General features: G+C 69.8%; 38 protein-coding genes and 1 pseudogene. 21 read left to right on the top strand and 18 right to left on the bottom strand.

Going from position 1 to position 52,926, the window contains the following annotated elements:
* Positions 1–389: 389 nt before the first annotated feature.
* Entirely contained in the window at positions 390–1,760 is a 1,371-nt protein-coding gene (locus JWN68_RS12890) for an alpha/beta fold hydrolase (protein ID WP_297739508.1), read from the bottom strand.
* Between the two features lie 102 nt (positions 1,761–1,862).
* Complete coding sequence (locus JWN68_RS12885; RefSeq protein WP_297739506.1) at positions 1,863–4,631, bottom strand: AAA family ATPase; 2,769 nt, start codon at positions 4,629–4,631, stop codon at positions 1,863–1,865.
* 63 nt (positions 4,632–4,694) lie between these two features.
* On the opposite strand from JWN68_RS12885, the gene JWN68_RS12880 reads away from it, so the two are divergent.
* The 3 genes from JWN68_RS12880 (at position 4,695) to JWN68_RS12870 (ending at position 8,554) form a co-directional block, all read left to right on the top strand.
* Positions 4,695–5,345, top strand: coding sequence for a DJ-1/PfpI family protein (locus JWN68_RS12880; RefSeq protein WP_297739504.1), 651 nt, complete (start codon positions 4,695–4,697; stop codon positions 5,343–5,345).
* A 98-nt stretch (positions 5,346–5,443) separates the two neighbouring features.
* Complete coding sequence (locus JWN68_RS12875) at positions 5,444–6,898, top strand: MFS transporter (RefSeq protein ID WP_297739502.1); 1,455 nt, start codon at positions 5,444–5,446, stop codon at positions 6,896–6,898.
* A gap of 156 nt (positions 6,899–7,054) precedes the next feature.
* Positions 7,055–8,554, top strand: a complete 1,500-nt coding sequence (locus JWN68_RS12870; protein WP_297739500.1) for an MFS transporter — start codon at positions 7,055–7,057, stop codon at positions 8,552–8,554.
* Here JWN68_RS12870 and JWN68_RS12865 read toward each other — a convergent pair.
* The 5 genes from JWN68_RS12865 to JWN68_RS12845 are packed head-to-tail and all read right to left on the bottom strand — an operon-like array spanning position 8,547 to position 13,992.
* On the bottom strand, positions 8,547–9,527 hold the full coding sequence (locus JWN68_RS12865) for an NAD(P)-dependent alcohol dehydrogenase (protein WP_297739514.1): 981 nt from the start codon (positions 9,525–9,527) through the stop codon (positions 8,547–8,549). The genes JWN68_RS12870 and JWN68_RS12865 overlap by 8 nt on opposite strands.
* 25 nt (positions 9,528–9,552) lie before the next feature.
* The gene (locus JWN68_RS12860; RefSeq protein ID WP_297739499.1) at positions 9,553–10,032 is read right to left on the bottom strand and encodes an SRPBCC domain-containing protein; all 480 of its coding nucleotides are present in this window, start codon (positions 10,030–10,032) and stop codon (positions 9,553–9,555) included.
* 59 nt (positions 10,033–10,091) lie between these two features.
* Positions 10,092–10,895 (bottom strand): ABC transporter permease, encoded by an 804-nt coding sequence (locus JWN68_RS12855; protein WP_297739498.1) that lies wholly within the window; start codon positions 10,893–10,895, stop codon positions 10,092–10,094.
* Entirely contained in the window at positions 10,892–11,740 is an 849-nt protein-coding gene (locus JWN68_RS12850; RefSeq protein ID WP_366519803.1) for an ATP-binding cassette domain-containing protein, read from the bottom strand. Before JWN68_RS12850 ends, JWN68_RS12855 begins: the two co-directional genes overlap by 4 nt.
* Positions 11,741–11,784: 44 nt before the next feature.
* Positions 11,785–13,992: an MMPL family transporter gene (locus JWN68_RS12845; protein ID WP_297739494.1), complete on the bottom strand. Its 2,208-nt coding sequence runs from the start codon at positions 13,990–13,992 to the stop codon at positions 11,785–11,787.
* Between the two features lie 178 nt (positions 13,993–14,170).
* Between JWN68_RS12845 and JWN68_RS12840 the strand changes: the two genes are divergently transcribed.
* The 3 genes from JWN68_RS12840 to JWN68_RS12830 all read left to right on the top strand — a co-directional run bounded on the left by JWN68_RS12840 (position 14,171) and on the right by JWN68_RS12830 (position 18,351).
* Positions 14,171–14,839: a response regulator transcription factor gene (locus JWN68_RS12840; RefSeq protein WP_297739492.1), complete on the top strand. Its 669-nt coding sequence runs from the start codon at positions 14,171–14,173 to the stop codon at positions 14,837–14,839.
* A gap of 136 nt (positions 14,840–14,975) precedes the next feature.
* Entirely contained in the window at positions 14,976–16,301 is a 1,326-nt protein-coding gene (locus JWN68_RS12835) for an ATP-binding protein (RefSeq protein ID WP_297739490.1), read from the top strand.
* Position 16,302: 1 nt separating this feature from the next.
* Entirely contained in the window at positions 16,303–18,351 is a 2,049-nt protein-coding gene (locus JWN68_RS12830) for a hypothetical protein (RefSeq protein ID WP_297739488.1), read from the top strand.
* Here the strand turns inward: JWN68_RS12830 and JWN68_RS12825 are convergent.
* From JWN68_RS12825 to JWN68_RS19355, 3 genes and pseudogenes are all read right to left on the bottom strand, one after another.
* A complete protein-coding gene (locus JWN68_RS12825; protein WP_297739486.1) occupies positions 18,348–18,719 on the bottom strand; it encodes a response regulator transcription factor in 372 nt (123 codons plus the stop codon). The two genes, JWN68_RS12830 and JWN68_RS12825, sit on opposite strands and share 4 nt — an antisense overlap.
* Before the next feature lie 79 nt (positions 18,720–18,798).
* Positions 18,799–19,104 carry a cupin domain-containing protein gene (locus JWN68_RS19360; RefSeq protein ID WP_366519804.1) on the bottom strand — a complete coding sequence of 102 codons (306 nt, stop codon included), beginning with the start codon at positions 19,102–19,104 and terminating at the stop codon, positions 18,799–18,801.
* 72 nt (positions 19,105–19,176) lie between these two features.
* A pseudogene (locus JWN68_RS19355) lies at positions 19,177–19,368 on the bottom strand (helix-turn-helix transcriptional regulator); the annotation flags it as partial.
* A gap of 97 nt (positions 19,369–19,465) precedes the next feature.
* On the opposite strand from JWN68_RS19355, the gene JWN68_RS12815 reads away from it, so the two are divergent.
* From JWN68_RS12815 to JWN68_RS12790, 6 genes are all read left to right on the top strand, one after another.
* Positions 19,466–20,440, top strand: a complete 975-nt coding sequence (locus tag JWN68_RS12815) for an NAD(P)/FAD-dependent oxidoreductase (protein ID WP_297739484.1) — start codon at positions 19,466–19,468, stop codon at positions 20,438–20,440.
* On the top strand, positions 20,437–20,727 hold the full coding sequence (locus tag JWN68_RS12810; protein WP_297739482.1) for a hypothetical protein: 291 nt from the start codon (positions 20,437–20,439) through the stop codon (positions 20,725–20,727). Before JWN68_RS12815 ends, JWN68_RS12810 begins: the two co-directional genes overlap by 4 nt.
* 127 nt (positions 20,728–20,854) lie before the next feature.
* On the top strand, positions 20,855–21,268 hold the full coding sequence (locus tag JWN68_RS12805; protein ID WP_297739480.1) for a hypothetical protein: 414 nt from the start codon (positions 20,855–20,857) through the stop codon (positions 21,266–21,268).
* 108 nt (positions 21,269–21,376) lie between these two features.
* Entirely contained in the window at positions 21,377–22,039 is a 663-nt protein-coding gene (locus JWN68_RS12800) for a hypothetical protein (RefSeq protein ID WP_297739478.1), read from the top strand.
* Complete coding sequence (locus JWN68_RS12795; protein WP_297739476.1) at positions 22,012–22,425, top strand: hypothetical protein; 414 nt, start codon at positions 22,012–22,014, stop codon at positions 22,423–22,425. Before JWN68_RS12800 ends, JWN68_RS12795 begins: the two co-directional genes overlap by 28 nt.
* Positions 22,426–22,717: 292 nt before the next feature.
* Positions 22,718–23,410, top strand: coding sequence for an aspartate/glutamate racemase family protein (locus tag JWN68_RS12790; RefSeq protein WP_297739474.1), 693 nt, complete (start codon positions 22,718–22,720; stop codon positions 23,408–23,410).
* Between the two features lie 83 nt (positions 23,411–23,493).
* Here JWN68_RS12790 and uvrA read toward each other — a convergent pair whose 3' ends face one another.
* Entirely contained in the window at positions 23,494–25,860 is a 2,367-nt protein-coding gene (gene uvrA / locus JWN68_RS12785) for an excinuclease ABC subunit UvrA (RefSeq protein ID WP_297739472.1), read from the bottom strand.
* A gap of 134 nt (positions 25,861–25,994) precedes the next feature.
* On the opposite strand from uvrA, the gene JWN68_RS12780 reads away from it, so the two are divergent.
* Positions 25,995–28,346 (top strand): pyruvate dehydrogenase, encoded by a 2,352-nt coding sequence (locus tag JWN68_RS12780; RefSeq protein ID WP_297739470.1) that lies wholly within the window; start codon positions 25,995–25,997, stop codon positions 28,344–28,346.
* Here JWN68_RS12780 and JWN68_RS12775 read toward each other — a convergent pair.
* Together JWN68_RS12775 and JWN68_RS12770 are read right to left on the bottom strand one after the other, a co-directional pair.
* A complete protein-coding gene (locus JWN68_RS12775; protein WP_297739468.1) occupies positions 28,343–33,871 on the bottom strand; it encodes a carboxyl transferase domain-containing protein in 5,529 nt (1,842 codons plus the stop codon). The genes JWN68_RS12780 and JWN68_RS12775 overlap by 4 nt on opposite strands.
* Before the next feature lie 188 nt (positions 33,872–34,059).
* Entirely contained in the window at positions 34,060–34,542 is a 483-nt protein-coding gene (locus JWN68_RS12770) for a DUF6328 family protein (protein WP_297739466.1), read from the bottom strand.
* Between the two features lie 101 nt (positions 34,543–34,643).
* On the opposite strand from JWN68_RS12770, the gene JWN68_RS12765 reads away from it, so the two are divergent.
* Together JWN68_RS12765 and JWN68_RS12760 are read left to right on the top strand one after the other, a co-directional pair.
* On the top strand, positions 34,644–35,606 hold the full coding sequence (locus tag JWN68_RS12765; protein WP_297739464.1) for a TIGR03557 family F420-dependent LLM class oxidoreductase: 963 nt from the start codon (positions 34,644–34,646) through the stop codon (positions 35,604–35,606).
* 24 nt (positions 35,607–35,630) lie between these two features.
* The gene (locus JWN68_RS12760) at positions 35,631–35,903 is read left to right on the top strand and encodes a Rho termination factor N-terminal domain-containing protein (protein ID WP_297739463.1); all 273 of its coding nucleotides are present in this window, start codon (positions 35,631–35,633) and stop codon (positions 35,901–35,903) included.
* Between the two features lie 15 nt (positions 35,904–35,918).
* Here JWN68_RS12760 and JWN68_RS12755 read toward each other — a convergent pair whose 3' ends face one another.
* The 5 genes from JWN68_RS12755 to JWN68_RS12735 all read right to left on the bottom strand — a co-directional run bounded on the left by JWN68_RS12755 (position 35,919) and on the right by JWN68_RS12735 (position 41,823).
* A complete protein-coding gene (locus JWN68_RS12755) occupies positions 35,919–37,064 on the bottom strand; it encodes an oligopeptide/dipeptide ABC transporter ATP-binding protein (RefSeq protein WP_297739460.1) in 1,146 nt (381 codons plus the stop codon).
* Complete coding sequence (locus JWN68_RS12750; protein ID WP_297739458.1) at positions 37,061–38,089, bottom strand: ABC transporter ATP-binding protein; 1,029 nt, start codon at positions 38,087–38,089, stop codon at positions 37,061–37,063. The genes JWN68_RS12755 and JWN68_RS12750 overlap by 4 nt, the downstream gene beginning before the upstream one ends.
* A 4-nt stretch (positions 38,090–38,093) precedes the next feature.
* Positions 38,094–39,041, bottom strand: coding sequence for an ABC transporter permease (locus JWN68_RS12745; RefSeq protein WP_297739455.1), 948 nt, complete (start codon positions 39,039–39,041; stop codon positions 38,094–38,096).
* Positions 39,042–39,046: 5 nt separating this feature from the next.
* On the bottom strand, positions 39,047–40,057 hold the full coding sequence (locus JWN68_RS12740; RefSeq protein ID WP_297739452.1) for an ABC transporter permease: 1,011 nt from the start codon (positions 40,055–40,057) through the stop codon (positions 39,047–39,049).
* A 95-nt stretch (positions 40,058–40,152) separates the two neighbouring features.
* A complete protein-coding gene (locus JWN68_RS12735) occupies positions 40,153–41,823 on the bottom strand; it encodes an ABC transporter substrate-binding protein (protein WP_297739448.1) in 1,671 nt (556 codons plus the stop codon).
* 189 nt (positions 41,824–42,012) lie between these two features.
* Between JWN68_RS12735 and JWN68_RS12730 the strand changes: the two genes are divergently transcribed.
* The 6 genes from JWN68_RS12730 to JWN68_RS12705 all read left to right on the top strand — a co-directional run bounded on the left by JWN68_RS12730 (position 42,013) and on the right by JWN68_RS12705 (position 52,626).
* Entirely contained in the window at positions 42,013–42,225 is a 213-nt protein-coding gene (locus JWN68_RS12730; protein WP_366519802.1) for a CsbD family protein, read from the top strand.
* Positions 42,226–42,365: 140 nt separating this feature from the next.
* Positions 42,366–45,731 (top strand): exodeoxyribonuclease V subunit gamma, encoded by a 3,366-nt coding sequence (recC, locus tag JWN68_RS12725; protein ID WP_297739444.1) that lies wholly within the window; start codon positions 42,366–42,368, stop codon positions 45,729–45,731.
* Positions 45,731–49,117: a UvrD-helicase domain-containing protein gene (locus tag JWN68_RS12720; protein ID WP_297739441.1), complete on the top strand. Its 3,387-nt coding sequence runs from the start codon at positions 45,731–45,733 to the stop codon at positions 49,115–49,117. Before recC ends, JWN68_RS12720 begins: the two co-directional genes overlap by 1 nt.
* Complete coding sequence (recD, locus tag JWN68_RS12715; protein WP_297739438.1) at positions 49,110–50,861, top strand: exodeoxyribonuclease V subunit alpha; 1,752 nt, start codon at positions 49,110–49,112, stop codon at positions 50,859–50,861. Before JWN68_RS12720 ends, recD begins: the two co-directional genes overlap by 8 nt.
* A 65-nt stretch (positions 50,862–50,926) precedes the next feature.
* The gene (locus tag JWN68_RS12710; protein ID WP_297739435.1) at positions 50,927–51,544 is read left to right on the top strand and encodes an amino acid-binding protein; all 618 of its coding nucleotides are present in this window, start codon (positions 50,927–50,929) and stop codon (positions 51,542–51,544) included.
* A complete protein-coding gene (locus JWN68_RS12705) occupies positions 51,541–52,626 on the top strand; it encodes a hypothetical protein (RefSeq protein WP_297739432.1) in 1,086 nt (361 codons plus the stop codon). The genes JWN68_RS12710 and JWN68_RS12705 overlap by 4 nt, the downstream gene beginning before the upstream one ends.
* Positions 52,627–52,926 lie beyond the last annotated feature (300 nt).

Genomic DNA, 52,926 nt, shown 5'->3' with positions numbered 1-52,926 from the left:
TAGGAGATCACTCGAAGGATCACGCGGTGGCCGTCACTGCTTCTACAGCGACACCCTTACCGGTGACCCGTACACCACTCTGCTGGACGTCACTGAAGTTGCGTCCACCTACGGATCAGAAGGTTTGGGGTTCGGATCCCTACAGGCACACAGATCGGACGAAGCCCCCGTGCACACAACACGGGGGCTTTGTCGTTCGCGGGTTCGATCCGACTTGTGCGGGGCGAGTGGGGCAAGCCGCGAGCGCCAACGAACGGCCCATGTGCACCGAACGAAGAAGCCGCAGGTCACCCCCGCTGACCTGCGGCTTTTGTCGTCCACTCGGGGTCTACTTCAGTTGAGGCTGGTAGGGCGGGGGCTGGGCTGCGCCACCGGTCCCTGCCGAGGAGCTACCGAGCAGCGGTGGTCACCTGCGCTCCGCTGCGAACGGCATCGACCACTGCGGTGATGGCTCGGACGGACTCGGCGGCACCGTGTTCGTCATCGACTACGCCGGCATGCGTGGCCTGGACGTCCCGGAGGGCCTGGTTGGTGGACAACGTTGCGAGCCGGTTTTGAGCCACACGCCATCCCTTCGTCCCATCCAGGCTCTCCGACGTCGACAGCACGAAGAGCGGACGGCTTCCTAGCGTTGTCAGGGCCTGGGCCTGCTGGAAGACGTCGGGAGCCATCGTGATCTCGTCGCGGCCGTTGCGGAACGCCCGGACGGTAGAGGTCATCGCATCGACCCGCTCTGCCGCCTGGGCCGGAAGATGTGAGGCAGAGGCGAGCACGGGACCGAGACCCACGCGGGCAAGGGTCGGCAGGATCGCGAGGCCTCTTCGCATGGCGGCGTATTGCGCCGGGTAGGCAGGCAGCTCGTCGAACTGGCGCGGGCTGGCACTGTCCAGCAGCACCATGCCAGCGGTCAGCTCGGGGTACTGCGAGGCGTAGACCATGGCGTACGCGCCTCCCGTCGAGTGGCCGACCAGGACGAAGGGACCGTCCTCGTCCGCGGCGGCCAACAGCCGATGCAGGTCAGCGGAGGCAGCCAACCCGCCTTGAGGGGCGGCGTCGTCGCTCCAGCCTTGGCCAGCCCGGTCGTAGGCACAGACGCGTGTCGTCCCGGTCATGTCGTCGATGACCCTCGCCCACGTGGCTGAGATCTCGCCCAGGCCGTTGAACAGCACGACCGTGGGACTGCCGGTCCCATGGCAGTCGAGGTGGAGGGCGTGGCGGCCCACCGAGTAGACAATGCCCGGAGGGGGGTAGTCGGCCCGGACATTGCGGGTGGCGACGTCCTGGGTGACGGCACCGAAGCTGGTGGCGACCAGGACGAGCAGGACCGCGGTGAGCATCCAACGGCCCCGGCCGCGAAGGGTGCGGCGCATCTGCACGAACATCCAGCCGGTCAGGGAGAGGAGAGCCGGTGGCCACGCCCAGCTGACCCAGGTGAGAATGGCATCCTGCGGTGAGAGCACGAGCAGGGCGACACCGATCACGGTCATCGCGACGGCCGGACCGGCGGCCCATCGCTGCGGTTGCGCCGTCATCCGAGCCGACAGGCCGGCGATCAGGCCCCAACCGGTGCCGAACGCCACAAGGATGGAACCGGTGACGACGCTCTCGGTCGCACCCGGGAAGACCGCGAGAGTGAGGACGAGTGCGGTGACGATCCCGGCAGCGATCGAGCCGACGACGACGCGACCGATGCTGGTTCGCGGGTGGGTTCTCAGTGGGTGCGGGCCCAGGGCTCGGGTTGGTTCGACATGGACGGTCATGGCGGTCTCGCTCTCTCGCAGTATGGAGTGGTGCCCTGCTCACGAGCGTGGCCGCCGTGGCGATTGCTCGCCACGGTCAGATGGCCGGGATGCCGCTACGGATCAGGCGAGGTCGACCTGAGCGAGTTCGCCGCGTGAGGTGACGCCGGCCTTGCTGAAAACGTTGCGCAGGTGGAAGGCGACCGTGCGTGGGGAGATCCAGCACTGCGTGGCAACGTCCTTGTTCGACAAACCGGACGTGACCAGCTGGGCGATCTTGAGCTCTGTTGGGGTGAGCTTGACCGTGGTGGACGGATCCCGACGGCGCGCTGTTTCGCCGGAGGCGCGCAGCTCCTGGTTCGCGCGCGTGGCAAGGGGCTCGGCGTGCAAGTCCTGGAACGTCTCCAAGGCCTGCCGCAGGTGTTGGCGCGCGTCGAGTCGCCTCTGGCTGCGTCGCAACCACTCGCCGTACCCAAGGTGAGTGCGAGCCTCGTCGAGCGGTCGGCGCGCGCGTGCATGCTGCGACAACGCGTCCTGGAACAGCGCCTCCGCGTCGCCCTGTTCGGCCACCATGGCGCGGCCGTAGGCGAGCGTCGCGAGTGCCCACGGGCGGCGTGTGGCGTCGGCGAATGGCTCGAGTCCGTCGATGCACGCCTGAGCGAGCTCAGGCCGCCCGGCGCGGACTGCGGCGTCGATGTGTTCCGTGGTTGCCATGCGTGCGAGCACCGGGAGCCGGATCAGGCTGAAGTGGTGCAGCGCTCCGAAGCCGTCGCCGGCGCCGGCGGCGTGGATCGCCCGCGCCCAGCGGCCGAGGTCGTGCACCGGATCGCTCATGATGCCCAACGGATGTCGGGCCTCCACGTCCTCGAGGCGCGCCAGCAGAATGTCGTATTCGTCCCGGCCCTGGGTAGCGGCGAGCAGCGCGAGCCACGCGATCGGGAGCGCGGTCATGCTGGTCTGGCCGATGCTCGTCGCCAGGGCGATGGCCTCCTCGGCGTTGCTACGCACGGCCACGTGACTTCCGGCGAGGAACTCGCCGAAGCACGACCTGTGCAGCACGTAGACAACGGCGGTGGCGGCCCCGGCCTCTCGGGCACGCGACAGGGCGTAGGCGTAGAAGCGCTGTTGCCCCTCGTCGTCCCCGAGCTGGACTGCGGCGTTGCCCAGGTTCCAGAAGACCTCTCGGTCGTCGACGTCCGCACCCACTGCCAGGGCGAGGTCGAGCGCCTCCACGGCCGCCGACCAGTTCCCTTCTGCGGTCTCCGTCATGGCGGTGAGCAGCCGCTTGAGGCACAGCGTTCGCGGCTGGTCCCCTGCGGTGGGAGAGGCGACGACCTCCTGGGCAGCCAACCTGGCGCCGCTGTCGGCACCGAAGGTCCGCATGATCGCGGCGGCGGCCGCGAGCTCGAGGGCCCGTGCCGGGTCCAGGTGGTGTACGTCGTGCGCTGCCCTGACGAACATGCGGTGCGCATCGGCGGCCGATCCGATGTTGACCTCGATGTGTCCGTGAAGGCGTGCGATGTCGCACACCAGGATCGGCTCGGTGGCGGCTGCCGCGGCCGCCGCGAGCAGGAGCTGGGAACGAGCGGCGTGTCCACATGCCCAGGCGGCGCGAGCTGCCGCGAAGGTCAGAGTGGCACGCTGGGTGGCGTCGGCCGACAGCGCTGCCGCCCGCTCGTAGGCTGCCAACGCCGAGACGTAGGCACCTCGTCGCAGCGCGCGAGCGCCGGCCAGCTCGAGGGCGGCAACCACCTCCGGGTCAGGGCCGGCAGCGGCCAGCGCACGGTGCCACGCCTCCCGGTCGGGATCGCCGATCCCGGCGAGGGTCTCCGCCAAGGCACGGTGCGAGCGCCTCCTCCGCCCGTTCGAGGCGGCCTGGTAGATGGCCGAGCGCACGAGCGGGTGTCGCACGGTCACGCTCCCGCCATCGACACTGAGCAGCTCGGAGCCGAGCGCCGCCTCGAACGCCTCATCGTCGACGCCGAGGGTTCCCGACGCTCCCCTCAGGACGGTGACGTCGCCGGTATCGTCGGCGGACGCGAGCAGCAGCACGGACTGCACGGAGGCGGGAAGTCGAAGGCTCCGCTCGAGGAAGACCCGCTCGACCCGGGCGGTGAGGTGGAGCTCGGTCGGGAGCGCCGACGACCCGCGCAACTGGTCCGCCGACAACTCACTCGGCAGTTCCAGAAGGCCCAGGGGGTTGCCTCGCGTCTCGATGATGAGTCGTTCGGCGACATCCGCCGTGGGGGCGACGTCCGAGCGCTGTCCGAGCAGCGTTCGCGCCGCGTCCGGGTCCAGCCCGGTCAGGACCAGCTCGGGGATGCCCTGCGGGTTGAAGCGTCCATCGGTGTCGTCCCTGGTCGCGAACACCATCACGGCGCGGTCAGCGCCAAGACGACGGGCACAGAACAGCAGCGCGTCCGCCGACGCGGGGTCGAGCCAGTGGGCGTCGTCGACGACGCACAGGACCAGGCTCTCCTCGGCCGCGGCGGTCAGTATCGACAGCGTCGCAACGCCCACCATGAACGGCTCCACCCCCAGCCCGTCCTCCTCGCCGAACGCGACACGGAGTGCGCGCGCCTGAGGGGCAGGAAGGTTGTCGCCCCAACGCAACAGCGGTCGTAGCACCCGATGAAGCGCCGCGAACGCCATGGGCGCCTCGACTTCCAGGCCCTGGGTCGCCAACACCGTGGCCCCGTGGGTCTCCGCCATCAGGACGTCGAGCAGGGCTGACTTCCCCACACCTGGCTCGCCGCGGACCACGACGCTTGCCGACGACCCGTGTCGGGCCTGTGCGACGAGTGCTCTGAGCCGGGCCAGTTCGGGCTCGCGGCCGACAATCACCCAGCGACCGTACTCGCGATGATGCGCCGGCGGCTGAAACCGGCCCATTGGCCGGGGCGAGCGCGGCCCGAGGCGACGAGGCTGGCCGATCACCCCCACACCAGGAGCACCATGCAGCGCTCGACACCCTCTTCTGCCGACCCGTCCGCGCGCGAGAACCCTCAGCAGCGTCACATCGGGTTGTTCCTCTTCGACGGAGTCGGTGAGCTCGAGGTGGTCGGTCCCTGGGAGGTGCTGGCGTCCTGGACGCAGGAGCACCCCGAGGACGACTGGAGCATCGCGTGCTTCTCGACCGAAGGGGCCCCCGTTGTGGGCGCCCGAGGACTGCGGCTCGAACCGCGACACTCACGGCAGGATGCACCCAACTGGGACGTCCTGATCCATCCTGGCGGCACGGGCACGACGAAGCTGGGGAGCGACGAGGACCACCTGGAGTGGATCCGACAGCAGCGCGCAGCAGGCTCGCTGATGACGTCGGTGTCGAGCGGCAGCCTTGTGTACGCGGCCGCCGGCCTGCTCACCGGCAGGCGCGCCACCACGCACTGGGCCCTGCTGAACTCGCTCTCCGAGATCGACCCCACCGTCATCACCGAGGTGGACGCTCGACTTGTCGACGACGGTGACCTCGTGACGAGTGCGGGAACCAGCTCCGGCATCGACTTGGCACTGCACCTGGTGTCACGTCTCGCCGGAGCGGAGCGCGCCCACGAGGTCCGTCGCGGCCTCCAGCACGACGAAGTGTCGACAACCCCGGCCATCTGACTGGGGCGATCGCCGCCGCGCCGCACGAATGTAGGGAGTGCCCGGGCAGACCTCCGGGGCCGGCTGCGGGCCCGAAGCCCGGTCACGAAGGAGTCACCATGTCCGCCCATTCAGCACCCCGCCGCAACACCTCCCTGCATGAGACGACTGAGCCCGAGCCGCGCCAGCCCTGGACTGTGCTCTCGCTCGCGCTGATCGCCCAGGTCCTCGTCGTGCTCGACATCTCGGTCGTGAACACAGCACTGCCCACGATCGGCCAGTCCCTGCACCTGCAGAGCTCGGACCTCCAGTGGATGGTGACCGCCTACCTCTTGATGTCAGGCGGCGGCCTGTTGCTGGGAGGGCGGATCTCGGACCTCCTCTCGCGGCGCCGGGTCTTCATGACCGGCATGCTGATCTTCACCGGCGCCTCGCTCCTCAGTGGCTTCGCGTCGAACGCGAACGAGCTGATCGCGGGTCGTGGCGCCCAGGGCGTCGGCGCGGCCCTCATGACACCCGCCGCACTCTCGCTCATCATGACGACCTACCAAGGGGCCCAGCGCGCCAAGGGCCTGGCGTTGTGGGGTGCCATCGGGGGCCTCGGAATCGCCGCCGGGGTGATTGCTGGAGGGGCCTTGACCACGTGGGCCGGATGGCAGGCCATCTTCTGGGTCAACGTCCCGATCGGAGTCGCCGCCCTTATCGTCGCGGCGCACGTCCTCCCGCGAGAGGCCACCACACCCAGCACGTTTGCACAGTTCGACGTCCTGGGAGCCGTCAGCGCCGTCAGCGGCCTCGGCGCGCTGATGTTCGCGATCTCGGGCACCGAGTCCCACGGCTGGACCTCGCCCAGGACGCTGCTTGGGCTGGCGGTCGCCGCCGCACTGCTGACCGCTTTCGTCCTCGTGGAGCGACGCTCAGCCCAGCCGCTGGTCCGCCCTCACACCTGGTCGATCAGACCACTGGTGTCCGGGACCGTTGTCATGCTTGGAGTGACCGGCGTGCTCGTCGGCGCAGTGTTCCTGGGGTCGATCTTCTTCCAGACCGTCCTGGGCTTTTCCGCACTGAGAGCCGGGCTCGGCTTCCTTCCGCTGGCGGCGGCGCTGGTCGTCGGCACCCACCTCGCCGCCCACGTCAGTGCTCACGCTTCGGCGCGAGTCGTGGCAGCCACCGGTCTTGGCATCGCGAGCGCTGGATCGCTGCTGCTGTCACAGGCACCCAGCGACGCCACCTTCCTCCTCAACCTGCTTCCCGGCCTCCTCATCGTCGGGCTCGGCGCCGGCATCGTCTTCGTGGCGGTCTCGACCTCCGCCATGGGCGGGATTCCCGACGAGCACGCCGGCATGGCATCGGGCTTCATGATGACCGGCCACGAGGTCGGCGCCGCCCTCGGCATCGCCGTCCTCTCGGCCATCGCCACCTCGGCCGGTCCGCTCACGACCGCGACCGGAGCTGCGGACGCGTTCAGCCGCGGCTTCGTGGGCGCCGCTGTCCTGTCCGTGGCGTTCGCGGTCTTCGCCGCTCTCCGCATGCCGGCGACCAGGGGCGGCGGCGGCTCCCTGCACATGCACTGACCTCACCGCTGACCGCTCGACCGAGACGGCCGAACAGCGCCCCTCCCGGAGGGGCGCTGCTCGTGCACCCCAAGAACCCGGCCATCCGGCCGGCGCGAGCAAAGCCCTTCGAACGGCACCGTGGCAGACAACCCCACCACCGGAAGCAGGCTCACAATGACCACCACCGAAGCACCTCCCGCCAGGCCACTGCGTCGGTCAGAGCCCGCACCGTTCCGGGCTGCCGGGGATGCGCGCTCTCGCGTCGGCGTCCTCCGCCATCAACGCCCCCGTATCGCCTTCGCCCTGCTGGTGTCAGCGCAGTTCGTCGTCATGCTCGACACCTCCATCGTCAACGTCGCCCTTCCGTCCATCCAGAGCGACCTCGGGCTCAGCCCAGCCGCCCTGACCTGGGTCGTCAACACCTACGTCCTCGCCTTCGGCGGGCTGCTGCTGCTGTCGGGTCGTGCCGCGGACCTGTTCGGACGGCGTCGCATGTTCATGGCCGGCTCGTTCCTGTTCACCGTCGGCACGCTACTGGCGGCGGCCGCCGGCAACGAGTGGATGCTCCTGGCAGGGCGAATCATCCAAGGTGCCGGTGCTGCGGCACTCAGCCCCGCGGCGATGTCGTTGCTGCTGTTGACCTTCCAGGGACAAGCCCGCGCCAAGGCAATGAGCATCTGGGGGGCTGCGTCGGGTGCCGGCGGAGCTACCGGCGTCTTCGTCGGAGGGACGCTCACTGGCGCGTTCGGCTGGTCCTCGGTCTTCCTCGTGACAGTGCCTGTGTCTTTCGCCTCGGTCCTCCTGGCCCGCCGAGTCCTCGATGAGCCCGGAACCGTTGTCCGGCACCGCTTCGACTGGGCCGGGGCCGCGACCGTCACTGGTGCCGTCATCGCCCTCGTCCATGCTTGCTTCGGTGCCGCGGCCGACGACTGGACGTCGCCAGAGGTCGTGGCTGGCTTCCCCTGTTTCGTGGTCCTCACCGCCGCCTTCATCTTCATCGAGCGTCGCGTTGCCGAGCCGCTGGTGCCGCTCGATCTCTTCGCGTCCCGGATCCTGTCCACCGGTGTGACGCTGGCGCTCCTGGGCGGCGCGGCACGCGCCTCCTCCTTCGTGCTGGTCGCCCTCTACCTGCAGCAAGCCCTCCACCTGGCACCCCGGGAGGCAGGCCTCGCCATGCTTCCGACTTCTCTGGCCGGGGTCGCCGTCTCCCTCGTACTGCTCGCGAGGGTCGTCAGATTCTTGGGACCGCAGCGGACGCTCGTTGTCGGGCTCGTGGTCCTGGCCGCGGGACACATATGGCTGGCGTACGCGCCCCGTCACGCCGGATACCTGGTCGCCGTTCTCCCCGGGCTGCTCCTCCTGGCCACCGGCGTGGCGCTCAGCTTCACTCCGACCACGATGGTCATCGCTGCTGCGGTGCCGGATACGCACACCGGACTCGCCTCCGGGATGGCGGGCTCGGCAAGCCAGGTTGGTGCCGCGCTCGGCACAGCCACCTTCATCGCGATCGGTATGGCGGCGAGCGGGCCGAGCACGGTCGTCCTCAGGCCCTCCGGCTTCACTGCTGCTTTCACGGCCGCCGCACTGGTCTCCCTGGTCACCGCGGCACTGGGATGCACCATCGCGAGCCAGGGATCGCCGGGGCCGCTGGATACCCCCGCAGCGGTCAGGTAGCGCGGACCGCGACCGCCACCTTCCCCCGGACGTTGCCGCCGTCCAGGTGGCGCACGGCTTCCGGGACGTGATCCAGGGTGAAGACTCGCTCGACCCTCGGCGTCACGGTCCCCGCCTCGATGAACTCGGCGAGGCGTTCGAGGTCGCTGGCCGTCTCCTGCGAGACGAACCACGCGAAGCGCTGACTCACGAACGGCGACAGCAGCAAGGCTCCGAGCGACCGATTCATCCCGCCGGTGAGATTGCCCCCGTTCTCCCCTCCGACGAGCACCGCTGTTCCCGTCGGCACCAGTGCCCGCCGCAGCCGGGACAGCTTCGGATTGCCGGCGATGTCCAGGACAAGGTCGTAGTGGCGGCTACCGTCGGCCCAGTCGTCGCGCGAGTAGTCGAGGACGTGGTGGGCGCCGAGGGAGCGCACGAGGTCGAGCTTCGAGGCGCTCGCCACCCCCGTGACCTCCGCGCTGAGGGCGTTGGCGAGCTGGACGGCATAGCTCCCGACCCCGCCGGAAGCCCCGATGACGAGCACCGTCTGGCCGGGTTCGAGGCGACCGTGGTCGATGAGGGCCTGCAGGGCCGTGCCGGCAGAGATCGGCACGACCGCGGCGTCCTGGAAGGAGAGCCCCACCGGCTTGTGAGCGAGCTTGTCCTCGCGGGCCACGGCGTACTCGGCGAACGAGCCCCGACCGATGCCGTACACCTCGTCGCCCACGGCGAACCTGGTCACGGCTGGCCCGACCGCCTCGACCGTGCCAGCAAGGTCACGCCCCGGCACCCTGTCCTTGGGTCCGCGCAGGCCCATGCCGACCACCCGCATCAGGTACGGCTTGCCCGTCATCAGGTGCCAGGTGCCGCGGTCCAGACCCGCTGCGCTCACGCGAACGAGCACCTCGCCCGTGCCGGCCCGCGGGCGCGGGACACGTTCGTGACGCAATGTGCTGGCATCGCCATACCTGTCCTGCACGACTGCTTGCATCGAGGCGCGCGCCGGGAGGAGGCGTTCAGAGACCATGACCATCTGATTCCCATGAACGATCGCGTCTGGGGGAGGTGTATTGCTCCGCGCGAACGCGCAGCGCCTCGTTCAGCTGCTCGAAGCCCACACGTGTCCGCTTCAGCACCGACGGCATGAGGGGAACCAAGACCCCGCTGAAGTCCTCGGCTTGCGTGAGGCGGGTGCCGCCGTCCCCCTTGGGCTCGAGCTGGAACGAGTGCCGCCCGTCGACCACGCCAGGCAGCCCCAGTCGGCCTAGCCACTCGAGCCGGGCTCCTTCGACCACGGCCGTGACGACCGGTCGGAACGTCATGGCGCGACCACCGGGCGGAGCGATGCGAATTTCCAGGCGACCGCCGACGACGAGGTCCCCCCGAAGCGCTGTGATGAACGGGTTCCAGTCTGGGTAGTCGGACGTGGCAGCGATGTGTGCCCAGACTGCCTCCGCCGGGGCAGCGATGTCGGTGACGACACTGATGGTTCTCATGACTTCTCCTTGGTGTGTGGCACGGCTGGTTGTGGGGTACGGCGGGTTCGGACGGACGGCTACTTGACCTCGGCACGCGTCGCGAATCCGAGCCCGATCGCCATGGGAAGCAGCAGCCAGGTGACACCTGTGACGGCGATGTGGGCCCACTGCTCGGCGGTCAGGGCTCGCTCGAAGACGAACAGGCCGCCCTGAGCGAACTGGATGTCGATCCAGGGCTGCAGGTCGTGGAACCACAGCTGGTTGTCGCCGAGGAGTCCGAAGACGATGGGCAGCACGAAGGTCAGGACGAAATAGGCAACGATCGCTCCGGTGGAGGAGCGCAGGAGCACCCCGAGCATGAATCCGGTCAGCAGACTGAGGAGCATGCCGAGCAGGTAGTAGAGGCACTGGGTCAGGGTGACGTTCCACACCGGCGTGGTCCCTGTGACGCCGGCACTCAGGAGGTTGCCGAGCGCACCGACGGCGAACGCCAACACCGTCGCCGCAAACGCTATGAGCACCGATGAGATCGCCTTGGCGGTGATGATCCGGCTGCGGTGAGGGATCAGGGTGAACGTGGTGAGCCCGGCGCGTTGGCTCCATTCGCTGGTGACCGCGAGGATCGCGATCAGCGGCAGGATGATGACCACGGGGAAGCGGATCGCCGTCGCGAACGTCGAGTAGGTGAGCTGGTCGTCCGGCGCCCAGAGGATCACACCGCCCGTGGCCAGAACGGCGGAGATGACGATGCTGGCCATCAGCCAGAAGCCCGAGCGCGTGTTGAACATCTTGCGCAGCTCGACCTTCGTCACTCGTGTCAGCGGCACGCGGCGGCGTACCGGGTAGAGACGCTGGGGACTCGATGCCGTGACGGCGCTCATGTCGTTGTTCCTTCTCGTGGGGAGGTGGCGGTGAGCGCGAGGAACATGTCCTCGAGCCCGGCATCGGCGGTGCGCAGCTCGCTGAGGGCGACCCCGGCCTCGAGGGCCACCTTGCCGACCAGGACCGGGTCCACATCGGTGAGCAGGGCCCCGGCCTGGGACCTGGTGGTCGCGATCGCAAGCTGGCCGAGCGCACGGTCGAGACGGGGGAGGTCGGCCGCTCGTACGACTGTGCCGGCAGCGTGCAGCAGCTCGGTCTTGGTGCCCTGCGAGACGATCTTGCCGTTGCCGATCATCACGATGTCGTCGGCGATGACCTCGATCTCATGGAGCAGGTGCGAGGACAACAGGACGGTCCCGCCACGGTCGGCGTAGCTCCGCAGCAGGTCGCGCATCCAGCGGATGCCCGCCGGGTCCAGGCCGTTCGCCGGCTCGTCGAGGATCAGCACCGACGGATCACCGATCAGGGCGGTGGCGATCCCCAGTCGCTGACGCATGCCCAGCGAGTAGTTGCCCACCCGACGGGACGCCTCCGAGGGTGTGAGGCTGACGACGTCCAGCATCTCGTCCACGCGACTGCGCGGGAGCCCCATGTACTGCTGGGCAATGGTGAGGATCTCGCGACCGGTCCGGCCCGCGTGCTGGGCAGAGGCGTCCAGCAGTACGCCGACGTCGAGCCCTGGGTTGGGCAGGTCGACGTAGTGCCGCCCGGAGATCGTGATGGTGCCCGCCGTGGCTCGCGTGAGGCCGACCATGATCCGCATCGTGGTCGACTTGCCGGCCCCGTTGGGCCCGAGGAATCCGGTCACCCGACCAACGTGCGCGGTGAAGGTGACATCGTCCACGGCAGTGAAGCTTCCGTACTTCCTCGTCACGCCTTCGACGGTGATCATCGGAGGCCAGCGCGCACGGGGTGCGCGGGGACGAACGGCTGCGGGACGGTGCCGTCGTCGTCACCCGGTTCGCGGCCCTCGGCGTGAATTTGCGGCAGCAGGCGGTCCAACCAGCCCGGCAGCCACCAGTTGCGATCGCCCAACAGCTCCATCGTGGCTGGGACGAGCACCAGGCGAACCAGGGTCGCGTCGAGGAACACGGCGGCGGCCAGGCCGATGCCGAACATCTTGGCGAAGACCAGCTGGCCCAGGATGAAGGAGAGAAACACGGTGATCATCACTGCAGCGCCGGCTGTGATGACCCGGGCGGACTTGGCCAGACCGTCCGCGACCGCCCGAGCGTTGTCGCCGGTCCTGTCGTACTCCTCCTTGATCCGCGACAGGAGGAACACCTCGTAGTCCATCGAGAGACCGAACAGGATCGCGAAGATCCCTACGGGCAGCAGGATCGGGACGGGTGTGGCTTCCGGAATGCCGACCAGGTCGCCGAGCGGTCCACCGTTTGTTGCGAGCGTCAGGACACCGAACGCAGCCGCGCTCGCGAGCAGGTTCATGACGACGGCTTTGAGTGGCACTGCGACGGAGCGAAACACCATCATGAGGAGCAGGAACGACACCAGCAGGATGCCGCCGAAGAACAGTGGCAGACGTGCGACGACCCCTCGATCGGTGTCCAGGTTGGAGGCAACCATCCCTCCGACGGCGATCTCAAGACCCGTGCCCGCAGTCGCATCCGGGATGACGGTGTCACGCAGGAGATCGACCAGCTCCCCAGTGGCGGCGTCCTGTGGCGACGTGCTGGGCACCACGGTCAGGACCGCTGTGTCGCCGGCGTCGTTGATGACCGCAGCGGAGACCTGGGCGACGCCCTCCACGAGGGCGAGTTCCCTGCCCACATCATCGCTTGAGGTGAGCAGGTCTGCGCCGGAGGCGCCGTGGACGGCCAGCACCAACGGCGCAGAGAACCCTGGGCCGAAGCCGTCCGCCAACAGCTCATAGGCCTGGCGAGACGTGTACGCAGGAGGCTCGTTCTGTGCGTCCGGGGTGCCGAGGCGGATGCCCAGCAGGGGAGCGGCCAACGCGAGCAGGACGGCGAGGCCTCCGACCGCGGCGATCCCTGGCCGACGCTGGATGAACCGGCTCCACCGGTACCACCGCGTCGTGTCGTACGCACGCTGCCTCTTGCCCACGAACGGCACGTGCAAACGCTCGATGTTCCGTCCGGCGAACCCCAGCAGTGCTGGGAGCAGCGTCAGCGAGGCGCCCATGGTGACCAGCACGAAGAGCGACGAAGTGAACGCGAAGCCCGTCAGCGCGGGTTGACCGACCAGGAGGATCCCCATCATTGCGATGACGACGGTGATGCCGGCGAAGACGACTGCCCGGCCGGCGGTTGCGATCGCCGTCGTGGTCGCGCCACGCGGGTCCCGTCCCTCCGCCAGGCCGCTGCGGTAGCGGGTGACGATGAGCAGTGCGTAGTCGATGCCGACACCGATGCCGACCATCGCCGCCGTCATGGTCGCCCAGTCGGGGACGTCCAGCACTCGGCGCAAGAGGCCTCCCAGCGCGACGGACATGCCGAGGCCGAAGACAGCCGTGAGGAGTGGCAGGCCCATCGCGACCGCCGATCCGAAGGTGAACAGCAGGATCAGGGCCGCGGCGACGAAGCCGACGACCTCACCGCCGCCCACAGGTGCTGTCTGGGACAGCGCCGCGACCGGGCCCCCTGCCTCGACCCGCAAGGTGTCGTCGCCAGCCGCGAGAATCGGGTCGATCAGAGCCTTGGCCCCAGCTGCGGTGTAGTCGTCCACGGTCTGGTCGAGGGCGACGACGGCGTAGGCAGTCTTGCCGTCGGCCGAGATCTGGCGCGCGCCACCGTCGCTGAACGGGCTTGCCACACCCACGACGTGGGAGTCGGTGGCGACGCCCTCGAAGATCTCCTCGGACTTCTCGCGGACGGCAGCGGAGCTGAAGCCGCTTTCGGATCGCAGCACCACCTCAACGGTGTCGCCGGCCCGCCGCGGGAACTTCGCCTGGAGAGTCTCCGAGGCGGCCTGTGACTCGGATCCGGGTTGGAAGTAGTCCTGCCTTGCCCCCCCGCCGATCGATCCAGCAAGGACGAAGGCCCCCGCCAGCGCGGCGACCCACGCGACGATGACCAGACGGCGCTGTCGAAAGCACCAGTCAGCTAGCTGTACCAACATGTCGGACTCCTCATCGACGGGCCAGACAGCCCAGGGTGGGCACGTCTGAGAGTGCACGTCGAACCTACGAATCGGCGCCGCTCGCGAGGATGGGGCACGGCGCACAACAGCGGGACCGAGCCCCACCGGTCATGAGTGCTGGCCCCACCCGGTCCGGGGGATCGCTACAGTCCAAGGCATGCCCCTCAGGGTCGTCTTCGCGGACGACAACTTCCTTGCTCGTGAGGGGGTCTCGGCGCTCCTCGCCGAGGGCGAAGGCATCGAGGTCGTCGGCACGGCAGCCGACCTGGACTCGCTCATGGCGTCGGTCGCAGAGAACCGACCGGACGTGGTCCTCACTGACATCCGTATGCCACCCACCCATACCAACGAGGGCATCGAGGCGGCCCGCCGCATCCGCCTCGAGCACCCCGGTGTCGGGGTGGTCGTGCTGTCGCAGTACGTCGAGGAGGACTACGCCTTCGCGCTCCTGGCCGGCGGAGCCGCTGGGGTGGGCTACCTGCTCAAGGAGCGGGTCAGCGACCTTGACGAACTAGCCCGTGCCCTACATGAAGTGGCCCGCGGCGGGTCGGTTCTCGACCCCGCCGTCGTCGAGGCGTTGCTCGCCCGTCGAGGAGCAGAAGCGCCCCTGCTCGGACTGACCGACCGCGAGCGCGCTGTCCTGCACGAGATGGCAACGGGTCGCAACAACTCCACCATCGCCAAGACCCTCTTTCTCAGTGACCGCGCTGTGGAAAAACACATCGGATCGGTCTTCCACAAGCTCGGGCTGGCCGACGAGCACGAGGTGAGCAGGCGGGTCATGGCCGTGCTGACCTACCTCGAGGCCAGCGGCCCGCGTCGCTGAGTCGAGTGGCGATGCCGCCGGGTACGGCCAGCCCCACCTTCCGGGTGCGGCAGAGCCCCTCCCCCACATCGCTCGTGGAGGCGCACACTGAGCCATGACGCCACGGCGCTCGCTCCGCCAGCTGCCCCCAGGAGGTTTGAGCACGTCCGCCGTCTTCCTCGGGCTCGCCGCCTTCGTGGGGTCGGTCTACGTCGTCGTCGTCGTCGGAGGCGGGACACTCATCGGCCACACCGGGTCCCCCAGCGTGCTGTTGTCCGTGTTGGCGACCACCGTCGTGGCGTTGGCGTTCCAGCGGGTGCAGACCGAGCTCGAGCGCCTCACCGCCCGGTGGAGTCCGGGCGGCGTGAGACCTTACGACGTGCTGAGCCACTTCGCGGATGAAGTCACGGGCGCCGACTCGAGCCACGGGCTGCCGGAGCGGATGGCGATGCTGCTGGCCCAAGGCACGGGGGCCGAGTGGACCCAGGTGTGGCTGAACGTCTCCGGCCGGGCGACCCTGGCTGCCAGCTGGCCACCGGATGTCGACGTCGATCGCACTCCTCCGTCCTTTGGTCACGAGAACGCCGTGGTGACTCCGACCGGTTCGAGAACGCTCCCGGTTCGGCAGGGCCGCCAGCTTCTGGGCGTGCTTCGACTTCAGGAGCGTCCGGGCCTCGCGCTCACTCGGATCGAGGAGCGGCTCTTCGCCGGACTGGCAGCCCAAGCCGGCCTGGTGCTCAAACGAGTCGCACTACGCGCCGAGCTCGATGACCGCCGCGAGGAACTCTTGGTCCGTTCGGCGGAGATCTCGGCCTCGCGCGAGCGGCTCATCGAGACCCAGGACACCGAGAGGAGCCGCCTCGAGCGAGACCTGCATGACGGGGCCCAGCAGCACTTGGTCGCCCTGACGGTCAACCTCCGACTGGCGCACACCATCGTCGAGCGCTCACCACGTCGCGCGGCCGTCATCCTCACCGAGCAGGCGGACGCAGCACTGATGGCCATCGAGACGCTGTCGACCCTGTCGCGCGGCATCTACCCGAGGCAGCTCGCCGACGAGGGACTCGGGTCGGCGCTGCGCGCGGGAATCGTCGGCAGCGCCATGTCTGTGAGGATCGAGGGCCACGAGCTAGGGCGGCTCCCAGCAGCGGTTGAGGCCGCTCTCTACTTCAGTTGCATGGAGGCGGTCCAGAACGCCACCAAGCACTCGAACGCCACGAGTGTGTCGGTCAGGCTGGACGAGAACCAGAACCGTTGGCGGCTCACGGTCACCGACAACGGCATCGGTTTCAACCCACGCGACGCGACCGTCGCAACCGGGGCTGGATTGGCGAACATGCGAGACCGGATGGACGCGATCGGCGGAGCGGTCGAGGTCTCCTCGTCGTACGGCGGCGGTACGACCGTGACAACCGTGGTGCCCCGGTCCGACGCGAGCGACACCGTCGCCCCGGGTTCGCGGCCCATCAGTGTGGCGGTCTGAGGTGCGCGCGACCGTCGCTTGGTCACTCGTCGGTGTGGCGACGTTGGCCGCCGCGCTGGACACCTGGTTCACCGCCGCTCACAGTTCGCTGCTCAGCGAAGCGACGTGGGCCCACCACGGCTGGCCACTGGCGCCCTCGGCCGGTCTGGGATGCGCCCTGATGGGGGCTCTGATCGTCTCGCGCCATCCGCGGCACATGCTGGGCTGGTTGTTGTGCGTCGCGAGCCTTCTCTCGGTGACCCTGGCCGCTGACGCCTACACGGTCTGGGTCCTCGAGGGTGATGGACCGGGGTCGCCGTACTGGGCCCACGTGGTCGCCTGGGCGTCACCCTTCATCGGTTGGCCGGCCTTCACCGCACTGGTCATGATCTTCCTGATCTCTCCCACGGGCCACCTCCCTTCATCCCGCTGGCGCTGGGCGGTGTGGGTCACCCTGGTGGGTCTTGGACTGCGCACCCTGGGGAACTTTGCCACGTCCCCGGGGGACTTCGTCTACTCCGAGCAGTACGACGGAGTCTCGCTGTCCACCGTCCTGCTCACGATCGGATACCTGCTCATTGCCGCCGGTCTCCTCGCCTCGGCGGTGTCCCTGGTGCTGCGGCTGCTCAAGGCCCGCGACGACGAGCGGCGCCAGTTGTTGTGGATTGCATCGTCGGCAGTCTTCCTCGCCGTCAGCGTCGTGATCATCCTGGTGCTCCCGCGCATCCAGGGCGAGGAAGTCACCTGGCTCGCAGGGTTGCCCCTGCGGCTCGCGCAGCTGGCGGTCCCGCTGTGCGTTGCCGTCGCGGTGCTGCGCCACCGGTTGTTGCAGATCGACCTCATCGTCAATCGCGCACTGATGGTTGCCACAGCGACCGGACTGGCCGCCATCGGCTACGTGTTCCTCGTTGTGGTGATCGGTTCCGCCGCCGGGCAGGAAGCCGGTGGCTTCTGGCCGTCCCTCGTTGCGACGGCACTCGTGGCGATCGCATTCCAGCCCATGCGCCGCCGGGTTGTTCGACTGGCTGACCGGGTCGCATTCGGTGCCGCTGCTGCGCCATACGAAGCCCTGGCAGACTTCAGCCGCCAGCTCGGGGACAGGCCCGACCCCGCCGCCCTCCTGCCTGCGGTCGCGGAAGCTGCCGCTCGGGCGCTGAATGCCAGAGGAGCCGTCGTCTCCGTCCGGGTGCAAGACGGTCCTGGCCGCGAGACGGCCTGGCCGCCCGAACGAGTCGACCAACGTGGCACCACGGAGTTCTCGATGCCCGTGGCCGAGCACGGCGAGAGATTGGGCACCATCACCGTGGAGATGGGCGCCGGACGCCCGCTCCGCCGGCGGGACAAGCAGTTGCTCGCCGACCTCGCAGCCCAGGCAGGGATCGCACTGAGCAACGCCCAGCTGGCCACGGAGCTGTCCGCACAGGTGGAGAAGCTCGCTTGCCACACCCGCGAGCTGGAGGAGTCCCGAGCACGGCTGATCAGCGCTGGGGACGCCGAACGAAGCCGCGTCGAGCGGGCCATCGCCCGACAGGTGATCCCTCACCTTGCGCCGCTGCCGGACCAGCTCCGTGCTCTCTCGCACGACTCACGCCCGAGCGGCGTGGTCGCCGGGCAGCTCGAGGCGCTGCTGATATCGACGAACCTGGCCGTGAAGTCGCTGCGCGAGATCACCCGCGGGGTGTTCCCTGCGCAGCTGACGCGCTCCGGACTCCCCATGGCGCTCGGGTCCCTGCTCGCGCGGCCCGGCCTCGCCGGGCGGCTGACGATCGAGGACTCGGCGGCAGCCGTGCGCTTCGACCCACGCGTGGAGGCTGCTGCCTACTTCTGTGTCACCGAGGCGACCCGTTCCTTCGAGCACCCCATCGCTGTCGTGCTGGCTGTGCACGCCGGCCGGCTGCACCTGAGCGTCAGCGGCACCGAGTCTGAGCCGCTGTCGCTGCGCCACATGCGCGACCGGATCGAAGCAGCTGGAGGGTCGGTCTCCAGCACCGTCCACGAGGGGCGCACGCTGGTGGAGGTCCGCGGACCCGCGAACCGACCGCTCGCGCTGCTTCGAGACCCAGTGGCCTAGGTGGACGCACCGCTCCACACGTCTCGGAGCTGGTCGGGACCGAACGCCGACTTCGTCACGTAGGCCGCTGCCCCGCACTCGGCGACGAAGTGCGCACCGGCGTCCTCGTCGTACGTCGAGAGCAACAGCACCACCGGCGGCGAGGGACGGTCCCGCAGCAGGCGCGTGGTCTCGAGCCCGTCTATGCCGGGCAGGTTCACATCCATCAGCACGACATCCGGGAGCAGCTCAGCCGCGGCCACGACAGACTCCTCCCCGGACGATGCCTCCCCGACGACCTCGAATCCCTCGGTTTCGTCGACGACCGCCTTCATCGCTCGCAGGAAGGGTGCTTGGTCGTCGACCAGCAGCACTCGTACGACAGTCATCGTCAGCCCACCTCCGCAGCCCACTCTGCCTCCGCAACTGGTTGGTCCGGGATGGGGCAAGCCGCACGGCGCGAGGTGTTCAACCCCCGATCGGTGGCCCGGTTCGCAGGCTCATGCGCTCGCCCGGCCTTCCGAAGATGCTCAAGATCTCCGCGGGCTCGTCGCCAGTGCTACCGAACCAGTGAGGCACCTGAGTGTCGAAGGTGGCCACCTCACCCGGGCCGAGCACCCAGTCCCGATCGCCCAGAACCACCCGCATGCGGCCGGACAGGACGTAGATCCACTCGTAGCCTTCATGCGCCCGCGGCTCGGGGACAACCTTGCTCGTCGGGATGACGATCTTCCACGCCTGGGTGCCGCTGGGGTGCCTGGTCAACGGGATCACGGTCCTACCCTTGACGACACCTGCCTTCAGACGGAGGCGAGAATCCCCGACCTCGGGGGCAGCGACAAGAGTGTCCAGCGGAACCCGGTATGCCTGCGACAACGCAAGAAGAAGTTCCAACGTCGGACGCCGCTGTCCGTTCTCCAGTCTCGACAGCGTGCTCTTCGAGATACCCGTGGTGTCCCCGACGCCGGTGAGGGTCATCCCTCGCTGCAACCGAACTCGGCGCAGTCTTGGTCCAACCTCGGCGAGCACTTGTTCCATCGCCGCGGATGCGTCCTTCACGGGCTCATCTGACTCCCAATTCCCCAAAACAGCAACGTTCGTAGGTGATCGGCTCCTCGCGCAGGACTCTGGAGGCATGAACAGATACGAGGTAGTGATCATCGGAGGGGGCGCCGCTGGACTCTCAGCGGCACTGGTTCTTGCGCGTGCCAGGCGGAGGGTTCTCGTGATCGACTCCGGCGAGCCGCGGAACGGCCCAGCTGCACACATGCATGGCTACCTCTCACGTGACGGAATGCCGCCGAGGGAGCTGCTCGTCGCAGGCAGGATCGAGATCAAGGAGTACGGCGGCGAAGTCATCACGGGCACCGTCAACGACCTGGTGCCCAACGGCAGCGATGCGTTCTGGCTGCTCCTGGACGACGGGCAACGAGTCTCCGCTCGCCGGCTCCTGGTCACGACCGGACTGCGTGACGAGCTACCGGACATTCCCGGACTCCGCGATCGGTGGGCGCGCGACGTGCTGCACTGCCCGTACTGCCACGGCTACGAGGTTCGGGACCGGCAGCTCGGCGTCATCGGCGGCACTCCGGGCGCCGTGCGCTACGCGCAGATCGTGCGGCAGTGGACCCACGACCTTGTCTACTTCACCCCGCCCGGGACGCTGAGCGCGGTCGAGCGTACTCAGCTGGTCGCCCGCGCCATCGGAGTCGTCGAAGGCACGGTCGACGGCCTCGTCATCGACGGCGCCGACCAGCTGCGCGGCGTGCGCCTGGACGATGGCCGCGTCGTACCCCGCGACGCGTTGTTCGTACCGCCCCGCTTCATCCCCAACACCGCTCTGCTCATCGAACTCGGTTGCGACGTCGATGACGACGGATGGGTCACCACCGATGCCACCGGCCGCACCAGCGTCCGCGGCGTCTGGGCCGCTGGCAACGTTGTGGATCCGCGTGCGCAAGTCATCACTGCCGCCGGTGCCGGTTCCGCCGCAGCCCTCGCCCTCAACGCCGACCTCGTCGACGACGACGTGCGCAATGCCGTGCGCGAGCTCGACCACGGATTCCGACCTGCACTCACCTCGAACATCACATCCAAGGAGTCATCATGATCATCCCGAACCAGACCAGCGCTCCCGTGCGTGCCGCCGGACCCCCGTCGAAGCACCAACTGGCGCTGATGATCTGGCTGGCCGTCTTCCCCACGCTGACAGTGCTCAACCTTGCGCTCGGTGATTGGCTGAGCACCCTCGGCCCGGTCGTCCGCACCTTCGTGCTGGCCACCATCGCCGTGCCCATCGTGATCTACGGGCTGATGCCGCAACTTCACCGACTTCGCGGGCGCCTCCTGGCCCGCGTGGCGGTTGATCGCGCCAGTGCCGCGCATGGCACGTTCTAGGGCGTAGGTTCATGACAACCCCGCGCGACCCCTGCGCGCGTACGGGAGTCCACCCCAGCGCTCAGACTCGTGCAGTCGCTCATCATGATCTTGGCGACACGGTTGACCCGCGAGAAAAGACGTACCGATGTCCAGCTCCGAGTTCATCCGGCTTGCCTCAGTGGCCTCCGTTTTTCTGATCGCGGTGGTCGTCGCGTTCCAGACCGCGCTGGCAGCTGGCGCTCCGTGGGGTGCGGCTGCCTACGGCGGGAGATTCGTGGAGGGAGACGGACGCCTGCCGACCCGTTACCGGCTGAGCAGCGCGGTGACGGCGCTCGTTCTTCTCGCCATCGCCTGGCTGATGCTTGCCGCGGGCTCAGTCATCGGCCAGGGACCAGTGCCCGACCTTGTCCTCACCGCTTCGGTCTGGGTCCTGGCCGGGCTGTTCACCCTCAACACCGCTGGGAACCTGTCCGGCAAGCACCCGGTGGAGCGCTTCGGCGCGAGTGCGTTCACCGCCGCACTCACCGTGCTGTGCATCGCTATTGCGGCCGGGCGCTAGGTCGGCGGGTCCGGGGCGGCTAGGCCCCCCCGCGGTCGCCGAGCACCTCGCGGCCGCCGGAGAGCACCCGCGGCGGTCCCGTACCGGCTGCTCGCGGCGGAGCGAGCGATGTCCGAGAACGCATGGCACGGAGCAGCTGAGCAGCTGCACCTCGCCCGGGCGTGGGTGACGCCAACTCCAGACCTCCTGATCCCCCTCGGTGAGGCGCTGGGAGGGTACGGCGACGAGGCCGCTGCCCGTGAGGCGTTCCTCGAGGCCACCACGCTGGCGCGTGGGCCCGGCGACGCCACCGCATTCGCTCGGGCGGCCCTGGGCTACGGCGCGGGCCTCACGGGCTTCGAGGTCTCCCTCTTCGACGCCCGTCAGCAGCGGCTGCTCGAGGAGGCGTTGGACCTCCTTCCGGAGGGCGACACCTCGTTGCGGTCGTGGGTGCTCGCTCGGCTCTCGGTGGCCCTGTCGTTCACTGCCGACACGACACGTCGCCGCGAGATGGCTGAGGAGGCGGTGGCCATGGCCCGGCGCGTGGGTGACCGCGCAGCCCTGGCTCGGGCCCTCGCGACTTGGTGCGACGCTGTCGCCGGCCCAGACGACGTCGAGCGCAGGATCGATGCAAGCCTCGAGATGGAGCGTGCGGCCCGGTCGGCCGGCGACCCCATCCACGTGCTGCTCGCGTTGCCATCCAGGGGGACTTCGACCTCATCACCGTCTTCAAGGCGCTGCACGACACCGCGCGTCCGACCGAGGTGCTGGCCGGGATCCGATCCCTGCTGAAGCCGGGTGGCGCCGTCCTCATCGCCGAACCCGCCATCGAGGAGCAGTTCGCGGCGCCCGGCGGTCCGATGGAACGGATGTTCCTGGCCTCCAGCGTCCTGTTCTGCCTGCCCACCGCCATGTCCAGCACCGACGCCGAGCCGACCGGAGCAGCGATGCGCCCGCGAAACGACGACGACCCGGCCTGCACGGGCGCGGTCCAGAACCCGACTGCCCCGGCGGGCAAGGTGTGCCTCTACGCCGGCGCCCTGGGCACCACCACCTTCTCAGGCGGCTATGTGTACGGCGACCCAGCGCTCCGCACCCGCGCGTTCTTCGCAGTGTTCGAGACAACCGCAGCCGACATCGACAGCGTCTGGTTCACCTGGGCCTACACCGCCCCCTGACGCACAGGATCTCGGATTCGCATCCCTACAGGCGCACGAGCGAGATCAAGCTGGCCGAACCCCGTACATCAGCATGGGGCCTTCGTCGTTCGAGCAGGACGACCTCCACCACCGCCCCGGGGATTGCCACGAGGACCGGGGTCGCCGCCCCAGCGTGGAGCGGCGACCCGCGCTGGTGCGTTCAGCGATTCATCAGGTCCAGCTGGGGACCTTGCTGCTGTCGCCGTACCCGATGGCCAGTCCTAGAAGAAGGGGTGTTCCCAAGAGCCGACGGCGGGCCCAAGGTGGTGCCATGAAGACCATCGGCCTCATCGGCGGACTCAGCTGGTATTCGACCGCGGAGTATTACCGGACCATCAACGAGCTGGTCCAGGAACGACGAGGCGGGCACACCTCAGCACTGGTCGCCCTGCAGTCGCTCGACTTCTCCGTCGTCCGTGCACACCAGGAAGCGGGTGACTGGACTGCGGCCGGCCGCCTGCTGGCAGACGCCGGACGACGATGCCAGGACGCAGGCGCCGACGTCGTCCTGATCTGCGCCAATCTCATGCACCGGGTCGCCGCCGACGTCGAGTCCGCCCTCGACGTACCTCTCCTGCGCATCACCGATGCGGTTGCCGACCACGCCCGCAGGCAGGGCTGGACGCAGCTGGGACTGCTTGGCACCCGATGGGTGATGGAGGAGGACTTCTACATCGGACGGCTGGAGCGTTCGGGACTCTGCATCCACGTCCCTGACGCCGACGACCGCGCCGAGGTCGATCGCATCATCTTCGACGAGCTCACGCAGGGCCGCGTCCTGGAGGAGTCACGGGACACCTACCTCGCGGCCATCGACCGGCTGTCCGATGCGGGGGCGGAGGCGGTCGTGCTGGCCTGCACCGAGCTCGAGCTGCTGGTCAACGACGGGGACGCCGCGATCCCCCTTCTCGACTCCATGCGGGTCCATGCGGAGGCCGCGGTGGACTTCGCCCTCGCGTCATAGGCAGACGCCGTCCGCTTCGGTGGATGTCGACGGCCTACCCCGCCCCAGCACCAGGCGCGCGTGCGCTGGCCGCATTTACCCCTTCAGGGTCGATCTAGCCGCCGAGCGAGGTACGGCGCAGTCGCGCTCCCTTCCGCCTTCGCGACGTCGGCCGGAGTGCCGGTCGCGACGACCTGACCGCCGGCGTCGCCGCCCCCCGGGCCGAGATCAATGACCCAGTCGGCAGCGGCGATCGCATCGAGGTCGTGCTCGACCAGGACCACGGTGTTGCCGGCTTCGACGAGCCGGTGCAGTTGGCGAAGCAGCAGCGCGGTGTCCGAGGGGTGCAGCCCGGAGGTCGGCTCGTCGAGCAGGTACAACGCGTGGCCACGGCGCGCTCGCTGGAGCTCGGTGGCGAGCTTGATGCGCTGCGCCTCCCCGCCGCTGAGCTCGGTCGCCGGCTGTCCCAGCCGCAGGTAGCCCAGTCCGACCTCTCGTAGCGTCTCGAGGCTGCGGACGGCCGCGGGTACGTCCGCGAGGAACGCCGCTGCCTGGTCGACCGACAGGTCGAGCACGTCTGCGACGTTCTTGTCGCGATAGGTGATCTCGAGCGTCTCTGCGTTGTACCTCTTGCCGTGGCAGGTGGGGCAGGGTGCGTAGGTACCGGGCAGGAAGAGCAGCTCGACGGCGACGAACCCTTCCCCCTGGCAGGTCTCGCAGCGGCCCTCGGCGACGTTGAAGGAGAAGCGGCCGGCGCCGTATCCGCGCGCCCGCGCATCGTCGGTCGCGGCGTACAGCTTGCGGACGGTGTCAAACATCCCGGTGTAGGTCGCCAGGTTCGACCGCGGTGTGCGCCCGATCGGGCGCTGGTCGACGAGGACCAACCGGTCGAACGACTCGAGGGCGGTCGGGTCCTCCGCGAGCACCTGGGTGACCAGGGTCGACTTCCCGGAGCCGGACACCCCGGTCACGGCTGTCAGGACGCAGAGCGGGATTTCGACAGACACGTCGCGCAGGTTGTGCCGGGACACCCCGCGCAGCCGCAGCCAACCCTGCGGTTCGCGCACGTCGTGCTCCAGTCGCTCGGCGCGACCGAAGAGGTAGGCGCTGGTGGCCGACTCCGCAACGTCCTCGAGGCCTGCTACCGGGCCGCTGTAGAGAACCCGACCACCGGCCTCGCCGGCGCCCGGGCCGATGTCGACGACCCAGTCCGCCCGGCGTACGACGTCGAGGTCGTGCTCCACGACGAACAGCGAGTTGCCCGACACCTTGAGGCGGTCGAGCACGTCGAGCAGCGGCTCTGCGTCAGCCGGATGTAGGCCCGCAGACGGCTCGTCCAGCACGTAGACGACCCCGAACAACCCCGACCGCAACTGGGTGGCGATCCTCAAGCGTTGCGCCTCACCGGGTGACAGCGTCGTCGAGCTCCGTCCGAGGCTCAGGTAGCCAAGGCCCAGGTCGAGGAGCACCTCCACGCGGGCGACGAGGTCGGCGCAGATCCGCACTGCGACTTCGTTGTTCTCCTCGGGGAGGTCGGCGACGGGTCGCAACAGCGTGACCAGCTCGGCGAACGGGAGATTGTTGACCTCGGCGATCGACCTCCCGACAAAGGTCACTGCGAGAGCCTCGGGCCGCAACCCGCTGCCGCGGCACTCGGGGCACGCTGCGTCCTCGACGAATCTCAGAGCACGTTCGCGCATCCGGTCGCTCTTCGAGTCCGACAGGACGTGCATGACGTGCTTGCGTGCGCTCCAGAACTTCCTGTAGTAGCCGTGGTCGACGCGATCACGCTGGGGCTTGATCAGGACGGACGGCTGCTCGTCGGTGAACAGCAGCCAGTCGCGCTCCTGCTTCCTCAGTCTCCGCCACGGCCGGTCGATGTCGATGTCAAGACCGGTGACGATGCTCCGCAGGTTGGCGCCCTGCCAGGCCCCGGGCCAGGCGGCAATCGCGCCCTCGCGGATGCTCAGCGACGGATCCGGGACGAGCAGCTCCTCGGTGACGTCGTGCACGACCCCGAGGCCGTGACAGCGCGGGCAGGCGCCGGCCACGGTGTTGGGAGAGAAGGCTTCGGCCGCGAGCCCCGCAGCGCCGACGGGATAGTCGCCGGCGCGCGAGTAGAGGATGCGCAACAGGTTGGACAGTGTGGTGATGGTGCCGACCGAGGAGCGGGAGGTCGCGGCTCCGCGACGCTGTTGAAGGGCGACCGCGGGCGGCAGCCCGGTGATCTGCTGGACGTGCGGAGCACCGACCTGCTGCAGCAGCCGGCGGGCGTACGGCGCCACCGACTCGAAGTAGCGACGCTGCGCCTCGGCGTACAACGTGCCGAAGGCCAGCGAAGACTTCCCCGAGCCGGAGACCCCGGTGAACGCCACCATGGCGCCGCGGGGGATGTCGACGTCGACGTTGCGGAGGTTGTGCTCGCGCGCGCCACGAACACGTACGAAGTGGTCGGTCACGTCAGTGGTCATTGCACCCTCGTACCCACTCGCGGCCCGTTCACCCGACCTTGGGCATAGCAGCACCGCAGCACGTCGAAGCTCGCACCGCTCCGGCGGATAGAGTCCGGGAGCCCGAGTCCCATCCCCTATCCCGAAGGCCGCGGATGAGCGCCACGACCGACCTGGAGTCCGACACGACCACAGGAGCGTCGTACGACGCCGAAGTGCTCCGCGAGATCGCCCGGCGGGTGCTGTGGCTCTCCGCCGCGATCGTGGACGCCGCCAACGCAGGACGGCCGAACACCAGCGGGGTCAAAGCCGGTGGCCACCAGGCTTCGAGTGCGTCGATGGTCGACATCATGGTGGCGCTGTGGTTCGCGGAGCTGACCAACCTCGACCGGGTCTCGGTCAAGCCGCACGCCTCGCCCGTGCTGCACGCCATCAACTACCTGCTCGGCGACCTCGACGAGTCCTACCTACCGACCCTGCGGGCCAGGGGTGGGCTGCAGTCCTATCCCTCACGGCTCAAGGACCCCGACACGGTCGACTTCTCAACCGGATCCGTGGGTATCGGCGCGACGGCGGCCCTGTGGGCGGCGATGTCCCACCGCTACGTCGCCTCGCAGTTCACCGACGCCCCGCCAGCGGGGAGGTTCGTCAGCCTCCTCGGCGATGCCGAGCTCGACGAAGGCGCGATCTGGGAAGCGGTCGCCGACCCGGCGGTTGCCAAGCTCGGCGAGCTGCTGTGGGTCGTGGACCTCAACCGCCAGTCCCTGGATCGCGTCGTGCCCGACATCCAGATCGAGCGGCTGCAGGGCATGTTCGCGGCCGCGGGCTGGCAGGTCATCGTCCTGAAGTGGGGGCGGCTGATCTCGGAGATCTTCGAGCGGTCGGGTGGCAGTGAGCTGCGGCAGCGACTGGAGCAGATGCCCAACGAGGAGTACCAACGCATGCTCCGGGTCGACTCGGCCGAGGTGGCTGAACGGATCCTCGCCGGCGGCGGTAGCGATGACCTGCGCGAGCTCCTGTCCTCGCTGCCGTCCGCAGACCTGGCGGCGGCCGTGCGCGACCTGGGCGGTCACGACCTCGGGTTGCTCGTCGACACCTTCAGCAACGTCGACCAGACGCGCCCGTCCATCGTGTTCGCCTACACCGTCAAGGGGCGCGGGCTGCCCACGGAGGGGCACCCGAACAACCACTCGGCCCTTCTCACCCCGGCACAGATCGACGCGCTGGCGGAGTCGTCGGGCATGGACCCTGCCTCTCCCTGGCAGCTCTTCGAACCCGGGACGGACGCCGGTCGGCTGTGCGAGCGTCGCGCTGCCGAGCTGCATCGCGATCCGATCGGCCCCTCCACCGCGCTGCAGGTCCCGGTGTCCCTCGGGCACCCCCACCGCAAGCCGATCTCGACGCAGGCGACCTTCGGCCGGTTCCTCGCCGACCTGGTGCGCGATGCGCCTGACGTGGGTGCGCGCGTGGTGACCTGCAGTCCGGACGTCGCCTCCTCGACCAACCTCGGCGGCTGGATCAACAAGACCGGCGTGTGGTCGGTCGAGGAGCGGCGCGACTGGTTCGACGACGACGCCGAGCGGGTGCTGCGATGGCACGAGGTCAGCAACGGCCAGCACATCGAGCTCGGGATCGCCGAGGTCAACCTTGTCTCCCTGCTCGGTGAGCTCGGTGCGACCTGGTCGCGTTGGGGCGAGCGGCTGATCCCGATCGCCACGCTCTACGACCCCTTCGTCTCCCGCGCCCTCGAACCGTGGTCCTACGGGATCTATGCGGGCGGTCAGTCGATCCTCGTCGGCACTCCGTCGGGTGTCACCCTGGCGCCCGAGGGCGGTGCCCACCAGTCGATCACCACCCCCTCGATCGGCCTGGAGCAGCCCGGCTGCGTCGCCTGGGAGCCTGCCTTCGCGCAGGATCTCGAGTGGTGCTTCCTGCACGCCATGGACCGCGTCGGAGTCGAGGGCGGGACGTCGTCGTACTTCCGGCTCAGCACCCGACCGATCGATCCCGCGCTGGCGCAGGTCCCGACCGAGCCTGCCCTGGCCGAGCGCAGGCGACAGCAGGCTGTGGCGGGCGGCTACCGCATCCCCATCAGCCACCGGGGGGCGGAGGAGGACGTCACCCTGGTCGGGGTCGGCGCCATCATGCCGGAGACCATCGCCGCGGCGGAGGTGCTCGCCGCCGCCGGGGTGAACGCCGGCGTGGTGTGCCTGACCAGCCCGGACCTCGTCTTCCGCTCCTTCCAGCAACGCGGCCGCCGCGACATCGGTGAGGGCGGCAGCATCCTCGACGAGCTGTTCCCGACGCAGCACCCGGCACCCCTGGTGACAGTGCTGGACGGCCATCCGCACACCCTGGCGTTCCTGGCGGGCGCGCGCGGAGACCGCATCCGCTGCCTGGGCGTCACAGAGTTCGGGCAGTCCTCCGACCTCGACGACGCCTACCGGCTGCATCGCATCGACACCGGATCGATCGCCGATGCCGCGCTGAGCCTGCTGGGTCGCTAGGCAGACCCGGACCCCGCGAGTCCTTGCTCGATCGCCTCGATGACGCGCGGTCGCAGGCGAGCGACCGAGATCACCTCGTCCACCGAGCCCACCTCCACGGCACGGTGGATGTCGTGCACGCCGTCGAACTCAGCGGCGACCTCGCTGATCTTCTCCGACCGCACTGCAGCCCTGAGCTCGGCGAGCTCCACGACGAGGTGGGTGCGGTCAGATCCGGCGTCGGTGATCCGGCGCTCGATCTCGCCGATCCGGGCGTCAGCCGAGGTCCGCTTCTCGACCTCGCCGGCGAACACGACGGCGGCGGCCGGGGCGCCGCCGATGACGGACGCGTAGGACCCCTCGAGGGCGAGCACGGTCATGTTCGGGTTCAACGCCTTGGAGAACACCACGAACGCGCCGCCGTGGTAGCGCGAGATCACGCAGAAGACGATCGGGCCGTCGAAGTTGACGATCGCACGGCCGATCTCGGCGCCGTACTCGAGCTGCAGGTTGCGCATGGAGTCAGGTGAGCCGTCGAAGCCCGACAGGTTGGCCAGCACGACGAGTGGCCGGTTGCCGCTGGCGGAGTTGATGGCCCGGGCCGCCTTCTTCGACGAGCGCGGGAACAGCGTGCCGGCGGTGTAGATGTCCGGCCCGTCCGTGGGCGGGAAGCCGCGCCGAGGGACCGGGCGCGACTCGATCCCGAGCAGGCACACGGGGTAGCCACCCAGGTGGGCGTCCTGCACGACGGCGGTGTCCGCATCGGCCATACCGGCCCATCGCTCCAGGCTCACGTGGTCCTGGTCGGCCAGGGCCCGCATCACGGTGCGGATGTCGAAGGCCTTCTTGCGGTCGGGATTGGACTCAGCAGAGAAGATCTCGCCGACGGTCGTGAAGTCGCTGTCGGCGGACACGTGGGGGTACGGCGAGATGTCGCGATCCGTCGGGTCGCTGGACGCGGCCCGGCGCGGCCGGGTCTCGCCGGGCACCACGTAGGTGTGGTCGTAGTGCGCCATGAGCACGTCGAACGCACTGGCGAGGTCGGGCGCCCAGTACTGCGCCTGCCCGTTGGGTCCCATGACGCGGTCGTACCCGCCGATGCCGAAGTTGTCCTCGGCGGACACTCCCCCGGAGAAGTCGAGTGACTGCTTGCCGGTCAGCACCATCGCACTGTCCGGTGTCATCACCAGGATGCCCTTGGTGTGCATCAGCATCGTGGCCTCGGCGTTCCAGTAGGGCTGCGCCCCCACGTTGATGCCCGCCACCACGACGTTGATCTCGCCACCGGCCTGGGTGAACTCGATGATCCGCTTGAGCGCGGCCGCGACCCAGTCCATGTTCTCGGTCCCGGAGTCCATCGAGATCCGGGCGCCGGCGGAGAGGGCGAACCACTCCACCGGCACCTGCATGCGCTCCGCGAGGTCGATGGCAGCGATGATCCGTGCGCACTCGGGCTCCGACACCGCGCCGAGCGCCTTGGTCGGATCGCCGCACAGCACGACCCGGGTCACCCCCTCCGGGTGGAGGGCGGTGGGCGTCGTCACGACCGCAGCCAGGATGCCCGCCTTGTTGAGCCCGGGCGGCCGCGTGACGGGCGCGAGGGTGCCGTTGTCGTCCAGGTCGTGCTCGACGAAGCCTCCGGTGGGGCCGGTGAGGACGTCGACGAGCTCGTAGGGATAGACGAGCCCCCGACGACGGGCTCGGACGACGTTGCCGTCGTACTCGTTGAGGGGCTGGAGCGGCTCGGTCGGTGGCGCCTCCAAGGACGCCGTGACGCCGGCGCCGGGTCGCGCGTGGAACCTGATGGCGAGCGGCGTGACGCTGCCGTCCGAGCCGACGACCCGGCCCTGCGCGACCACCTCGGCGATCCCCGCGCCGTCGGTCAACGGGGTGATCTTGCCCTGCAGGGCGATCAGCTGCTCGGGGTCGGCCTCGACGTCCGGCCACACCTGGACCCACACGTGGTTCGAGTCGAGCTTGCTGCCGGCGGCACCACGCGACGTACGCGCCCGGCGGATCGCTTCCAGACAGTTCTCCACCGCTCGTTCCGCGTGCGGCAGGCCCGTGACCCGGCCCTGCTCGTCGCGGACGACCGCCAGCTGCCGCACCTGCGCCAGCGCGACGAGGCGTCGATCGGCGGGGTTCTCCCGCGCGACGCACTCGTAGAGGAGCACGTCCTCGGGGGCATCGATGCGATGCACGACGAAGTTGCGCAGCCGCCAGAGGTCGAGCCGCCGCCCAACCATCGGGTGCACCCCGCGAACGAGGTCGTCCTCAGTGGCACCGCCATCGGCGAGCGGACGATAGGTGAAGTAGGTGACGGGGCGGCCCCCGCCGGGGCAGACCGCGACCGCGATCCGGCGCACGTCGGCGGCGAACGGCAGAGCGTTGACGATGCCTGCGAGCTCCTGGGCTGCGACATCGGGAGCGTCGGGGGCCGCCGGCCCGTGCACGTAGAGGTCGACCACGGCGTCCGCGTCAAAGTCGCGCGCCGCCACCTCGTCGCCGACCGCCCTCGTCAGCGCACTGTCTGCCGCGGTGAGCTCGGCCATCGTGCCGAGCGTCGAGATCAGCCGGGTGGGGCGGTCGTCGAGCGTGTAGTCGGCGACCACGAAGGGGCGGTCGGCCCGCGTGGTCGACGTCAGGCCGCGCAGGTCGTGCTCGCGGTAGTGGCGCCTGACCAGCACCTCGAGCATCGGCTCCTGCTCCGGCACTCCTTGCTCCAGGCGCTCGGCCAGGAATCTGACGATCTGCTCGGGGATCGCCGCCAGCGCGTCCATGCGTCGGTTGCGGTCCTGAGCATCCTGGTCGGCCGCAAGTGCGGCGACCTCGTCGCGGACTCCCGCCAGCACGCTGGACCGCTCGGCATCGACCAGGGGCTGGTCGAACCACCGGAAGCGGGTGCTGCGTGCGAGGTCCCCGACGACCGGGAACCTCAGCTGGGTCGTCCTGACCAGACGCTCGAGAAGGCTACGTGCAGGCACGGCGAGGTCCTGCGTGGGTGGAGGCTCGGTGATCCAGCGCTGCAGCACCTCGGTGGCCAGCAGGACGTCAGGGGCTGAGCGCTGTTGCGCGAGGAAGATGCGGAAGACCGCCTCCTCCAGCTGCGGGGTGCGGTCGGTCTCGGTCACACCGTAGTGGGAGAGCACCCGCGCCAGCCGTTCGCGGAACTGGTCGGTCAGCCCGCCGCGCTCCACGTCCAGGGTCTGCAGGAACGCATGGAAGTGCTCCTTTGAGCTATGCACGCGCAGCTCGGTGTGGAGGTCCTCCCCGACCGGTCGGTTGCGACTCAGCTCGGCGAGGTCGGCGAAGACCCCCAGGAGCCCGATCTCGTCGCTCACCACGTCGCCGCCGGCGGCGACGACCTCGTCGCGCGCGGCGAGGTAGCGGAGGATGCGGTCGCTCTCGTCGCTCGGGTCGACGTCGTAGCCCATCAGGATCGCGGAGACGTCCTCGCGGGCCCGCGCCGCGCGCTCCTGCGCAGAGATCGCCTCGGCCGGTGCAGGCAGGTCGAGTGCAGGGGCCGTCGAGTCGGGCGCTGCCTGCTCGGCGCCGGCACCGTCGTCCACCGGCTCGAGGCGCACCAGGGGTGCGCCGGTCTCCACCTGGCTGCCCGTGGTCACCAGCAGCTCACGGACCCGGGCCGCGAACGGCGCGCGCACCACCGTCTCCATCTTCATGCTCTCGAGCACCAGCACGGGCGCACCCGCCGCGACGACGTCACCCGTGCCGACGGGCGACGCCACGACCAACGCAGGCGCGGGCGAACGCAGCACGCCACCGTCGTCGCCGGCGACGCGGTGGGCGATTCCGTTGACCTCGATCATGTGCACGGGGCCGTGGGTGGCGGTGACCAAGCGGTAGAGCACGCCGCCGACGGTCAGGCGGGTGTGGAACTCGTCGAGCCGCTCGACCTCGGCGACCACGTCGTGCTCGGCTCCGCCGGCCTCGACGCCGACGCGGAACCGCTGCCGGCCGATCTGCAGCACCGTGACCTTGTAGGTCGTGCCGCGAAGCTTGAAGTCGACCGCCCGACCGACCTTGTGCTGCACCTGCGGGCGCCCGCCCCGGGCGCTCGACAGCAGCCGGGTGATCTCGACCTGGGCCTCGTCCTCGTAGGCCTCGATGCCCGCCGCGACCAGCGCGATCCCGGAGTGCTCGTGGACGATGAGTCGTCCCTCGTCGCGGACCCGGTCGATCCAGCTGGTGTCGGCCCAGCCGGCCAAGCCGTCGATGACCTCGGACTGGTTGAGCAGGTCGAGGATGAAGCTCTTGTTGGTGGCGCCACCCTCGATCACCACGGTGGTCTCAGCCATCGCCCGCCGGAGCCGGGCGAGCGCCTCGTCGCGGGTGCGGCCATAGGCGATGATCTTGGCGATCATCGAGTCGAAGTCGGAGGGGATCGTGTCGCCCTCCCCCATCCCGGTGTCGACCCGGATGCCGGGTCCCGAGGGCAGCTCGAGCAGCGCGATGCGGCCGGGAGAGGGAGCGAAGTCCCTGTCCGGGTCCTCGGCGTTGAGGCGCGCCTCGATCGCGTGCCCCTTCTCAGCCGGTTTGGGTCCCTCCAGGCGACCCCCTGCCGCGACGTGGATCTGTGCCTTGACGAGGTCGACGTCGGTGGTGAGCTCGGTGATCGGGTGCTCCACCTGGAGCCTGGTGTTGACCTCGAGGAAGGCGAAGGTGCGCTCGCCCGGGTGGTAGAGGAACTCCACGGTCCCGGCGCCGACGTAGCCGACGGCGAGGGCGAGCCGTTCGGCCGAGGCCTTGACCTCGTCCGTCTGGTCGGAGTCGAGCAGCGGTGAGGCGGACTCCTCGATCACCTTCTGGTTGCGACGCTGGACGGTGCAGTCACGTACGCCGAGGGCCCAGGCCGTCCCATGACTGTCGGCGATGAGCTGGACCTCCACGTGCCGGGCGCCGGTGACGAGGCGCTCCAGGAACACCACACCGCTGCCGAAGGCGCGCTCGGCCTCGTCGCGCGTGCGCTGGTAGGCGTCCTCGAGCTCGGCGGGCGAGTCAACCCTGCGGATGCCGCGACCGCCTCCGCCCGCAGTCGCCTTGAGCATCAGCGGATAGCCGATCTCGGCAGCCGAGGCGAGGGCAGCCTCGAGGGTGTCCACGCCACCTCTGCTCCACGGGGCGACGGGGACGCCCACCTCCTCGGCGAGCAGCTTCGAGCCGATCTTGTCGCCGAGCCGGCGCATCGCCTCGGCGCTCGGGCCGATGAAGGTCACCCCCAGACGAGCGCAGAGGTCGGCGAACGCCGGGTCTTCTGCGACGAAGCCCCAGCCCACCCAGACCGCATCCGCGCGGCAGGCCAGAAGTGCCTGTTCGAGCACCGCCAGGTCGATGTAGGGACGCCCCGCCGCCGGTCCGAGGGGATGGGTCTCGTCCGCCTCACGAGCGAACATGGAGGTGCGTTCCTCGTCGGTGTAGAGCGCGATCGTCCGGATCGGCGCGCCGCCGGTGGCATTGAGCTCGCGCACGCCGTGGATCAACCTCATCGCGGCCTCGCCGCGGTTCACGATCGCAATCCGCGAGAACACCCGTTTGCCCTCCACTCGACGACTCGCTCTCGCAACCGACGTCGCAAGACTGTGTTGTCGGCGAGGCTACTGCCCCACGTGACCCAGGACACGTCCGGGCGGGTTCCACAGTCGTCCTGGCCCCTGGCAGACCGTAGGGTCGTCGTCGTGGAAGCACGCTGGGACCGGCGGCCCGTGCGCTACCTGCGTCACGTGCTCTGACCGGCCTTGTGCGCCACCACCCGCGGGATCACGACCAGCAGGCTCAGCGCGACGAGCAACGCGAGGCCGCCGCCGACCGCCGCAGCCCCCCGGCTCAGGACGACATCGACGACCAGGAAGGAGATGCCGGCCAGCAACAAGGAGATGAGACCCAGGGCGAGACCGGTCATCACGTGCGCGGCCCTGACGACGTCCGGCTTCGATCCTCCCTGGAAGAGATGGCGATGGATCGCCACCGGGGAGAGCGTGACACCGACGGTCAGGAACGCGAGGGCGAGGAGGCCGAGGTACCAGCGCTGCTGGAAGGTGTCGAGCTCGGTGAACCGCGACTGGAAGGGCAACGTCACGAGGAAGGCGGCCAGCAGCTGCACGCCGGTCTGGCTGACCCGGAGCTCCTGCATCAGGTCGGCCCAGTTGCGGTCCGCACGCTCGTCGGGAGTCTCGTCCCTGCTGTCCTTCGTCTCGTTCACCTGCGAGAGCGTACTGGTGCGCGAGGTCGGCCCGGACTCCTCCGTTGGGAGGTGGCCGGCGGCAGGCCGCGCGGTGCAGGGTGGACGTGGAGGAGGCACCCATGCGATTCGGATATTTCCTGTCCACCGAGGAGTACACCCCGTCCCAGCTCGTCGAGCAGGCCAGGCTGGCCGAGGCCGCGGGCTTCGAGGCGCTGTGGATCAGTGACCACTTCCATCCCTGGAACGACAACCAGGGACAGAGCCCCTTCGTGTGGTCGCTGATCGGCGCGATCGCCGAGGCGACCGACCTGCCGGTCACCACGGCCGTCACCTGCCCGACCTACCGCATCCACCCCGCGATCGTCGCCCAGGCCGCCGCGACCAGTGCGGTGATGCTCGAGGGCCGCTTCACCCTGGGGCTCGGCTCGGGCGAGGCACTCAACGAGCACATCCTCGGGGAGGCGTGGCCCAGCGCCCCGCGTCGCCTCGACATGCTCGAGGAGGCAGTCGACGTGATCCGCCAGCTCTTCTCCGGCGAGGTCGTGCGGCACGACGGTCGCTACTTCACCGTCGACGGCGCGCGGATCTACACGCTGCCCGACGAGCCGCCGCCGATCTACATCTCCGGCTTCGGACCCCAGGCGACCGACCTCGCGGCCCGGATCGCGGACGGCTACATCACCACGTCCCCCGACACCGACCTGCTCGAGCGGTTCCGGGAGGGTTCCGGTGGCAAGCCGGCGCAGATCGGGATGAAGGCCTGCTGGGCACCCACGCACGACGAGGCGGTGGAGATCGCCCACCGGTTGTGGGCCAACGCCGGGCTGCCGGGCGAGCTGGCCCAGGTCCTGCCGTCCCCGCGCCACTTCGAGCAGGCCTCCGAGCTCGTCACCCCGGAGATGACCGCCGAGAGCCTGCCCTGCGGCAGCGACATCGAGGCGCACATCGAGGGGCTGCGCCCGGCGGTGGAGGCGGGTTTCGAGGAGGTGTACGTCGCCAACATGGGCCCGCACTACGCCGACATGATCGCGGCGTACGGCGACGAGGTGTTGCCCGCGCTGCGCGAGATGAGCAACAGCTGAGACACGTCGGAGAGAGGAGCTGACATGGGAAAGAAGAAGGACCCGGGACCGTCGGTCAAGGACAAGGAGATGTACGAGAGTCTCCGCGAGGACGGCGCCAGCAAGGGGAAGGCGGCACGGATCGCGAACGCTGCTGCCGCACAGGGCCGGTCAAAGGTCGGCAGCCGCGGCGGCAGCGCCGGTGACTACGACGACCGTACGGTCAAGGAGCTGCGCGAGCGGGCGGCGGAGATCGGCATCGAGGGCCGGTCGTCGATGAACAAGCAGGACCTCATCGACGCGCTCCGCAACCACTGAGCACCGGGTGGGCCCTCAGCCGCCGATCTCGATCGCGGAGGCGGGACCGAACGGTGAGGCGTCGTCGGCCACCGTGCTGGTGCTCCCCGGCTCGACCAGCTCGGCAGCCACGGCATGCGGCCGGAGCTCGCCTTCTGCGATCTCCTCCGCCCAGTGGCACGCGACGCGGTGACCGGGGGTGATCCCGGCGACCTCCGGAGCTCGGAGGACCGGGCGCTCGTCGTCACAGCGGGTCGGCTGGCGCCACGGACAGCGCGTGTGGAACCGGCACCCGCTCGGCGGGTGGGACGGCGACGGCAGGTCGCCGGTCAGCAGAAGCTGCTCCCGGCTGTCCTCGACCACCGGGTCGGGGACGGGCACGGCCGACATCAGAGCCCGGGTGTAGGGGTGGAGCGGGACGTCGTAGAGCTCCCCTGCCTCCGACTCCTCCACGATGCCACCGAGATACATCACCCCGATCCGGTCGCTGATGTGGCGGACGACCGCTAGGTCGTGCGCCACGACGAGGTAGGTGAGGCCGAGCTCGTCCTGCAGCTCCTCGAGCAGGTTGAGCACCTGCGCCTGGACCGAGACGTCGAGGGCGCTCACCGGCTCGTCCGCCACGATCAGGGACGGCTGCACCGACAGCGCCCGGGCGATGCCGATGCGCTGGCGTTGTCCACCCGAGAACTCGTGCGGATACTTCGACAGGGCCGCCGAGGGCAGCCCGACCGAGCCGAGCAGCTCGCGCAGCCGTGCCTGGGTGGTGGCCTTGTCCTGGTCGAGCCCATGGGCGCGCATGCCCTCGACCAGCAGGGACTCGACGGACTGCCGGGGGTCGAGGCTGGACATCGGGTCCTGGAAGACCATCTGCATGTGCTGGCGCTGGCGCCGGAGCTCCTCGCCCTCAAGGCTCGCGACGTCCACACCGTCGAAGGAGACGGTGCCCTCGGTCGGGGTCTCGAGCTTGAGGATCGCTCGCCCCAGGGTCGACTTCCCGCAACCGGACTCGCCCACGAGGCCATAGGTCTCCCCGCGCCGGATCTGCAGGTCGACTCCGTCGACGGCATAGACGTGACCGATGGTCCGGTCGAAGATGATCCCGCTCTTGATCGCGAAGTGCACCTTCAGTCCGCGTACGTCGACCAGCACGTCGTCGGGCGCGTCGGTGACGTCGCTCATCTCCGGTCTCCTTGATCCACGGGGTTGTGGCACCTCAGCCCGCGCCCACTCGGCTCGATCTCCCAGGCGGGAGTCACAGTCCGGCAGATGTCGAGAGCATTCGGGCACCGCGGCGCGAAGGCGCAGGCGGAGGTCCACGGGAGGTTGTCCGTCACCGAGCCCGGCACCGGGTTGAGCCGCTCACCTCGCGGCGAGTCCAATCGGGGGATGGAGGCCAGCAAGCCGTGGGTGTAGGGGTGGCGCGGCCGCGCGAACAGCCGGTGCCGGTCGCCCCGCTCCACGATACGTCCCGCGTAGAGCACGTTGACCTCGTCGCACAGGCCGGCCACGACGCCGAGGTCGTGGGTGATCATGATCAGCGCGGTGCCGGTCTCCTCGACGAGCTCCTTGAGCAGGGCCAGGATCTGCGCCTGGATGGTGACGTCGAGCGCGGTGGTCGGCTCGTCCGCGATGAGGAGCCGCGGCTCGCACGCGAGCGCCATCGCGATCAGCGCACGCTGCCGCATGCCGCCACTGAGCTGGTGGGGATAGTTCTTCAACCGCGCCCCCGGGTCGGGGATCCCCACCCGCTCGAGGAGCTCCCGCGCCTTCGGCATCGCGTCCTTGCGTCTCATGCCCCGGTGGCGCTCCATCACCTCGGTGACCTGGACGCCGATGGGCACGACGGGGTTCAGCGAGGACAGGGGGTCCTGGAAGATCATCGCGATGTCGCGTCCCCGCCGGTCGCGCATCTGGTTGGCGGTGAGGCTCAGCAGGTCGACGTCCTCGTAGAGCGCCTCCCCCTCGACGCGGTTGCCGCGCGCCGGGAGCAGACCCATGACCGCGAGAGACGTGACGGACTTGCCGCAGCCGGACTCGCCGACGAGGCCGACCGTCTGCCCGGGGTGTACGTCGAAGGACAGCCCGTCGACGGCAGGGAACGGCACCTCGCCGTGCCGGGTGAAGGTCACCCGCAGGTCCCGGACCGACAGCAGTGCGCCGCTCCGGGACGTCGGTTGGTCGCGAAGGCTCAACGTGGCGCTCATCGGGTCATCTCCGGGACTTCGGGTCGAGGGCCTCACGCAACGCCTCGCCCATGAGCGTGAAGCCGAGGGCGACGACGATGATGCAGATGGCGGGGTAGAAGGCGAGGTGCGGGTGGTCGTAGATGAACCTCTGGGACGCTCCGAGCATCTGTCCCCACTCGGGTTGGCGTTCGTCGGGGTTGCCCAGGCCCAGGAAGGACAACGAAGCCGCGTCGATGATCGCGACGGCCAGGACCAGGGTCGCCTGCACGATGACGGGTCCCATGGCGTTGGGCAGCATGTGCCGGAAGACGATGGCAGCGGGCTTGACGCCGAGCGCGCGGGCGGCCAGCACGTGGTCGCTGTTGCGCTGCGCGAGCATCGTCCCCCGAAGCAGCCGCGCGAAGATCGGCACCTGGATGATTGCAATCGCGATGATCAGGGTCGTCTGGCTCGGCCGGGGTGCCATCGCGGCGATCGTGAACGCCAGCAGCAGCGACGGGATCGAGAGCATCACGTCGACGATGCGCATCACCACGGAGTCGATCCAGCCGCCCAGGGCGCCGGACAGTGTCCCCAGCACAAGGCCGCCGATGAGTCCGAAGACGGTGGCCAGCACGCCGACGATCAGCGTCTGCCGACTCCCGACCAGTAGCCGTGAGAGCAGGTCCCGACCGCGCGCGTCGGCGCCTAGAGGGAAGCCGGGCTCGGGGCCCGGCACGGGGTTGGACTGCGGCCGGACCTTGTCCAGCAGCAACGGGCTGGTCGGGTCGTGCGGCGCCAGCCAGGGTGAGACCACCGCCAGCAGCACGAAGAGCACGGTGATGGTCAGACCCAGGAGGAACACGGGGTTGCGGCGGAGTCGACGCCACGCGCTGACGATCAGGGACACGCCTGCTGAGTCGTCGACCGACGTCGCGGCGAGGTCGTCGATGCGGTTCTTGCGCTGGTCGGCGTACGAGCTGGCACCCATCCTGCTCACCTCGTCCTGATCCGGGGGTCGATGACGGCGTAGGCGATGTCGACCAGCAGGTTGACGATGACGAAGATCGCCGCCGCGGCCAGGACCAGAACCTGGAGCACCGCATAGTCCTTCTCGCGGTAGCTCTGGGCCAGGGCGTCGCCGATGCCGGGGAACGAGAAGACGGTCTCGGTGAGGATCGCGCCGGCCAGCAGGCCCCCGACCTGGAGGCCGATCGTGGTGACGACCGGGAGCATGGCGTTGCGAAGGACGTGCCGGCGCCGGATGACGCTGGCGGTGAGTCCCTTCGCCTCCGCCGTACGGACGTAGTCGGCGTCGAGGGTGTCGAGCACCGCCGCGCGCGTGATGCGGAAGATCACCGCGAACGGGATCGTCGCCAGCGCCAGGGTCGGCAGGATGAGGTGCTTGATCGCGTCCCATGCCGCGTCCCACTCGCGGGTCAACAGCCCATCGAGGACGAAGAACCCGGTGACCCGGGTCGCCTCCAGACCTGGGTCCTGCCGGCCCGAGACCGGGAGGAGGTTCCACTCCACCGCCACGAAGTACTTCAGCAGGAAGGCTGTGAAGAACACCGGCACTGCCACCCCGATCAGGGAGAGGACCACGGCACCCGAGTCGAGAGGGGAGCCGTGGCGCTTGGCGGCGAAGTAGCCCAGCGGAATGCCGAGCGCGATCGCCACCAGGATGGCGAAGAAGGACAGCTCGACCGTTGCCGGGAGCCGGATGAGGAACACCTGGAAGGCATCCTCGCCGGGTAGCACACCGGTCGAGGCACCGAAGTCGCCCTGGAGCGCACGTGTGATGAACCTGGAGTACTGCACGTAGACGGGTTGGTCGAGCCCGAGCGCGGTCTCCAGGGCGGCGCGACGAGCGGGCGTTGCGCGCTCACCGAGGATGGCCGAGACGGGGCCGCCGGGGAGTGCCTTGAGCCAGAGGAACAACAAGATCGAGAGTACGGCGAGCACGACCGCCATCTGCATCAGGCGGCGCACGATGAAGCGGACCATGAGGGAGCTCCCTGGGGCTGGGGTCGGCAGGACACGAGCCGGGGACGAGGGGAGTCAACCGCGAGCGGTGACTCCCCACGTCCCGTGGCCCAGCGTCAGCGTCCCCCGACGCTCACCGTGTCGAACTCCTCAGCCGTCAGCGGGCTCGGGATCACGCCCTCGACGTCCCCTCCGACCACGAGCGCGGGCGGCGAGTGGCTGATCGGGAGGCCGGGGAGGTACTCCTCCATGATCTGCTGGTTGATCCGCTCGAACTCGGCTGCCCGCTCGTCCTCGTCGACGATGGCGTCCGCGGCCTGCAGGTCGTCGGCCAGCTGCTTGCCCCATGGCATGACCTCGGTGCCGAAGTCGTTCTCCTTGAGGTTGCCGAAGAACGTGCCGACGAAGTTGAACGCGGCGTCGTAGTCGCCGGTCCAGCCGAGCAGGTAGGCGTCGTACTTCCCGGCCGTCACGTTGTCGAGGTAGCCGCCGTTCCACGACGCCGTCTTCACGTCCACCCTGATGCCGACGGCCTCGAGGTTGGTGCGCAGGGCTTCGTAGAGCTGCTGCGGATCGGGCATGTAGGGCCGGCTGACCTCGGTCGGGTAGGCGAACGTCAGGGTCATGCCCTCCGCGCCGGCCTCCTTCAGGAGCTGCTTGGCCTTGTCGGGGTCGTACGCGTAGGGCTGCAGCTCACTGTTGTAGCCGCTGACGGTCGACGGCATGAACTGCGTCGCCACCTGAGCTCCTTCCGGCAGTTGCGTGGAGACCAGCTGGTCGCGGTCGAGCGCGTAGTAGAGCGCCTGACGCACCTTGAGGTCCTTGAGCTGCGGGTTGGCCTCGGGGTTGAGACCGAGGTAGAAGATGTTGAACGGGTCGCGGACCTCGACCTGGTTGCCGCCCTCCTCGAGGCCCGGCCAGTCGGCCGGGTTGGGCAGGTCGTAGCCGTCGATGCTGCCCGCCTCCAGCTCCTGGCGCCGCGTGCTCTCGTCGGGGATGACCCGGAAGACGAGCTTGTCGGAAGCGGGCGCCTCACCCCAGTAGTCGTCGTTGGTCTCCAGCTCGATCGCCCCGGTGGCCTGGTCGTACTCCACGAACTTGAACGGGCCAGTGCCCTGGGGGTTCTGGGCGTAGTCGGGGAAGCTGAAGCCTTCGCCCTCGGTGGCGATGCCGTTGGCGTCGCCCTCCTCCATGGCCTTGGGTGACTGCATCGAGAGCGACTCGAGGGTGAGCATCGTCGGGAAGCCGGAGGTGGCGCGGCTGATGGTGACCATCGCCTCGTACTCGTCGCTCGCCTCACAGCCTTGGTAGAGGGAGTCTTCGGGGGCGTTGGCGAAGCCGCCCATGACGTAGCCCCAGTATTCGGCCGCGACCTGACCCGCCTCGTTCTGGTCGAACATCCGCTCAAAGTTGGCGCAGACGGCCTCGGCGTTGAAGGGCTCGCCGTCGTGGAAGGTGACGTCGTCGCGGAGCGTGAACGTCCACTCGGTGCCCTCCTCGTTGGAGGTCCACTCCGTGGCGAGCTCGGGGACGACCTCGGCACTGCCGGGCTTGATGCCGAGGAGGCCCTCGAACATCTGGCGCGTCACGCGGAAGGTCTCGCCGTCCGTGGCGTAGAGCGGGTCGAACATCTCGGGTGCACCGGCCGCTCCGAACGTGAACGTGGTCTCCTCGCCCTCACCGCCGCCTTCGCCGCCCTCGCCGCGGTCTGACTCGGCACAGGACGCGACCGTCATGGCAAGCACGCCTGCCACGGCGACCGATGCAAGTTTCCGGATGGCTCTCATCGTGCAACCTCACTTCTGGTCCGAGACCCGTCTGGGACGGGCCAATCGAGGGGGTGTGACCCACGTCACGCCGCGCCGCCACTCTAGTCACAGCGGCACCTCGACCGGCAACATCCGTTGCCCGACTGTGATCTCGGGCGATCCACCCGCAGGGGTGTTGGTCAGTCGGGCCCGGCGTGGCACGTTCGGATGGCGCCCCAGTCGGGGCGCATCGACGAAGGGAACCTGATGGGACTCGACGACAAGATCAAGAACGCCTCCGAGGACATGGCCGGCAAGATCAAGGAGGGCACGGGCAAGGCCACCGACGACGAGAGTCTCGAGGCCGAGGGCAAGGGTGACCAGGCCAAGTCCGACGTCAAGCAGGCCGGCGAGAAGGTCAAGGACGCTTTCAAGCACTGACCTCCGCGATCGCGAACGCCACCCGAGGCACCGACTCGAGCAGTCGGTGCCTCGTTGGCGTTCTGGCGCGTCGCCGCAGCGGACAGTGGGTGCCGTGTGGGTCTGGTGAAAGTGTCGGTGCCAGGTGGCAGGCTGCCGCCATGACAGTTCACGTCCACGTCGCCGAGCGGACCGACGCGCTCGCCGACGGGCTCGCGGAGCTGTTGTCGACGCCCCTGCCCGACCCGTTCGCCCGTGAGGTGGTCGTCGTCCCGGCGCGCGGGGTGGAGCGCTGGCTGACCCAGCGGCTCTCCCACCGCCTCGGCGTGGGTGCGCGGACCGGGGACGGCGTGTGCGCCGGGGTCGACTTCGTGACCCCCTCCTCACTGGTCTCGATGCTGCTCGACAAGGACGCCGACGACCCCTGGGACCCCGAACGTCTCGCCTGGCCGGTGCTCCAGGTGATCGACGCGTCCATGGGCGAGCCGGGCTTCGCCGACCTGACCGCGCACCTGGGCGGCGGGGACGGTGACGACGATCGGGCCACCCGGCGCTACGCCGTCGCCAGGCGTGTGGCGGGGCTGTTCAGCTCGTACGCCACCCAGCGGCCGAGCCTGATCACCGACTGGCAGGAGGGCCGCGACAGCGACGGCCTGGGAGGCGAGCTCGAGCCGGACCTGCGGTGGCAGGCGGAGCTGTGGCGGCGCCTGGTCGAGCGCATGGACCCAGACCCGCCTGACGTGCGCCATGGTGCGACGCTCGCGCGGCTGCGTGCTGGCGGGGCCGACCTCGACCTGCCGCCCCGGCTCTCGCTGTTCGGTCACACGCGACTGCCGGAGACCGAGATCTCCCTGCTCAAAGCTCTCGGAGAGCTGCGTGACGTCCACCTCTGGCTGCCCCAGGCCTCGCCCGCCCTGTGGACGGCGCTGGCGCCCACCGCAGCCGTCGGTTCGGTGCCTCGCGCCTTCGACACCTCTGCCGCCCTCGTCGGCCATCCCCTCCTCAGCTCGTTGGGTCGCGACTCGCGCGAGCTCCGGCGCGCGCTGGGTGGGATCGACAGCGAGCACGCCCGGGCCGCACCCGCTCACCCCGACACGCTGCTCGGGTGGCTCCAGTCCGACCTGCAGGCCAACGCCGCGCCCGACCGAGCGACCATCCAGCAGCGCACAGGTCGCGACTCCTCCGTGCAGGTCCACGCCTGCCACGGTTCTGCTCGGCAGATCGACGTGCTGCGGGAGGTGCTGGTCGGGCTGCTGCAGGACGACCCAACCCTGGAGCCGCGAGACATCCTGGTGATGTGCCCCGACATCGAGACCTACGCCCCTCTCATCTCCGCCGGGTTCGGCCTCGCGGACATCGCCGGCGAAGGGGCGGGCCACCCCGCCCACCGGCTCCGGGTCCGGCTGGCAGACCGCGCTCTCGGTGCCACCAACCCGCTGCTCGCCGTGGCGGCGCAGCTCGTCGAGCTGGTGCGAGGTCGCCTGAGTGCCACGCAGGTGCTCGACCTTGCTGCGTCGGCACCCGTACGCGCGCGCTTCGGCTTCGGCGACGACGAGCTCGAGCGGATCGCGCAGTGGGTCGGGGAGTCCGGCATCCGCTGGGGATACGACGCAGACCACCGCGCTTCGTTCGGGCTGGGCAGCGTGGGCGCCAACACGTGGTCGTCCGGAGTGCGCCGCCTGCTGCTGGGGGCCGCGATGTCGGGGCTGGAGCACCGACACGTGGACGGCGCGCTCCCGGTCGACGACGTCAGTGACAGCGACCTCGAGACGGTCGGGCGGTTCGCGGAGTTCGTCGACCGCCTCCACACCTTCCTGGTCGGCGCCGGGGCCGCGCGCACCGTCCTGGACTGGACCCGCGTGCTGGGCCGAGGAGTCCACCAGCTGACGGTGACCCCGTCGCAAGACGTCTGGCAGGTGGCGCAGTTCGACCGCGAGCTCGCCCGGATCGCCGCCGGTGCGGCCGGCCAGGACACCGTGCTGCGCCAGTCCGACGTCCGCGCCCTTCTCCAACAACGGCTGCGCGGCCGGCCGACGCGCTCCAACTTCCGCACGGGCACCCTGACGGTCTGCACCATGGTGCCCATGCGCTCGGTGCCACACCGGGTGGTCTGCCTGGTCGGACTCGACGACGGGGTCTTCCCTCGCAACTCGTCGGTCGACGGTGACGACGTGCTGGCTCGCCGCCCACGCACCGGCGATCGCGACCCGCGCTCGGAGGACCGCCAGCTCCTGCTCGACGCCATCGCGGCGACGACGGAGACGCTCGTCATCACCTACACCGGACGCGGCGAGCACAACGGGGCCGAGCGACCACCCGCCGTACCCCTCGGCGAGCTCCTCGACGCCCTCGACCGCACGGCCTCCGCTCCGGTGCGCGAGCACGTGCTGACCCAGCACCCGTTGCAGCCCTTCGACGAGGCCAACCTCGTCCCCGGGCGCCTGCGCGGCACCCAGGCCTTCACCTTCGACCGCTCCGCCCTGGCCGGCGCCACCGCCGCGCGAGGGGAGCGGACGGTGGTCAGAGAGCTGGTCCCCGAAGTACTCCCACCGATCAGCGCCCCGACCAGCGACGTCGCCCTGGCCGACCTCCAGGACTTCTTCCGACACCCTGTCCAGGGCTTCCTCCGGCGGCGACTCCGGATCACCAAGCCCGTCGACGCCGACGAGATCAAGGACGGCATCCCGATCACCCTCGACAGCTTGGAGCAGTGGGCGATCGGCGACCACCTCGCCAGCGCGGTGCTCGGTGGTGCTGACGGGGCGGCGGTCATCGAGGCACTCCGGGTCAGCGGTCAGCTGCCTCCCGGCGCCCTCGGCGACGGGGTGCTGGAGGCCATCAAGACGAAGGCGACGCCGCTCGTCCTCGCGGCGCGGAGCCTGCAGACAGGTCCCGTGCGCACCCTGGACGTCGACATCGACCTCGGGGACCGCCGGGTGAGCGGCACCGTCGGCGACATCTTCGGCAACAACCTGGTGGGGGTGTCCTTCTCCAACCTAGGTGCCAAGCACCGCCTCGCGGCCTGGATCAACGCGCTTGCCCTGGCCGCTGGCCGCCCCGACGAGAACTGGACCGCCCACACGATCGGCAAGCACCGCACCGGTGGACAGGTCGCGATGATCAAGCCACTGGCCCAGCACGACGCGCGTGCCTGGCTGCGCGACCTGGTCGCCATCCACGAAGCGGGGCTCTGCGAGCCACTGCCCCTGCCGATCAGGACGTCGTTGGCCTGGGCCGAGGAGTTCCGGCGGGCACAGTCGGGCAGCGACGGCGACCCCGACGCGAAGGCGCGAGCCGAGTGGGTCACCCCTCGGTTCAACGACTCGGGCTTCCCCAAGGAGGACGCCGACGTATGGCACGTCCGTGCCTTCGGCGAGCACGCCGCCTTCGAGCTGCTGGCCTCACCCCTGCGCGCGGGCGAAGCGGGCGCAGCGCCCCACCGGCTCGGCCACTACGCGGCCCGACTGTGGGGTCCACTGATCGGCTCGCCCGACTCCCCGGGCGCCGAACAGATCCGGGGGCTGTGATGGAGACCTTCGACATCGCCCGCGACCTCGAGCCCGGCGTCACGCTGCTCGAGGCCAGCGCGGGGACGGGCAAGACCTGGACGATCGCTGCCCTGGTGACCAAGCACGTGGCCGCGGGGCTGGTCGCACTGGAGGAGATGCTGGTCGTGACCTTCACCCGGGCGGCGAGCCAGGAGTTGCGGGAGCGTGTCCGTAGCCAGCTCGACGAGGCCGTCCGTGTGCTGGCCGATCCGGCCCACCGCGACCCGGCCAACCGGCTCCACGACTGGCTGCTCGACGGCGACCCGCCCACGATAGAGGCGCGGTTGGAGCGCGTCACTGCAGCCCTGGTCTCCTTCGATGCAGCGACGATCGCGACCATCCACCAGTTCTGCCAGCTGGTGCTGCGCAGCCTGGGCGTGGCCGGGGACACCGACTCGAGCGCCACGCTGGTGGAGGATCTGGAGCAGCTCACGACCGAGGTCGTCGACGACCTCTACCTCGCACGGTTCGGCCACGAGCAGGCGCCGACCTGGAGCCGCAACCAGGCACTCGCGCTGGCCCACACCGTGGTGGGCGACCCGCGCGCCGTGATTGAGCCGCTGGCGGTGCTGACCGAGGGCCCCGACTCCGCCGCGGCCATGAGGGTCCGGTTCGCCACCGCCGTCCTGGAGGAGGTCGAGCGGCGCAAGCGGCGGCTCGGGGTGCTGAGCTACGACGACCTGCTGAGCCAGCTCGCGGACGCCCTCGAACAGCCTTCCGCCGCGGCTCGGGCGCGCATGCAGCGCCGCTGGAAGTTCGTGCTCATCGACGAGTTCCAGGACACCGACCCCGTCCAGTGGCAGGTCTTCCGGCGGGCCTTCGCGGAGTCGGCCACGATGGTCTTGATCGGTGATCCCAAGCAGGCCATCTATGCCTTCCGCGGCGGTGACATCGTCACCTACCTCGAGGCAGCCAGGATCGCGGGGACGACCCAGACGCTGGGCGTCAACTGGCGCGCGGACCGGCCGCTGCTCGAGTCCGTCCAGGCGGTGCTGGAGGGGGCGACCCTGGGCGACCCGCGCATCGTCGTCCACCCCGTCGTCGCGCACGAGCGGCACTCACGACTGGTCGGGGCCGGGGAGCCCTTCCGGCTGCGCGTCGTCCGTCGTGCCGAGCTGGGGAAGGGGCCGCGGTCGAGGCCGGCGGTCGCGCTGTGGCGGGAGCACGCCGTCACGGACACCGCCCACCAGATCAAGCGGCTCATCCAGAGCGGCGCGACGTTCGAGGGTCGCGCGTTGGTGCCGGGCGACATCGCCGTCCTGGCGGCGAAGCGCAGTGACCTCGAGGCAGTGCACGTGGCGCTGGCGTCCGTGGGCGTCCCTTCAGTGGTCAACGCCGGCGGCTCCGTCTTCCACACACCCGCTGCCGGTGAGTGGCTGGTCCTGCTCGAGGCACTCGAGCAGCCGCATCGATCGGACCGGGTGCGAGCAGCCGCGCTGACGTCGTTCTTCGGCTGTTCAGCTGCCGAGCTCGACGCCGGCGGCGACGAGCTGACCGACCTGCTGGCCGACCGTGTGCGGACGCTGACCGACGTCTTCACGACCCGCGGTGTCGCTGCTGTGCTCGAGGTGACCGTGGTGGCGGGCCTGACGGCACGAGTGCTGAGCAGGGCCGGCGGCGAGCGCACCCTGACCGACCTGCGTCACATCGGTGAGGCCCTCCACCGAGTCAGCGTCGAGGACCGCCTCGGCATCGTGGGGGTCCTCGGTTGGCTGCGCGAGCAGGTGGACGACGAGAAGCTCGAGGTCGCCTCCGAACGCACCCGCCGGCTCGACTCGGACGCCGCTGCCGTGCAGCTGGTCACCATCCACGGCAGCAAGGGCCTGCAATATCCCGTCGTCTACCTGCCGACGCTGTGGGACAAATATGTCGGCAAGGACCCCGACATCCCGCTGTTCCATGACGACGCGGGTCGCCGATGCCGCGACGTCGGCGGTCCCAGCCCGTTCCACCGCGACGCCGTGGCCCGCCACCGCCGCGAGGACGCCGGCGAGTCGCTCCGCCTGCTCTACGTCGCGCTCACCCGCGCCCAGTCACAGGTCGTCGTCTGGTACGCCGCCGCAGACCTCAACACCCCGGCCTCCCCGTTGCACCGCATGCTCTTCGGTCGTCGTCCCGGCGCCGCCGTCGTGCCCGACGAGCAGGCAGTCGTCAGTGAGGACCGTCTGCCCACGATCCTCGGCGCGTGGCGAGACGCCGGCGGGCCGGTCAGCGAGCTGGCGGAGCTGGTCGCGCCCGATCCGACTCCCCTGCCGGTCTCCTCCGACGTCCTGGCGGCTCGCACCTTCACCCGCGAGGTCGACACGACCTGGCGACGCACGTCCTACTCGTCGCTGTCCGCTGCGTCGACGGCCGGCCATGCGAACCCCGAGGCGGGCATCGTGGAGTCACTGTCCGAACCAGAGGATCGGCCCGAAGAGGATGCCGCCCTCGTGCTGGTGGGCCGAGAAGGGATCGACGAGCCCGGCGAGGCACCTGCCGACGAGGAGCTGGCAGCCGCGGCGGTTCCCTCGCCGATGGCTGACCTGCCGGTCGGTGCGACCTTCGGCTCGCTCGTCCACGCGGTGCTGGAGCACGCTGACCCCGCGGCCCCCGACTTCCGCGCCGAACTGCTCACCCACATCCGAGAGCAGCAGGTCTGGTGGCCCGTCGAGCTCGACAACGATGCCCTGGCCGACGCGCTGGTGGCTGTGTGCTCGAGCCCCCTCGGACCACTCGCCGGGGAGCAGACGCTGCTCGGCCTCCGACTGGCCGACCGGTTGCGCGAGCTGGACTTCGAGCTCCCGCTCGCCGGCGGGGACGACGCGACATACCCCGCGAGCCGCGTGACCCTCGGCGACCTCGCGCCGCTGCTCCGGCGACACCTGCCCGACGGCGACCCGGTCCTGTCCTATGCGTCCACCCTGGAGCACGACCCGGACCTGGCCGGTCAGCCGCTGCTGGGATATCTCACCGGCTCCATCGACGTGGTGCTGCGCGTCGACGTCGAGGGGTCGCCCCGCTTCCTGACCGTCGACTACAAGACCAACTGGCTCGGTCCGCTCGATGCTCCGCTGACAGCGCACGACTACCGGCCGGCGATGCTCGACGAGGCGATGGCCCACTCCGACTATCCGCTGCAGGCACTCCTCTACACCGTCGTGCTGCACCGGTTCCTGCGCTGGCGGCTGCCCGGCTATGACCCGTCGCGCCACCTGGGCGGCGTGCTCTACCTCTACCTTCGGGGCATGTGCGGACCGGACACTCCCCGTGTCGCGGATGCCCCGTGCGGCGTCTTCGCGTGGCGGCCGCCGGTCCCGCTTGTCGAGGCTCTCTCGGCGCTGCTCGACGGCGCGGTCGTGCGATCGGGCTCTGCCGATGAGTGAGCTCTTCGAGCCGGTGGACGAGCACGACCGCGACCTCGCCCTGACTGCACCGCCGACGCTGGCGGCGTTCAACACAGCCGGCGTCGTTACGGCCGCTGACATCCACATCGCCACCGCGCTCGGCCGGCTCGGCAACGAGCAGGATCCGGACGTGCTGCTCGCCATCGCCCTCACGTCACGGGCTGTGCGCCACGGGTCGGTGTGCCTCGAGCTCGCCGAGGTCGGCAGTCTGCTGACCGACGTCGATCTGCCGTGGCCCGAACCCGCCGAATGGGCGGCGGCGGTCGGGCGCAGTCCACTGCTGGCGCTCGGCGTTCTGCACTGGGAGCACGGCCTGCTCTACCTCGACCGCTACCACGAGCAGGAGACGCAGGTCCTCGACGACCTGACTGCCCGCGCCGCCTCGACACCGCCCTTCGACCCCTCACTGCTGGCTGCCTCGCTGGCGCGGGTGTTCGCCGACCCCGGCTTCGACGAGCAGCGCGCGGCCTGCACCCACGCGGCTGGTCGGTGGACGACCGTGATCACCGGCGGTCCCGGCACCGGCAAGACGACCGCCGTTGCTGGACTGCTCGTGGCCCTGCACGAGCAGGCCGAGGCCCAGGGGCACCACCTCCGCATCGCGATGGCGGCTCCCACCGGCAAGGCGGCAGCCCGGCTCGAGCAGGCCGTCCGCGACTCGGCCAAGGGCTTCAGCGAGCGCGACCGCGACCGGCTGGCGGGAACGAGTGCCATGACGTTGCACCGATTGCTCCGGACCCGTCCGGGCAACCGGACCCGGTTCCGCCACCACCGCGGCAACAGGCTGCCGCACGATGTCGTGGTCGTCGACGAGACCTCGATGGTGTCGCTGACGATGATGGCGCGACTGTTGGAAGCGGTCCGACCGGACTCCCGGTTGGTGTTCGTGGGCGACCCCGCCCAGCTGTCCTCGGTCGATGCCGGCGCTGTGCTGGCCGACATCGTGCACGGCTTCGACGGCCGGGCTGACAGCCCGGTCGTGGCGTTGACAACCGCGCATCGCTACGGCGCCGAGATCGGTGCGCTCGCGGAGGCACTGCGGGTCGGAGATGCGGACGCGGTGATCTCCGTGCTGAGCGCCGGCCACAGCGCGGTCGAGTGGGTGAGGGACCAGGACCCTGCCTCCGCCATCCGCGCGACCGCACTGCCCTCGGCACTGGCCGTGCGCGATGCAGCGGCCACGGGCAACGCCGCCAAGGCCCTGGCCGCACTCGACCGGCACCGGCTGCTGTGTGCCCACCGCGACGGCCCCTTCGGTGTCCGGCACTGGAACCGGCGCGTGGAGCAGTGGCTGACACAGGAGACGGGCGACCCCCTCTACGAGTCCGCCTACCTCGGCCGTCCGGTCCTGGTCACCGCCAACGACTACGCCCTCGGCGTCTACAACGGCGACACGGGCGTCGTGGTCGACACTCGTGCCGGGCGGAGGGTGGTCGTCGCCACCGGTGAGGGTCCGCTGAGCCTGGCCCCGTCTCGTCTCGGCGACGTGGAGACCATGCACGTGATGACGATCCACAAGAGCCAGGGCAGCCAGGCCGACGTCGTGACCGTTCTCCTGCCCGACGAGGACTCCCGCCTCCTCACCCGCGAGCTGTTCTACACGGCCGTCACCCGGGCGCGGACCAGGGTCCGCATCGTCGGACCCGAAGCAGCGGTGCGCGCAGCGATCGGCCGCCAGGCGCAACGAGCCAGCGGGCTGCGGGCGCGGCTGGCCGACGGCTGAGCGTGCGTCCGTCCAACGGCGACGTCGGCAACCTCGGCGCAACATCGCCGGGCTAGCCTCTCGGCATGTCCTTCCTGCTTCGCCTCTCGCTGCCCGACGTCCCCGGATCGCTGGGACGCGTTGCCGGAGCCATCGGCCAGGCGGGTGGCGACATCGCGGCCATCGAGGTTGTCGAGAAGCTACCGAACGGCGCCGCGGTCGATGACGTCCTGCTCGAGATGGGGCCCGGCGTGATGCCCGACTCGATCGTCTCGGCGTGCAACGCCGTCGAGGGCGTCGAGGTGTTGTGGATCAGCAGGTACGCCGCGGCGGGCAACCTGTTCCTGGATCTCGAGGTGGTCGAGGAGCTGACCCTCCACCCCGGCGAAGCGCTCGAACGAGTCGTGGACCTGCTGCCCGTGACCTTCCGCGTGGACTGGGCGGCTAGGGTGCGCCCGGACGGTCACCTGGTCCGGCGCACCGAGGCCGCACCAGCCGCGGTGTCCTGGGCCGAGCTCGACCGCCCCTCGCGCCTGCCCGACCTCGAGGACACGGTGCTCTGCGGAGCTCCCCTGGACGGCGACGTCATCGTGCTGGGTCGCCAGGGTGGCCCGGAGTTCCTGGACTCGGAGCTGGCCAGGGTGGGGCACCTGCTCGGGCTGGCGCGCACGATCCATCGCGCGGAGGCTGTGCCAGAGGCGTGAGCGAGATCGGTCTCTACATGATCGTCAAGGACGAGGCGCACATCATCGAGCGCTGCCTGCGCAGCGCGCTCCCGTTCGTCGACTGGTGGGTCATCGTCGACACGGGGTCGATCGATGGGACCCAGGACGTGGTGCGCCGGGTCCTGGACGGGGTGCCCGGCGAGCTGCACGAACGACCCTGGGTCGACTTCGGTCACAACCGCCAGGAGTCCTTGGAGCTGGCGGCTGCCTTCCCGGCGCGGAGTGCGGACAGCTACGCCCTGTGGATCGATGCGGACGACCAGTTCACCTCGGTCCCCGACGAGCGTCCCGACCTCACCCTGGACGGATACCACGTCACCAACCACTTCGGCGCCACGAGCTACTCCGTGCTCCGCCTGACCCGGCTGGACCGACCCTGGCGCTGGCAGGGCGTGGTGCACGAGCACCTCGCCCTGCCCGGAGCAGACGTCGGCTCCCTCGACGTACCGAGCGTGCACGAGGAGCGTGCGGGCGCACGCTCGCTGGATCCGGACAAGTACCGCAAGGACGCTGCGCTCCTGGAAGGGGCGCTCGCCCGGACGCCTGACGACCCGCGGACGCAGTTCTACCTCGCGCAGTCGTGGCGCGACGCGGGCGAGCTGGAGCGCGCGCTGGCGGCGTACCGGACGCGCAGCGACAACGCCAACGGCTGGGACCAGGAGCGGTGGTACGCGCGCTTCCAGGCCGCGGTCATCTCGGAACGACTCGCCCGGCCCGATGCTGAAGTGGTCGCGGCCTACCTCACTGCGTACGCCGCCCTGCCCTCGCGCGCGGAGCCCCTGGTCGAGCTGGCCCGCTTCCACCGGGAGCGAGAGCTGCATGCGGTCGCGCGACTGTTCGCGACACCGGCCACGTCGACACCGCACCCCGGCCGCTCAGCGCTCTTCGTCGACGAGTCGACGTACTCCTGGCGAGCCTGGGACGAGCTCGCGGTCAGCTGCTACTGGACCGGGGCGTACGCCGAAGGGCTGGACGCCGCCGAGCGCGCCCTCGCCGTGCACCCTGACGACGAGCGGCTCCGCGCCAACGTGGCGTTCTGCCGCGAGAAGACCTTGGCGTAGATCGTCAGCCGGTCGGTCCGCTCGGTCCGGTCGAGCCGGTGGCCCCCGTGGCGCCCGTGGGTCCCTGCGGACTGACGGTGGCGCAGAAGATGATCAACCGCATCTCCCTCGAGATGTTCCCGGTGTTGGGAGACTGCCACCTGCCAACCGTCGGGTCCCGTGGGCGCACTCCCGTTGTCCAACGGCTGGCTGCCGCCGATGGACATGTCCGATCCGAGGCGACCGTAGGTGACGCCGGTGACCACCTCGCCGGCTCCGCAGACGGCAGTGACGATCTGGGTGAATCCGTGGTTGGGAATG

Origin of the sequence: Nocardioides sp. (genome assembly GCF_025964975.1) — a bacterium.
Classification (GTDB): Bacteria; Actinomycetota; Actinomycetes; order Propionibacteriales; family Nocardioidaceae; genus Nocardioides.
Note: the sequence above shows the minus strand (reverse complement) of the source record. Positions and strands in the feature narration are given on the sequence as shown.

Bases quoted from the DNA above. Each gene is read 5' to 3' on its own strand.
- JWN68_RS12890 (WP_297739508.1), bottom strand. From the start codon at position 1,760: ATGACCGTCCATGTCGAACCAACCCGAGCCCTGGGCCCGCACCCACTG.
- JWN68_RS12885 (WP_297739506.1), bottom strand. From the start codon at position 4,631: ATGGGCCGGTTTCAGCCGCCGGCGCATCATCGCGAGTACGGTCGCTGG.
- JWN68_RS12880 (WP_297739504.1), top strand. From the start codon at position 4,695: ATGCAGCGCTCGACACCCTCTTCTGCCGACCCGTCCGCGCGCGAGAAC.
- JWN68_RS12875 (WP_297739502.1), top strand. From the start codon at position 5,444: ATGTCCGCCCATTCAGCACCCCGCCGCAACACCTCCCTGCATGAGACG.
- JWN68_RS12870 (WP_297739500.1), top strand. From the start codon at position 7,055: ATGACCACCACCGAAGCACCTCCCGCCAGGCCACTGCGTCGGTCAGAG.
- JWN68_RS12865 (WP_297739514.1), bottom strand. From the start codon at position 9,527: ATGCAAGCAGTCGTGCAGGACAGGTATGGCGATGCCAGCACATTGCGT.
- JWN68_RS12860 (WP_297739499.1), bottom strand. From the start codon at position 10,032: ATGAGAACCATCAGTGTCGTCACCGACATCGCTGCCCCGGCGGAGGCA.
- JWN68_RS12855 (WP_297739498.1), bottom strand. From the start codon at position 10,895: ATGAGCGCCGTCACGGCATCGAGTCCCCAGCGTCTCTACCCGGTACGC.
- JWN68_RS12845 (WP_297739494.1), bottom strand. From the start codon at position 13,992: ATGTTGGTACAGCTAGCTGACTGGTGCTTTCGACAGCGCCGTCTGGTC.
- JWN68_RS12840 (WP_297739492.1), top strand. From the start codon at position 14,171: ATGCCCCTCAGGGTCGTCTTCGCGGACGACAACTTCCTTGCTCGTGAG.
- JWN68_RS12825 (WP_297739486.1), bottom strand. From the start codon at position 18,719: ATGACTGTCGTACGAGTGCTGCTGGTCGACGACCAAGCACCCTTCCTG.
- JWN68_RS12815 (WP_297739484.1), top strand. From the start codon at position 19,466: ATGAACAGATACGAGGTAGTGATCATCGGAGGGGGCGCCGCTGGACTC.
- JWN68_RS12810 (WP_297739482.1), top strand. From the start codon at position 20,437: ATGATCATCCCGAACCAGACCAGCGCTCCCGTGCGTGCCGCCGGACCC.
- JWN68_RS12805 (WP_297739480.1), top strand. From the start codon at position 20,855: ATGTCCAGCTCCGAGTTCATCCGGCTTGCCTCAGTGGCCTCCGTTTTT.
- JWN68_RS12800 (WP_297739478.1), top strand. From the start codon at position 21,377: ATGTCCGAGAACGCATGGCACGGAGCAGCTGAGCAGCTGCACCTCGCC.
- JWN68_RS12790 (WP_297739474.1), top strand. From the start codon at position 22,718: ATGAAGACCATCGGCCTCATCGGCGGACTCAGCTGGTATTCGACCGCG.
- uvrA (WP_297739472.1), bottom strand. From the start codon at position 25,860: ATGACCACTGACGTGACCGACCACTTCGTACGTGTTCGTGGCGCGCGC.
- JWN68_RS12780 (WP_297739470.1), top strand. From the start codon at position 25,995: ATGAGCGCCACGACCGACCTGGAGTCCGACACGACCACAGGAGCGTCG.
- JWN68_RS12765 (WP_297739464.1), top strand. From the start codon at position 34,644: ATGCGATTCGGATATTTCCTGTCCACCGAGGAGTACACCCCGTCCCAG.
- JWN68_RS12760 (WP_297739463.1), top strand. From the start codon at position 35,631: ATGGGAAAGAAGAAGGACCCGGGACCGTCGGTCAAGGACAAGGAGATG.
- JWN68_RS12755 (WP_297739460.1), bottom strand. From the start codon at position 37,064: ATGAGCGACGTCACCGACGCGCCCGACGACGTGCTGGTCGACGTACGC.
- JWN68_RS12750 (WP_297739458.1), bottom strand. From the start codon at position 38,089: ATGAGCGCCACGTTGAGCCTTCGCGACCAACCGACGTCCCGGAGCGGC.
- JWN68_RS12745 (WP_297739455.1), bottom strand. From the start codon at position 39,041: ATGGGTGCCAGCTCGTACGCCGACCAGCGCAAGAACCGCATCGACGAC.
- JWN68_RS12740 (WP_297739452.1), bottom strand. From the start codon at position 40,057: ATGGTCCGCTTCATCGTGCGCCGCCTGATGCAGATGGCGGTCGTGCTC.
- JWN68_RS12735 (WP_297739448.1), bottom strand. From the start codon at position 41,823: ATGAGAGCCATCCGGAAACTTGCATCGGTCGCCGTGGCAGGCGTGCTT.
- JWN68_RS12730 (WP_366519802.1), top strand. From the start codon at position 42,013: ATGGCGCCCCAGTCGGGGCGCATCGACGAAGGGAACCTGATGGGACTC.
- recC (WP_297739444.1), top strand. From the start codon at position 42,366: ATGACAGTTCACGTCCACGTCGCCGAGCGGACCGACGCGCTCGCCGAC.
- JWN68_RS12720 (WP_297739441.1), top strand. From the start codon at position 45,731: ATGGAGACCTTCGACATCGCCCGCGACCTCGAGCCCGGCGTCACGCTG.
- recD (WP_297739438.1), top strand. From the start codon at position 49,110: ATGAGTGAGCTCTTCGAGCCGGTGGACGAGCACGACCGCGACCTCGCC.
- JWN68_RS12710 (WP_297739435.1), top strand. From the start codon at position 50,927: ATGTCCTTCCTGCTTCGCCTCTCGCTGCCCGACGTCCCCGGATCGCTG.